This is a genomic window from Clostridium sp. AM42-4, assembly GCF_003480105.1.
Classification (GTDB): domain Bacteria; phylum Bacillota; class Clostridia; order Lachnospirales; family Lachnospiraceae; genus Brotaphodocola.
Window position 1 is genome coordinate 1,601 of the sequence record NZ_QUIK01000018.1, and the last position, 57,671, is coordinate 59,271.

Annotated in this window: 53 protein-coding genes, 3 tRNA genes, 1 rRNA gene and 1 riboswitch (2 of these 58 running past the window's edge); of the genes, 50 read left to right on the forward strand and 7 right to left on the reverse strand. The window is 49.1% G+C overall.

What is annotated here, in order from left to right; translation table 11 throughout:
• The 7 genes from DW922_RS17730 to DW922_RS13355 form a co-directional block, all read left to right on the forward strand.
• Window positions 1–1,435, forward strand: a 23S ribosomal RNA gene (locus tag DW922_RS17730) (it extends 1,543 nt beyond the left edge of the window).
• Between the two features lie 391 nt (window positions 1,436–1,826).
• A complete protein-coding gene (locus tag DW922_RS13330; RefSeq protein WP_118707564.1) occupies window positions 1,827–2,264 on the forward strand; it encodes a MarR family transcriptional regulator in 438 nt (145 codons plus the stop codon).
• Entirely contained in the window at window positions 2,261–3,604 is a 1,344-nt protein-coding gene (locus DW922_RS13335) for an MATE family efflux transporter (RefSeq protein ID WP_118726842.1), read from the forward strand. The genes DW922_RS13330 and DW922_RS13335 overlap by 4 nt, the downstream gene beginning before the upstream one ends.
• Window positions 3,605–3,777: 173 nt before the next feature.
• A complete protein-coding gene (locus DW922_RS13340; RefSeq protein ID WP_243032237.1) occupies window positions 3,778–5,514 on the forward strand; it encodes a DUF5722 domain-containing protein in 1,737 nt (578 codons plus the stop codon).
• Window positions 5,515–5,841: 327 nt separating this feature from the next.
• Window positions 5,842–5,914 (forward strand) — tRNA-Asn (locus tag DW922_RS13345).
• A 39-nt stretch (window positions 5,915–5,953) separates the two neighbouring features.
• Window positions 5,954–6,025, forward strand: a tRNA-Glu gene (locus tag DW922_RS13350).
• A 34-nt stretch (window positions 6,026–6,059) separates the two neighbouring features.
• Window positions 6,060–6,130, forward strand: a tRNA-Cys gene (locus tag DW922_RS13355).
• A 76-nt stretch (window positions 6,131–6,206) separates the two neighbouring features.
• Here DW922_RS13355 and DW922_RS13360 read toward each other — a convergent pair.
• Complete coding sequence (locus tag DW922_RS13360) at window positions 6,207–7,109, reverse strand: LysR family transcriptional regulator (protein WP_118726844.1); 903 nt, start codon at window positions 7,107–7,109, stop codon at window positions 6,207–6,209.
• Between the two features lie 139 nt (window positions 7,110–7,248).
• On the opposite strand from DW922_RS13360, the gene DW922_RS13365 reads away from it, so the two are divergent.
• From DW922_RS13365 to DW922_RS13420, 12 genes are all read left to right on the forward strand, one after another.
• Window positions 7,249–8,640: a sodium-dependent transporter gene (locus DW922_RS13365; RefSeq protein ID WP_118726845.1), complete on the forward strand. Its 1,392-nt coding sequence runs from the start codon at window positions 7,249–7,251 to the stop codon at window positions 8,638–8,640.
• A gap of 190 nt (window positions 8,641–8,830) precedes the next feature.
• Window positions 8,831–9,832 carry an isocitrate/isopropylmalate family dehydrogenase gene (locus DW922_RS13370; protein WP_118726846.1) on the forward strand — a complete coding sequence of 334 codons (1,002 nt, stop codon included), beginning with the start codon at window positions 8,831–8,833 and terminating at the stop codon, window positions 9,830–9,832.
• A 182-nt stretch (window positions 9,833–10,014) separates the two neighbouring features.
• Window positions 10,015–10,725 (forward strand): zinc ribbon domain-containing protein, encoded by a 711-nt coding sequence (locus DW922_RS13375; protein ID WP_118726847.1) that lies wholly within the window; start codon window positions 10,015–10,017, stop codon window positions 10,723–10,725.
• 180 nt (window positions 10,726–10,905) lie between these two features.
• Window positions 10,906–11,829 (forward strand): GNAT family N-acetyltransferase, encoded by a 924-nt coding sequence (locus tag DW922_RS13380; protein ID WP_118726848.1) that lies wholly within the window; start codon window positions 10,906–10,908, stop codon window positions 11,827–11,829.
• A gap of 26 nt (window positions 11,830–11,855) precedes the next feature.
• On the forward strand, window positions 11,856–12,911 hold the full coding sequence (locus DW922_RS13385) for a GNAT family N-acetyltransferase (protein ID WP_118726849.1): 1,056 nt from the start codon (window positions 11,856–11,858) through the stop codon (window positions 12,909–12,911).
• A gap of 85 nt (window positions 12,912–12,996) precedes the next feature.
• Entirely contained in the window at window positions 12,997–13,740 is a 744-nt protein-coding gene (locus DW922_RS13390) for an NAD-dependent protein deacylase (RefSeq protein ID WP_347560318.1), read from the forward strand.
• Window positions 13,741–14,754, forward strand: coding sequence for an aldo/keto reductase (locus DW922_RS13395; protein WP_118726850.1), 1,014 nt, complete (start codon window positions 13,741–13,743; stop codon window positions 14,752–14,754).
• Window positions 14,755–14,907: 153 nt separating this feature from the next.
• Window positions 14,908–15,117, forward strand: a complete 210-nt coding sequence (locus DW922_RS13400; protein ID WP_118720869.1) for a DUF951 domain-containing protein — start codon at window positions 14,908–14,910, stop codon at window positions 15,115–15,117.
• A 152-nt stretch (window positions 15,118–15,269) separates the two neighbouring features.
• On the forward strand, window positions 15,270–15,563 hold the full coding sequence (rpsF, locus tag DW922_RS13405; protein ID WP_118534144.1) for a 30S ribosomal protein S6: 294 nt from the start codon (window positions 15,270–15,272) through the stop codon (window positions 15,561–15,563).
• Window positions 15,564–15,604: 41 nt separating this feature from the next.
• The gene (locus tag DW922_RS13410; protein WP_118543899.1) at window positions 15,605–16,069 is read left to right on the forward strand and encodes a single-stranded DNA-binding protein; all 465 of its coding nucleotides are present in this window, start codon (window positions 15,605–15,607) and stop codon (window positions 16,067–16,069) included.
• A 52-nt stretch (window positions 16,070–16,121) separates the two neighbouring features.
• Complete coding sequence (rpsR, locus tag DW922_RS13415; RefSeq protein WP_118534146.1) at window positions 16,122–16,388, forward strand: 30S ribosomal protein S18; 267 nt, start codon at window positions 16,122–16,124, stop codon at window positions 16,386–16,388.
• 188 nt (window positions 16,389–16,576) lie between these two features.
• Window positions 16,577–16,786 (forward strand): hypothetical protein, encoded by a 210-nt coding sequence (locus DW922_RS13420; RefSeq protein WP_118726851.1) that lies wholly within the window; start codon window positions 16,577–16,579, stop codon window positions 16,784–16,786.
• Window positions 16,787–16,881: 95 nt separating this feature from the next.
• Here the strand turns inward: DW922_RS13420 and DW922_RS13425 are convergent, their stop codons facing one another.
• On the reverse strand, window positions 16,882–18,024 hold the full coding sequence (locus DW922_RS13425) for a DUF4317 domain-containing protein (protein WP_118726852.1): 1,143 nt from the start codon (window positions 18,022–18,024) through the stop codon (window positions 16,882–16,884).
• Between the two features lie 452 nt (window positions 18,025–18,476).
• On the opposite strand from DW922_RS13425, the gene DW922_RS13430 reads away from it, so the two are divergent.
• From DW922_RS13430 to DW922_RS13445, 4 genes are all read left to right on the forward strand, one after another.
• Entirely contained in the window at window positions 18,477–20,519 is a 2,043-nt protein-coding gene (locus DW922_RS13430; RefSeq protein ID WP_118543896.1) for a DHH family phosphoesterase, read from the forward strand.
• Window positions 20,519–20,965 (forward strand): 50S ribosomal protein L9, encoded by a 447-nt coding sequence (gene rplI, locus DW922_RS13435; protein WP_118543895.1) that lies wholly within the window; start codon window positions 20,519–20,521, stop codon window positions 20,963–20,965. The genes DW922_RS13430 and rplI overlap by 1 nt, the downstream gene beginning before the upstream one ends.
• A 6-nt stretch (window positions 20,966–20,971) precedes the next feature.
• Window positions 20,972–22,306, forward strand: a complete 1,335-nt coding sequence (gene dnaB / locus DW922_RS13440; RefSeq protein WP_118726853.1) for a replicative DNA helicase — start codon at window positions 20,972–20,974, stop codon at window positions 22,304–22,306.
• A 221-nt stretch (window positions 22,307–22,527) separates the two neighbouring features.
• Window positions 22,528–23,373 (forward strand): helix-turn-helix domain-containing protein, encoded by an 846-nt coding sequence (locus DW922_RS13445; protein WP_118726854.1) that lies wholly within the window; start codon window positions 22,528–22,530, stop codon window positions 23,371–23,373.
• A gap of 18 nt (window positions 23,374–23,391) precedes the next feature.
• Here DW922_RS13445 and DW922_RS13450 read toward each other — a convergent pair whose 3' ends face one another.
• Together DW922_RS13450 and DW922_RS13455 are read right to left on the reverse strand one after the other, a co-directional pair.
• The gene (locus tag DW922_RS13450) at window positions 23,392–24,108 is read right to left on the reverse strand and encodes a gamma-glutamyl-gamma-aminobutyrate hydrolase family protein (RefSeq protein WP_118720866.1); all 717 of its coding nucleotides are present in this window, start codon (window positions 24,106–24,108) and stop codon (window positions 23,392–23,394) included.
• A gap of 76 nt (window positions 24,109–24,184) precedes the next feature.
• Window positions 24,185–24,355 carry a 4Fe-4S binding protein gene (locus DW922_RS13455; protein ID WP_118720865.1) on the reverse strand — a complete coding sequence of 57 codons (171 nt, stop codon included), beginning with the start codon at window positions 24,353–24,355 and terminating at the stop codon, window positions 24,185–24,187.
• Between the two features lie 485 nt (window positions 24,356–24,840).
• Between DW922_RS13455 and DW922_RS13460 the strand changes: the two genes are divergently transcribed.
• Complete coding sequence (locus DW922_RS13460; protein WP_118543892.1) at window positions 24,841–25,041, forward strand: DUF1858 domain-containing protein; 201 nt, start codon at window positions 24,841–24,843, stop codon at window positions 25,039–25,041.
• A gap of 112 nt (window positions 25,042–25,153) precedes the next feature.
• Here DW922_RS13460 and DW922_RS13465 read toward each other — a convergent pair whose 3' ends face one another.
• Entirely contained in the window at window positions 25,154–25,930 is a 777-nt protein-coding gene (locus DW922_RS13465; protein ID WP_118720864.1) for an adaptor protein MecA, read from the reverse strand.
• A 324-nt stretch (window positions 25,931–26,254) separates the two neighbouring features.
• Between DW922_RS13465 and DW922_RS13470 the strand changes: the two genes are divergently transcribed.
• From DW922_RS13470 to DW922_RS13590, 26 genes are all read left to right on the forward strand, one after another.
• On the forward strand, window positions 26,255–27,637 hold the full coding sequence (locus DW922_RS13470; RefSeq protein ID WP_195715073.1) for a serine/threonine-protein kinase: 1,383 nt from the start codon (window positions 26,255–26,257) through the stop codon (window positions 27,635–27,637).
• A gap of 2 nt (window positions 27,638–27,639) precedes the next feature.
• On the forward strand, window positions 27,640–28,260 hold the full coding sequence (locus DW922_RS13475; protein ID WP_118726856.1) for a hypothetical protein: 621 nt from the start codon (window positions 27,640–27,642) through the stop codon (window positions 28,258–28,260).
• A gap of 149 nt (window positions 28,261–28,409) precedes the next feature.
• Window positions 28,410–28,712, forward strand: coding sequence for a hypothetical protein (locus tag DW922_RS13480; protein ID WP_118720861.1), 303 nt, complete (start codon window positions 28,410–28,412; stop codon window positions 28,710–28,712).
• A gap of 172 nt (window positions 28,713–28,884) precedes the next feature.
• On the forward strand, window positions 28,885–30,546 hold the full coding sequence (locus DW922_RS13485; RefSeq protein WP_118726857.1) for a glycosyl hydrolase family 18 protein: 1,662 nt from the start codon (window positions 28,885–28,887) through the stop codon (window positions 30,544–30,546).
• A 46-nt stretch (window positions 30,547–30,592) separates the two neighbouring features.
• Window positions 30,593–32,146 (forward strand): metallophosphoesterase, encoded by a 1,554-nt coding sequence (locus DW922_RS13490; protein WP_118726858.1) that lies wholly within the window; start codon window positions 30,593–30,595, stop codon window positions 32,144–32,146.
• 110 nt (window positions 32,147–32,256) lie between these two features.
• Window positions 32,257–32,958, forward strand: a complete 702-nt coding sequence (locus DW922_RS13495; protein WP_243032238.1) for an N-acetylmuramoyl-L-alanine amidase — start codon at window positions 32,257–32,259, stop codon at window positions 32,956–32,958.
• Between the two features lie 64 nt (window positions 32,959–33,022).
• Window positions 33,023–33,142: riboswitch (FMN riboswitch) on the forward strand.
• Window positions 33,143–33,352: 210 nt separating this feature from the next.
• A complete protein-coding gene (locus DW922_RS13500) occupies window positions 33,353–33,991 on the forward strand; it encodes an ECF transporter S component (protein ID WP_118726859.1) in 639 nt (212 codons plus the stop codon).
• A gap of 187 nt (window positions 33,992–34,178) precedes the next feature.
• Window positions 34,179–35,234, forward strand: coding sequence for an L-threonylcarbamoyladenylate synthase (locus DW922_RS13505; RefSeq protein ID WP_118726860.1), 1,056 nt, complete (start codon window positions 34,179–34,181; stop codon window positions 35,232–35,234).
• A 101-nt stretch (window positions 35,235–35,335) separates the two neighbouring features.
• Complete coding sequence (locus DW922_RS13510) at window positions 35,336–35,836, forward strand: dCMP deaminase family protein (protein ID WP_118720857.1); 501 nt, start codon at window positions 35,336–35,338, stop codon at window positions 35,834–35,836.
• 3 nt (window positions 35,837–35,839) lie between these two features.
• Window positions 35,840–37,729: a B12-binding domain-containing radical SAM protein gene (locus tag DW922_RS13515; RefSeq protein ID WP_118726861.1), complete on the forward strand. Its 1,890-nt coding sequence runs from the start codon at window positions 35,840–35,842 to the stop codon at window positions 37,727–37,729.
• Window positions 37,730–37,731: 2 nt separating this feature from the next.
• Window positions 37,732–38,580, forward strand: a complete 849-nt coding sequence (locus DW922_RS13520) for a 3'-5' exonuclease (protein ID WP_347560320.1) — start codon at window positions 37,732–37,734, stop codon at window positions 38,578–38,580.
• Between the two features lie 250 nt (window positions 38,581–38,830).
• Window positions 38,831–40,399 carry a VanW family protein gene (locus tag DW922_RS13525; RefSeq protein ID WP_118726862.1) on the forward strand — a complete coding sequence of 523 codons (1,569 nt, stop codon included), beginning with the start codon at window positions 38,831–38,833 and terminating at the stop codon, window positions 40,397–40,399.
• A gap of 153 nt (window positions 40,400–40,552) precedes the next feature.
• The gene (locus tag DW922_RS13530; RefSeq protein ID WP_347560321.1) at window positions 40,553–41,239 is read left to right on the forward strand and encodes an AIR synthase-related protein; all 687 of its coding nucleotides are present in this window, start codon (window positions 40,553–40,555) and stop codon (window positions 41,237–41,239) included.
• A gap of 107 nt (window positions 41,240–41,346) precedes the next feature.
• Entirely contained in the window at window positions 41,347–41,829 is a 483-nt protein-coding gene (locus DW922_RS13535) for an Lrp/AsnC family transcriptional regulator (RefSeq protein ID WP_118543877.1), read from the forward strand.
• The gene (locus tag DW922_RS13540) at window positions 41,826–43,001 is read left to right on the forward strand and encodes an aminotransferase class I/II-fold pyridoxal phosphate-dependent enzyme (protein WP_118720855.1); all 1,176 of its coding nucleotides are present in this window, start codon (window positions 41,826–41,828) and stop codon (window positions 42,999–43,001) included. Before DW922_RS13535 ends, DW922_RS13540 begins: the two co-directional genes overlap by 4 nt.
• Before the next feature lie 6 nt (window positions 43,002–43,007).
• Entirely contained in the window at window positions 43,008–43,508 is a 501-nt protein-coding gene (locus tag DW922_RS13545) for a tRNA (cytidine(34)-2'-O)-methyltransferase (protein WP_118543875.1), read from the forward strand.
• Between the two features lie 138 nt (window positions 43,509–43,646).
• Window positions 43,647–43,793, forward strand: a complete 147-nt coding sequence (locus tag DW922_RS17500) for a hypothetical protein (protein ID WP_154106751.1) — start codon at window positions 43,647–43,649, stop codon at window positions 43,791–43,793.
• A gap of 140 nt (window positions 43,794–43,933) precedes the next feature.
• Window positions 43,934–45,058 carry an ABC transporter substrate-binding protein gene (locus DW922_RS13550; protein WP_118543874.1) on the forward strand — a complete coding sequence of 375 codons (1,125 nt, stop codon included), beginning with the start codon at window positions 43,934–43,936 and terminating at the stop codon, window positions 45,056–45,058.
• 404 nt (window positions 45,059–45,462) lie between these two features.
• Window positions 45,463–46,542 carry an ABC transporter ATP-binding protein gene (locus DW922_RS13555; RefSeq protein ID WP_118720853.1) on the forward strand — a complete coding sequence of 360 codons (1,080 nt, stop codon included), beginning with the start codon at window positions 45,463–45,465 and terminating at the stop codon, window positions 46,540–46,542.
• Window positions 46,536–48,188, forward strand: coding sequence for an iron ABC transporter permease (locus DW922_RS13560; protein WP_118543872.1), 1,653 nt, complete (start codon window positions 46,536–46,538; stop codon window positions 48,186–48,188). Before DW922_RS13555 ends, DW922_RS13560 begins: the two co-directional genes overlap by 7 nt.
• A 45-nt stretch (window positions 48,189–48,233) precedes the next feature.
• Entirely contained in the window at window positions 48,234–49,673 is a 1,440-nt protein-coding gene (locus DW922_RS13565; protein WP_118543871.1) for a phosphoglucomutase/phosphomannomutase family protein, read from the forward strand.
• Window positions 49,674–49,863: 190 nt separating this feature from the next.
• The gene (locus DW922_RS13570) at window positions 49,864–50,892 is read left to right on the forward strand and encodes an extracellular solute-binding protein (RefSeq protein ID WP_243032239.1); all 1,029 of its coding nucleotides are present in this window, start codon (window positions 49,864–49,866) and stop codon (window positions 50,890–50,892) included.
• Window positions 50,889–52,592 carry a histidine kinase gene (locus DW922_RS13575; RefSeq protein WP_118726864.1) on the forward strand — a complete coding sequence of 568 codons (1,704 nt, stop codon included), beginning with the start codon at window positions 50,889–50,891 and terminating at the stop codon, window positions 52,590–52,592. The genes DW922_RS13570 and DW922_RS13575 overlap by 4 nt, the downstream gene beginning before the upstream one ends.
• Window positions 52,585–53,346 carry a response regulator gene (locus tag DW922_RS13580; protein WP_118543868.1) on the forward strand — a complete coding sequence of 254 codons (762 nt, stop codon included), beginning with the start codon at window positions 52,585–52,587 and terminating at the stop codon, window positions 53,344–53,346. Before DW922_RS13575 ends, DW922_RS13580 begins: the two co-directional genes overlap by 8 nt.
• A 313-nt stretch (window positions 53,347–53,659) precedes the next feature.
• Window positions 53,660–55,066, forward strand: a complete 1,407-nt coding sequence (locus tag DW922_RS13585) for a HAMP domain-containing sensor histidine kinase (RefSeq protein WP_118720849.1) — start codon at window positions 53,660–53,662, stop codon at window positions 55,064–55,066.
• A 125-nt stretch (window positions 55,067–55,191) separates the two neighbouring features.
• Window positions 55,192–56,352, forward strand: coding sequence for a hypothetical protein (locus tag DW922_RS13590; RefSeq protein WP_118726865.1), 1,161 nt, complete (start codon window positions 55,192–55,194; stop codon window positions 56,350–56,352).
• 108 nt (window positions 56,353–56,460) lie between these two features.
• Here the strand turns inward: DW922_RS13590 and DW922_RS13595 are convergent, their stop codons facing one another.
• Both DW922_RS13595 and DW922_RS13600 read right to left on the reverse strand, forming a co-directional pair.
• On the reverse strand, window positions 56,461–57,171 hold the full coding sequence (locus DW922_RS13595; RefSeq protein WP_118707633.1) for a response regulator transcription factor: 711 nt from the start codon (window positions 57,169–57,171) through the stop codon (window positions 56,461–56,463).
• 83 nt (window positions 57,172–57,254) lie between these two features.
• Window positions 57,255–57,671, reverse strand: partial view of an endonuclease MutS2 gene (locus DW922_RS13600; RefSeq protein ID WP_118543864.1) — the 3' end only. Its footprint extends 1,977 nt past the window's final position; the window shows 417 of its 2,394 coding nt (coding positions 1,978–2,394); its start codon lies beyond the right edge, outside the window — the gene reads right to left on this strand; the stop codon is at window positions 57,255–57,257.

Below are 57,671 nucleotides of genomic sequence, written 5' to 3' on the forward strand. Positions count from 1 at the left end.
ACACAGGACGATAACCAGACCCGGGAATGAAAAGACCGGGGCAAGCGAGGTAGGAGTTAAGCTGGCAAATCCGCTTAACAATCCGAAGACGTGATGCGGACCGAACAAAAGTAGGGAAGCTGGTGATTCGAACTGTCAAGAAAAGCCGCTATTGTGTGATATGTGCCCGTACCGTAAACCGACACAGGTGGATGAGGAGAGAATCCTAAGGCCGGCGGGAGAAGCATTGTTAAGGAACTCGGCAAAATGACCCTGTAACTTCGGGATAAAGGGTGCCTGCGCAAGCAGGCCGCAGAGAATAGGCTCAAGCAACTGTTTAGCAAAAACACAGGTCTATGCAAAACCGAAAGGTGAGGTATATGGGCTGACGCCTGCCCGGTGCTGGAAGGTTAAGAGGAGAGGTTAGAGCAATCGAAGCTTTGAATTTAAGCCCCAGTAAACGGCGGCCGTAACTATAACGGTCCTAAGGTAGCGAAATTCCTTGTCGGGTAAGTTCCGACCCGCACGAAAGGCGTAATGATTTGAGCGCTGTCTCGACAATGCACCCGGTGAAATTGAAATACCAGTGAAGATGCTGGTTACCTGCGCCAGGACGGAAAGACCCCATGGAGCTTTACTCCAGCTTGATACTGGGATTCGGTTATACATGTACAGGATAGGTGGGAGGCTAAGAAATGAGGACGCCAGTCTTCATGGAGCCGCTGTTGGGATACCACCCTTGTGTGACTGGGTTTCTAACCTGCAGCCGTGACCCGGCTGGGGGACAATGTCAGGTGGGGAGTTTGACTGGGGCGGTCGCCTCCGATACCCTTTCGGAGGCGCTCAAAGGTTCCCTCAGAATGGTTGGAAACCATTTGTAGAGTGCAAAGGCATAAGGGAGCTTGACTGCGAGACCGACGGGTCGAGCAGGTAGGAAACTAGGACTTAGTGATCCGGTGGTATAAAGTGGGATTGCCATCGCTCAACGGATAAAAGCTACCCTGGGGATAACAGGCTTATCACTCCCAAGAGTTCACATCGACGGAGTGGTTTGGCACCTCGATGTCGGCTCATCGCATCCTGGGGCTGAAGTAGGTCCCAAGGGTTGGGCTGTTCGCCCATTAAAGCGGTACGCGAGCTGGGTTCAGAACGTCGTGAGACAGTTCGGTCCCTATCCGGCGTGGGCGTAGGATATTTGAGAGGAGCTGTCCTTAGTACGAGAGGACCGGGATGGACTGACCTCTGGTGCATCGGTTGGGTATCAAACCCATGGCCGAGTAGCCAAGTCGGGACGGGATAAACGCTGAAGGCATCTAAGCGTGAAGCCCCCCTCAAGATGAGATATCCCATACGCAAGTAGTAAGACCCCTTGAAGACGACGAGGTAGATAGGGCAGAGGTGGAAGTGTGGTAACACATGCAGCTGACTGTCACTAATAGGTCGAGGGCTTAACCAAGACGGTTTAGGTAAAAGAAAACGGATGAAATTCAATATGTGGTTTTGAGGGTACATAGATGAGAGGCTGGAAGAGATTCCAGTCTTTTTTTGTTATGAAGAACAATCGGCGAAAATTCCTCAGTTTTGTTTCTTAGGCAGTCGGCGAAAAAGAAAGCAGTTTATGCGAAAAAACGAAGGAAAGTTTCAATATTTGAAGTATCGTTGACTTTTATTATTTCTTCTCTTAATATACTTAGGAACCGAACTATTACGAAGGCTATTACAACTATCAGAAGCGGAAACGCAACAATTGGTGAAGCAATAAGGTATCGACGAAAAGAAACTACGGACAAACAAAAGTCTGCAAAGGCGGAGTCAGAAACAAAGGCAGAAAGGTGTGACATGGATTTATGGAAACAGGAAAAATGATCAACTGTATTTCGAATCGGCTTCGGAACCGCTCGCAGGAAGTACATACGCAGCTGGGCATCGGAAGTGCGCAGGGGAAAATCCTGAACTATGTTCTGGTTGAGTCAGAGGCACATTCCGTATATCAAAAAGATCTGGAGCGGGAATTTGGTCTGCGACCATCTACGGTAACGGAAATGCTGAATGCATTGGAGCAGAAAAAATTGATCCAGCGGGTATCGGATGAATGGGACGGACGATATAAAAAAATCGTATTTACCGAAAAAGCGAGAAGCATGAAAGACCGGATTCGGCAGGAGGTCGAGGAGACGGAGCATTTGTTATTACAGGGAATCACGGAACAGGAAAAGCAGGAATTTCTGCGTATTGCAGGAAAAATGCTTCAAAATCTGGAGGCAGAAAGGACGAATGAAAAATGAATGCAAATGAGAATGCGGAAAATGAATTAATGGCCCGGATGAAGGTTTCTAAGGCAGTTGCGACGATGGCGATCCCAAGTGTGATCAGCAGCCTGGTTACGGTTGTTTATAATATGGCGGATACCTTTTTTGTTGGTCAGACGGGAGATCCGCTTCAGGTTGCTGCAGTCAGTCTTACGAATCCCATCTTTATTTTATTTATGGCGGTTGCGAATATGTTTGGCATGGGCGGCAGCGCTGTGGCATCTATGGCACTTGGAGAGCAGAATCAGAAGCGTATGAAACAGGTTTCTACATTTATCACGTATGCGTCATTGGCCGTTGGGATTCTCTTTGCACTTGTGTTAGTGGGATTTATGCAGCCAATCCTGAGTATTTTTGGCGCAAATGAAGAAATTTATGCGCTGGCATGCGGATATGTTTTTCATATTTCTTATGGAGCACCGTTTATCATCTGGTCTGCAGCAGCCAGCTTTGTAGTGCGTTCTGAGGGCGCCAGCAAAGAGGCGATGATCGGCAGCATGATCGGTACCATTGCCAATATTGTTCTGGATCCGGTTCTGATCAGTGGATTTCATCTCGGTGCAGCTGGTGCAGCAGTTGCTACTACTTTGGGAAATATACTGGCGAGCCTGTATTATCTCTGGTATTTCGTGAAAAAAAGTAATAATTTTTCTATTGGGATCCGTAATTTCACATGTCGGTACGGTATTTTCAGCGGCATTTGTTCCTGCGGTCTCCCAACCGCTATTTTTTCAACTTTAATGAGCGTTTCCACAATTGTATTAAATCAGATTTTAGTCGCATATGGAAATGCACCGGTAGCGGCAATCGGAATCGTATTCAAGGCAAATATGTTTATCACATTTCTGCAGATGGGACTTGCAAACGGAGTGCAGCCCCTGCTTGGTTATAATTTTGGATCCGGCGATAAAAAACGTTTTCAGGACATTGCGGCATACACAAAAAAATGCTGTATCGTGATTGGAATTTTGGCGACACTTCTGTTCTTTGTATTCCGCAGACAGATTATCGGCTTGTTTATCCAGGATGAGGAAGTCATCATGTATGGTGTCAGAATGCTGATTGCATACATGCTTTCTGGGCCTGTCATCGGAATCCTTTTTATGAATATGAACTGTATGCAGTCTGTAGGAAAAGCGTTTTGGGCGACTATTTTATCGGTGCTTCGTCAGGGGGTACTTCTGATTCCGCTTTTATTTCTGCTAAATGCGCTTGGTGGTTTAACCGGCGTTATTTACGGGCAGGCACTGACGGACTATATTGCAGTCATTTTATCGGTTTTGATGTGGAGAAAATGCATTGCGCAGTTGCCGTAGAATCATAAATCATTACTTTCTTCCATAGAATTCTGCAAGAAAATCTTAAATCAATGTAAGGGAAAACCTACTTGAACCAAATGGATTCCGTGCTATGATAATGGGGTGAAAATGGCAAGTCGAAATATTTTGCTGTTTATGACATGGATTGACAGAGATTGGAGGCAGAAAATTTGAAAAAAATATGGAAGTATTGTATCTCGTTATGCTGTATGGCTGCGGTATTTGCCGGGGCCGGCAGCGTAACAGCAATGGCAGAGACTGCGGATACAGCTGCGGCGGAAACTCAGGCAGAAAGTCAGGCGGCAAAGCCTGCACCGGCAGAATTTGCCCATATAACAAGCTGCGAAGTGACAGGTGGCAATCAGGTAAGCATCAAAGGTCAGATGGAAGGAAGCTGGTCGGATCCGGCATACTATGATAATTATCTGTATCTTTTTGAAATGAAACCGTATCAGAGGGATTTAAAAGGCCGGACGGATTACGCTGCATGGATCACAAAGGGAGACGAATTATCGTTTCAGCTTCCGCTGAATCATGGAACGCAGGAAGACAGACTGTATTCCAGTTTTGTTGTAGCTGTCTATGATGGAAGTGAATATACCATTGTCAGTAATGAGGCTTATGTGGCAAATCCGGAAAGTGTTGCAAAATACACAGATCCGTATAAGACTGCGCAGACAAAAAAAGGACTTCTGATCCAGACGACACCGGCTATGCTTTCGGATGCGTTTTCCCTTGGCGTAAACCATGTGATCGTCAATATTCCGTTCAACCACATTTTGGGCAGCGGAATTGATTATGAGTATGATGGGAAAACTTACCATTTTAATAAAGATGTGCTTGCCGTATACGATGACACCATTAAGAGAATGTCGGAAAAAGATATGACTGTTACTGCGGTTATCTTAAATGGCTGGAACGACAGCACGCCGCAGTTGTATTATCCGGGGGTTACAAAGCAGCCGGCTTCCGTTGCAAACTATTATGGTTTTCATGTTGCGACGGAGGAAGGATATGAGTCCTTGCGTGCGATTGCTGCATTTTTGGCAGACCGTTACGGAAGAAAATCTTCTCCATATGGGAGAGTGTCCAACTGGGTCATCGGCAATGAGATTAATAATCAGCTTTGGAACTATATGGGACCTATGAGTCTGGAAAGCTATATCAATGAATATCAGCGGGCATTCCGCGTGTTCTACACAGCAATCCGCAGTACCAGCCAGAGCAGCCGTGTCTTCTTCTCAACGGATTATAACTGGATGCACGAAGCGGATGGCTCGTTGACATATAATGCCAAAGATCTGCTGGATGCATTTAATAACCAGATGATCCCGGGCGGTTCCATGGACTGGGGATTAGCATATCATCCGTACTCGATTCCGTTAACGGAACCGGAATTCTGGAATGACCGCGAAACCGGACTGATCAAGGATGATGCGTCTTCACCGGTTGTAAATATGCTGAATTTAAGCGTTCTGACAGATTATCTGCAGCAGGCCCAGTTCCGTACCCGTTCTGGTGAAGTACGCCATGTGATCCTTTCTGAACAGGGCTTTACATCCACCAGTGCAACGCGTGGCACGACAGAAGATCTGCAGGCAGCAGCAATTGCTTATGCATATTATATTGCCGACAGCAATCCGTATATCGATGCATTTATCATGAGCCGTCAGGTTGATGCGCCTTCTGAGATGGCAGCATCCCAGGCGTTTGGTCTGTGGCATTGTGATACCAGCAAGACCAATGATATCGTAGCAACCATGCAGAAGCCCTCCTGGCTGGTATATAAAAATATCGACAACAAGGCATCCACCCTGGAGACCACAGAGAAATACAAAGCACTGATTGGAATCAGCAAATGGAGTGATGTGGTTCCGAACTTCCGTTGGAAGAGTCTTGAAAAGTAGATTTTCATACGAGCGAGGATTTTGCTGTAAGCAAAAACACAATGAATAAACGAACAGAATCGTGGCAAACTAAGAAAGCACCGGAGTTCCTCCTGAAAGGATAGGAACCTAGTGCTTTCTTATTTCGCAGGAAACCGCGCCTCAGTGAAGAAGTATGCCAAGGTATATTCTTTTTATATCAGGTAAATTAAAAAATGTGTCTTTTGAAGTGAAAATGAACACGTTAATGAAGCAAATAAAATTTTTCAAAAATTTCGAAATAAATTGCTTGACAAAAAGGTACCCATATCATATAATACCTGTGTTGCCTGTCAACGAGCAGCGTATTCCTCGATAGCTCAGTCGGTAGAGCACGCGGCTGTTAACCGCGCTGTCGTAGGTTCAAGTCCTACTCGGGGAGCTCACATATTTTTTATATGTGTAAATAGAATATATGAGAGGCCCCATGGTCAAGCGGTTAAGACATCGCCCTTTCACGGCGGTAACACGAGTTCGAATCTCGTTGGGGTCATTTATCAGAGTTCATCTGGTAAACAATTTTATATGGCGACATAGCCAAGTGGTAAGGCGTGGGTCTGCAACACCCTGATCACCAGTTCAAATCTGGTTGTCGCCTCTAAGGAATCATCGAAAGATGGTTCCTTTTTTTGTCTGGAAAAGCCAGTAAAAATCAAGGCTTCCGGGGTTTTTGCTTACTCAAAAAAGTGTTTGCGTAACTTTTCATGCATTTCACCATAGTCATAATCTTGGATAAACTCAAGCACTTTCCTGACGGCCGGCGCTAGATCATGCGCGTTCCGGACACATGCACCGATCACGCGCTCTTCTGCCGGGACGATGGGCAGCATTTTCACTTCATCCTCAAAGCCGTACATGGTCAAAAGAGGCATGATCGCAAAGCCAAAACCAGCTTTGACCATCTCAATCGTTGTTTTATCATCGACTACGTGGCATACGGTGCGGATGTCGAGATTCAGCTTGTCTATGATGCGTCTGGCATCTGCATCGCAGGATTCACGCTGCATGACAAAGCGCTCGTTTGCAAGGCTTTCAAGGGAAATTCCGGTGTCTGACGCGGTTATCGTTCCTTTGCGCAAAATACAGATCAGCGGATCGGCGAAAATACGGTAAAAAGGAAAATGTGGATTTACTGTCTGGGACAGGAAACCGATGTCAACCACTCCGGTTTTTAGCCAGTCAATGATATTCTCATAGGAGCCTTGGTAGATCTCGAAGGTGATATTGGGATACTGCGCTTTGAAACCATAGATCAGATCGGACAGATATTTGCACATCGAATTGAAAATGCCAAGGCGGACATGTCCTTTCTTCAGACCGTTCAGATCGGACAGATACTGAAGGAGCATATCTTCTTTTTGGACCAGGGAGGAAATCAGGGGCAGGACCTGTTCGCCGGAGGTGGTCAGGACAACGCCGCGCCGGTTCCGGATAAACAGGGAGACTCCGAATTCCTGTTCCATCTGCTTTACAATGTGACTGACGGCAGGTGGTGTAACGTTGTGAAGTTCCGCTGCTTTTTGAAAGCTGCTGTATTGTACGATCGTGAGAAATATACGGTAATTAAATGTGTCCATGCTTTCGTCCTTTTGTCCTTGTTACAATATAAGATGAAAATAATTAAAGTATAAGATAAATAACTTTATATTTATTTATTATAATTTTAGTAATATGATGTGGCTATGTCAAGTGAAGGGATGAAATGAGGGGGATACAATGAAGAAAAAAAGTAGTTTTACAGGGCAGCTGGGGTTTGTTTTCGCGGCAGCAGGAAGCGCAGTTGGTGTTGGTAATCTCTGGCGCTTTCCTTTTTTGGCGGCGAAGGATGGTGGTGGTGTTTTTCTGCTGATCTATCTGGTCCTGATCTTTACGGTTGGTTTTGTGTTGTTGACCACGGATATTGCTATCGGCCGCAGAACTGGTAAAAGTGCGATCTATGCCTATACAAGCATGAATCAGAAATGGAAATTTCTCGGTGTGATCACTTTTTTTGTACCTGTTCTGATCATGACGTACTATGCGGTGATCGGCGGTTGGATTCTTAAATATATCCTGCTGTTTCTTAGCGGGAATGTGGAGACTGCCGCGCAGGACAACTGTTTCACATCGTTTATTACTGCGCCGGGATCCGTGTGGTATGGGCTGATTTTCATGCTGGTGACAGCGTTTATCGTGTATCACGGTGTCGAAAAAGGAATTGAGCGTGTCTCCAAAACCATGATGCCGATGCTTTTGTTGATCGTGGTTGGAATTGCGGTGTACTCTTTAACGTTGAAAAATACGGCAGATGATGGAAGTATCCGGACGGGTATGCAGGGATTAAAGGTTTATCTGACTCCGGACTGGTCCGGGATGACGGTATCAAGATTTCTGCAGATCACACTGGATGCCATGAGTCAGCTGTTCTTCTCTTTGAGTGTATCGATGGGGATTATGATTACCTACGGTTCTTATGTAAAACCGGAGGTTGATCTGGGAAAATCCGTATCCATGATCGAACTTATGGACACTGGTGTTGCGCTACTTGCGGGAGTTATGATCATTCCGGTTGTTTATGTATTCTTTGGCGTGGATGGAATGTCTGCGGGCCCTGGCCTGATGTTCATTTCTCTGCCGAAAGTATTCTATCGTATGGGCATTACGGGAAGAATCATTGGACTTTTCTTCTTTATCCTTGCAGCATTCGCAGCGTTGACCTCCTGTATTTCCGTTCTGGAATCCATCACTGCAAACTGCATGGAGATTTTCCATACAGAGCGTAAAAAAACAACAGGAGTTCTGTCGGTTATTTATCTGGCTGCAACTGCCGTGATTGCGCTTGGATACAGCATTTTTTACGTTGAGGTCATGCTGCCAAACGGAAGCACTGGACAGCTGCTGGATATCATGGATTATATCAGCAACAGCTTTATGATGCCGTTTATTGCCTTCTTGTCAGCCATCTTTATTGGCTGGATCATGAAACCGGCCTGGATTGTGGAAGAGATGGAACGCGGTGGAAAGAAGTTTGGGCGGAAGTGGCTTTACGTAGTGATGATCAAGTACCTGATGCCGATCATCATGCTGGTGCTGTTTTTGCAATCTACCGGTATCCTGAACCATGTTTGATCTATGGACTGAAAAAGCTGCCTTAAGCAGAACGTGCTGTTGCCGCTGGTGATATAGGAGTTGTCGGATAAGTGCTTGTTCTTAATCAAAAGCAACACGTTGTAGGTACTACAATCTATTGACTTTGCCCCGAGCCTGTGATACGATTTGAAACAATAAAAATGCAGGATGAGAACAGGAGGTCATATAGATGAAGAAAACAATCACGGTGTTTAAGGGAGACGGCATTGGACCAGAGATCACAGACTGTGTTCTGGAAATTTTAGAAGCAGCCGGTGCAGAACTGGAGTATGAGGTTTACAATGTCGGTGAGGCTGAATGGAAGAGAAATGGTGCATTGATTCCGCCGGAAGCATATGCTTCGTTTGACCGGAACCATGTTTTATTGAAGTCTCCGATCACAACTCCGATCGGTCACGGATTCCGTTCCCTGAATGTAACCCTGAGAAGTAAATATGACCTGTATGCAAATATCCGTCCTGCAAAATCGAATATCGCAGTGAAAACACCATTTCATGATGTGGATATGGTAATTTTCCGGGAAAACACGGAAGACCTGTATGTGGGTGTGGAAGAGCAGATCGATGAAAATACGGTTCATGCAACGAAAATTATCACCAGAAAAGCCAGCACCCGAATTATCCGTGACGCATTTGAGTATGCACGGGCACATGGCAGAAAAAAAGTGACTTGTGTACATAAGGCAAATATCCTGAAAATGTCAGATGGCCTGTTTTTGAGCATTTTCCATGAGATTGCAAAGGAATATCCGGAGATTCAGCACGATGACAAGATCATTGACAATACCTGCATGCAGATGGTTATGAATCCGAATCAGTTTGATATCATTGTAACACCGAATCTGTATGGCGATCTGTTATCAGATCTGGCAAGTGGACTGATCGGAGGACTTGGACTTTTGCCATCCAGCAATCTCGGAACAGATTATGCCATGTTTGAGGCGGTTCATGGCAGTGCGCCGGATATTGCCGGACAGCACATTGCGAATCCAACCGCATTTTTATGGTCAGCCTGCATGATGCTGGAATACTTAGGGCAGCGTGATTGCGCAGCAAAGATCCGAGGGGCAGTGGATGAGGTACTGGAAGCGGGAATCTGTCTGACTCCGGATCTTCATGGAACTGCGACAACCGAGGAATACCGGGATGCGATCATCCGGAGAATGAAATAGAAGAAAGCTGTGGAAGAGTTCATCGAAAGGTGGACTCTTTTTCTTGTTCATAGGAAGTGCGTCCTGTGAAACAAAATAAAAAATTCCATAAGTTTTCCTGATAAGTATGATATAATAGTTGATACTGCAGGCGTAGTTTTCGCATAAAAATATGCAAAAGACAGGAAAAAGGAAAGATACATATGAGTGAAAAGCAGATCGCGCTGATGATAGGTGGAATTTTATTTCTTCTGGCAGTGATCTTGTTCTTTCGGATCCGGCGGAGTTTCCGCAGATTTCTAAATTCCGCGGAGATTCGTTTCCTCCGGGAATTTTTGCGGAGTGCGCAGAGCGCAGGAGAAGAGCAGGAAGAACAGCCAAAATCGCTTGGTGGGATGACAAGCATCTACTTGCCGCAGATCCTGCGGGATTTCCCGGAATGGAACTGGGAGGAACTGCGAACGGAAGTGGAACGGGCAGTGAAGGAATTTCTGGAAAAAGAAAATATCCAGACAGCCGGGGCAGTCAGAATCCATAAAACCGTGATCAACCGGTATCAGCGTTATGGCGGCAGTGCGAGTATTTTCTGTGAAACTGCGGCAGAATATTGGAGAGAGGCAGAGCCTGCCGGGAAAAATGGGATGAAGGCGCAGAAACTTTCCAGAAGCCGGACCAAAGAGAGCCATCAGACAGATAGACCGGCACCTCACAAAAGGCAGACGGTCTGCGAGACCGAGCTGGTGTACATTTATGACTCCGGAAAGGCGGGGGCAGCAGCATCGGTGGTATGCCCGAATTGTGGAGCGCCGGTGGAACAGCTTGGGGTAAAACAGTGCCGTTATTGTGGTTCTGCACTGGAAATATCCGGAATGCGGGCATGGAAGGTTCATCAGGTTACAGAAAAGGTCCGGTAGCTGTTGGCTACTGGACCTTTTCTGAGCAGTAACGAGAATAAATGGTTGGAAATGGGAATTTCGCTATATTGATTCTGGAACGGACTCACGCTATAATAATAAAACGCGAAAGACGTGAAAGAAAGCTTAAGATAAGAAACATACTGTCTTATCTTATATGGAAGGAATAAAGGAATAGAAATGACAGATTTGAATTTTAAACCAGTAGAAGCAGCAGATATGAAGATTCTGGCACCGTATTTTGGGCTGCGTCCCAATAAGACTTGTGACAGTGTGCCGTTAGACAGTTTCATCTGGCGGAAATATTATCATGTGCAGTATGCCATTCATGAGAACAAGGCACTCTTGTGGCTGATGAAGGAAGAAGGGGTGATGCATAGTGCCATGCCTCTTTGCAAAGAAGAGAACTTAAAAAAGTATTTTGATATGACAGTGGAATATTTTAATAATGTCTTGCATATTCCGCTTAAAATTTATCTGGCCGATGAGGAGGCGGTAGAGTTTCTTCATTTAAAGGAGTCGGATGATTTTGTGGTGACGGAACAGGAGGATTTAAAGGATTATCTGTACGACGGCGAAGCCATGCGCAAACTGTCCGGCAAGAAGCTGCATAAGAAGAAAAATCATCTGAATGCATTTTTGAAGGAGTATGAGGGCCGCTATGAGTTCCGGCGCCTTTGCTGTTCTGACCGGGATGATGTCTGGCGTTTCCTGGACCACTGGAGAGAACGCAAGGGCGATGAGGTAGAAGAGCATCTGGATTATGAAGTAGAGGGAATCCACGAGATTTTAAAGCAGTGTCTGGATCTGGATATCCGGATGTCTGGTGTATACATTGATGGAACACTGGAAGCATTTACCATTGGAAGCTATAATCCGGCGGAAAATATGGCAGTCATTCACATTGAAAAGGCAAATCCAGAAATCCGGGGTTTATATCAGTTTATTAACCAGCAGTTTCTGGTGCAGGAATTCCCGGATGTGGCGCTGGTAAACCGGGAGGACGACCTGGGACAGGAAGGCTTGCGGCACGCAAAAATGTCGTATAATCCGTGTGGCTTTGCAAGAAAATATCTGGTGCAGCAGAAGAACTTCAGCAGATAGGGGTGTGGCAGAAAAGAGAGGCAGCTATGATAAGATATCTGGATAATCAGGAAAAAGTCCTGACAAAGAATTTATGGAGAGAAGCTTTCCCGGAGGATTCTGAGGAGTTTCTTACTTATTATGATCAGGAAAAAATGACAACAAACCAGGTTTTGGTCCGTGAGGAGGATGGAATTCAGGCGATGCTCCACCTCAATCCATACCGGCTTTTGGTGCGGGATGCCTGTTGGAATGTGGACTATATCGTGGCCGTAGCGACGAAGAGTACGATGCGTCACCGGGGATATATGCGCAGTCTGCTTCTTCGGATGATGCAGGATATGCGGGAACGCCAAATGCCATTCTGTTTTTTGATGCCGGCGGCAGAGGCAATCTATACGCCGTTTCAGTTTACGTTTATTTATGACCAGCCAGTCTGGAAACTGAGTGGAAATAAAGATTTGAAACGTGTCTGTGTGGAAGAAGACACCGTAGAGCTGGCAGCGGACTGGATGCAGCATTGGCTAGAATCGCGCTATGAGGTATTTGCCAAGCGGGATGCAGCGTATGTAAAAAGTCTGGTGCGTGAGGTTCAGAGTGAGCTTGGCAAGCTGGAACTGTTGTATGACGGGGAGCAGCTGGTTGGAATCCAGGGCATCTGGGGACGCGAAAAGAAAGAACAGCGCCTTTTGTATACAGAAACTGGTTACTCGGAACTGGAGACCAAGAAACCGGCGATCATGACCCGGATCGTAACACCGGAAGCGTTTGTACCAGTGATCCGCTTAAAACAGGATGCCCAGACGGAACAGCTTCGGATCTGCCTGGAACTGGAAGATCCGCTGATCCCGCAAAATGCGGGACGCTGGGTGTGGACACTAAATCATACGGAATCCGAACTGGAAAAACTGGACGGTCCGATCGATACGATGGAGGAAGCATTGGCACGGCCCCAGTGGGATGAGCGTCGGGTGCTGCATCTGCGGATTGAAGCGTTTACGGCATGGCTGTTTGGTTACCGGATTCCGGAGGCAGTCCGGGCCTATCCGGGAGCGGAGCAGATTGATGTGCTGAGCCGTGTTTTTCTGGATGAGGTTGTATAAAGAAAAGTGCCAGGCTGCCAGTTGATAAATAGAAGAAAATATAGAAAAGAACTACATGGAATGAAACTGGAAAGGAGCATGCAGGATGGATCAGAAAATGTCAGAGCGAGTGGATCTTTTGGAACAGTGGATCAAAGAAAGCGACAATGTGGTGTTCTTTGGCGGTGCGGGTGTTTCAACCGAGAGCGGAATCCCGGATTTTCGAAGTGTGGACGGACTTTATAACCAGCAGTACGATTATCCGCCGGAAACCATCATCAGCCACAGTTTTTACCGGAAGAACCCGGAAGAGTTTTACCGGTTTTACAAAAACAAAATGCTGTTCCCGGATGCGCAGCCGAATGCAGCACACAAGGCACTGGCTAAACTGGAGCAGCAGGGCAAGGTGCGTGCAGTGATCACCCAGAACATCGACGGCCTGCATCAGGCAGCCGGAAGTAAAGAGGTTTTGGAACTGCATGGATCTGTCCACAGAAATTACTGCACCCGCTGTGGGAAATTCTTCGGACTTTCCGATATTTTGGGGATGAACGGTGTGCCGCGGTGCGAGTGCGGCGGCATTATCAAGCCGGACGTGGTTTTATATGAAGAAGGACTGGACCAGGAAACGCTGCAGAAGGCGGTGCGCTACATACAAAATGCAGAGATCCTGATCATTGGCGGTACTTCCCTGACCGTTTATCCGGCAGCGGGCCTGATCGATTATTACCGGGGAAAGAAACTGGTGCTGATCAATAAAACAGCAACGCCGATGGATGAACGGGCAGATCTGGTGATCAGTGCGCCGATCGGTGAGGTGTTTGAGCGCTTTTTGACGGAGGGGAAATAAATGTATAGAGCAGACGAGGCGAGATACGACAAAATGAGCTACAAACGCTGCGGGAACAGCGGCATTCTGCTTCCGAGGGTATCTCTGGGCATGTGGCAGAATTTCGGTGCGGAAAAGCCGTTATCCGAGCAGAAGGAGATCATTTTTAAGGCATTTGATCTGGGAATCACGCATTTCGATCTGGCAAACAATTACGGTGCGCCGAATATCGGAATGGCAGAGGAAAATTTTGGAAAGATCTTTCTGGAGGATCTGAAGCCTTACCGGGAACAGATCCTGGTATCTACCAAGGCGGGCTATGACTTCTGGCCAGGTCCTTACGGAAACTGGGGCTCCAGAAAATATCTGATGTCCAGTCTGGATGCAAGCCTGAAGCGCATGAATCTGGATTATGTCGATATCTTCTATCATCACCGCCCGGATCCGGAGACACCTCTGGAGGAGACGATGGGTGCCCTTTCCGATATGGTTCGCCAGGGTAAGGCATTGTATGTCGGCATTTCCAATTATCAGGCAGATGAAGCTGCGCGTGCCATTACCATTCTGAAAGAGAATAAAACGCCGTGTCTGCTTCATCAGGCGAGATACAATATGTTTGAGCGCTGGCCGGAGCAGGGCCTGTTTGATGTGCTGACAGAGACCGGGACCGGCTGCATCGCATACAGTCCGCTGGCGCAGGGCGCATTGACGGACCGGTATTTAAAGGGCATTCCGGCAGACTCCCGTGCCTCCCGCAAAGGAACTACGATCGGCAAGCGCTATATGAATGAGGAACAGCTTGCGAAGGTAGCAAGGCTGCATGAGATTGCCGTGGAGCGCGGACAGAGCCTGGCGCAGATGGCGCTGGCGTGGGTGCTGAGACGGCCGGAGGTAAGTAGTGTGCTGATCGGGGCAAGCCGTGTCAGCCAGCTCGAAGATAACGTGGAGGCACTTGAGCATCTGGACTTCTCAGAAGAGGAGCTTGCAAAGATCGATGCGATCCTGGGAAAAGACCCGGGACATATGATTCGCTAAATCTGGAAATGCAGAAACAGAGCCGGAAAAATGAAATAAAAGAATGAAATAGGAAACAGAAGCATTTATCTGCGGGTTTCCTGGGAAGGAAACAAATATAAGCCAGGAAGTTTGAAAACAACAGAGAAGCTGAAAACGAAAGGAGAGCGATGCATGGACCAGCGATGGAATTTTGAAGTTGGAGATATCGTAAAATTAAAGAAACCGCATCCCTGCGGAAGCCATGAGTGGGAAATCTTGCGTGTCGGGGCAGATTTCCGCCTGAAATGTATGGGCTGCGGCCATCAGGTGATGACAGAGCGGAAAATGGTAGAAAAAAATGCCCGTGGACTGACGAAGGCAGGAAACGTGGAAAAGGCGTGAAGACGCAAAAAACCTGCAAAAAAACTTGCAAAATCTGCAAAAAAGTGCTTGCATTTATGCGTCGCTTCTGCTAAAATATTTATCCGTGACACATTAAAATCCTTGCTCTTGAGACTGAAGTCAAGGGCCAGAGACCACAAGGAGGTAAAGCAATGAACAAATACGAATTAGCAGTTGTTCTGAGCGCAAAACTCGAAGACGAAGAGAGAGCTGCAGCACTGGAGAAGGTACAGGGTTATATCACCCGCTTCGGTGGCACTGTAACAGGCGTTGATGATTGGGGCAAGAAGAGACTTGCTTACGAGATTCAGAAAGCAAAAGAGGCTTTCTACTACTTCATCAAGTTCGAGTCTGAGAACTCTGACTGCTCTAACGAAGTGGAAGCACACATCCGCATCATGGAGCCGGTTGTCAGATATCTTTGCGTAAAGCAGGACGAGCAGTAAGTAATAGATAACGACCAGCTTAAAAAAGGAAGAGTGATGGTATGAATAGAGTAATCCTTATGGGAAGATTGACCAGAGACCCGGAAGTTCGTTACACCCAGGGAGAGCGTTCCATGGCTGTTGCGAGATATACCCTTGCAGTGGACCGCAGAGGACGCCGTAACCAGGACGGAAACGAGCAGACTGCCGATTTTATTAACATCGTGGCATTTGACAGAGCAGGCGAGTTTGCAGAGAAGTATTTCCGTCAGGGGATGCGCGTACTGGTGTCCGGACGTATCCAGACTGGCAGTTACACCAACAAAGAAGGTCAGCGTGTTTATACCACAGACATCATCGTGGATGATCAGGAGTTCGCAGACAGCAAGAACTCTGGAAGCGGCAATAACGACAATGGCGGTTACGGCTATCAGCCAACCTCCAGACCGGCGCCGACCAGCGCGATTGGCGATGGCTTCATGAACATTCCGGATGGTGTGGAAGACGAAGGACTGCCGTTTAACTAAATCGGATTTAGCTTAAGACGGCACGAATCATTTGAAGAAGGAGGCAGTACCAATGGCATTCAATAAGACTGATAAAGCAGATGGCGCTAAGGTAAGAAGAGGCGGCATGCGTAGAAGAAAAAAAGTTTGTGTATTCTGCGGCGATAAGAACGGCGTAATCGATTACAAGGATACCAACAAGCTGAAAAGATACGTATCTGAGAGAGGTAAAATTCTTCCGAGAAGAATTACCGGTAACTGTGCAAAGCACCAGAGAGCTCTGACCGTTGCTATCAAGAGAGCACGTCACATCGCTCTGATGCCGTACACCATGGAGTAATCCTAAGATACGGACTTAAGAATTCAGGAGAGGTTTTATGCGAGAAATCGTGTAAGGCCTCTTTTTGCATAAGAACAGTTTGGATTACTGTCCACGGGCAGGATTTTCTGAACTATAGAGAAAAGATAGGGACTTATTTCTGGAATCGTCAGACTGTATATACTGTATATAGAGGAGATCGCGTGATCATGGAAGTATTAATGGGAATATTTTTGAAGGCCTGCGTAGCCGTGCTGGTTGGTGTGATATGTCTGGCCGGACTGCTTCTTTACTCTAAGAAAAAGGATAAGGAAGAAGCACAGAACGGAAACCGTGCAGATTGCCCGGAAAAAGAAAACGCTGGTGCAGGGCATCTGACCTGTAATGGGGACTGCAGTCATTGTGGCAGTCATCACTAAGTATAACAATATCGCATACTAGTCCGAAAGCCCCCGCCGCGGCGGGGGCTTTCTACTGTGTTTCCGTATTTACAGAGACTTACTACGCAATATTGTTATTCTTCTGGAGCAGCCGCAGCCGGACTCACCGCAATTCCATTGACTTCGACGACGCCGTCGATCGCGATGACGAGGCACTGGCGGCCATCGATCTCGCGGGTTTCAATGAGGTCTGTGCGGTCCGGGTTGACCTTGATGATGACGTCCGGGGTTTTGACCTCGAAGGCGCGGGTGTTGGCGATATTGCTTGCGTAAATGGAAGCCCTTTCTCCTGCAGTCTCATCGAAGTTCTGGTCAAAGGTTTCCAGATGTTCTTCTTCGACGCCGCTTTTCTCTAACAGGCTGCGTACCTGGTATTTGTCAAGTACCAGCGGCTCAGGCTCGTCTTTGTGCTCTTCGATCAGTTCGCTTAAATTCTCATGGATTGTTTTTACTGTTTCATAGTTGCAGGCATCTCCCAGGGTGTCTTCGATGATGGTCTGGAAGGATTCTTTCTGGTATCCGGCTGGCAGCGGGAGCGGGCAGCCCAGGAGCTGCTCGATAAAGGCATCGTGCAGGTCATTGCTGTCTTTGGAGTAGTAAAGGGTGCTGTGCAGGTCGGTGGAGCGGTCGTTGAAGGCTGGGAATAAAAAGCCGAGCTCCGGCATCTGGACTACCCAGTCGCGGATGCGGTTCTGGAAGCTGCCTTCCAGTTCGTTGTAGCTGAGTCCCGGTTTGGACAGATCGACCGGGCAGATGGAACACAGGATGTAGCTGTAAACTTCATCGGAGGCATCTTCCATTTCGATGCCGTCGGAGGTCTTGCCCGGAATGTCGTAGGCGTCGTGGATCAGCAGAATGAGGTAGTTGCCGACGTAGTCGTAGTTTTCAATGATCCGGTCGTAGAAAGCGTCTAAAAGAGCATCGTCCTGGAGACGGCTGTTGCGCAGCTTTAACAGGAATTCATGCGGTCCGCCTTCTTCCTCGGCAGCCAGCGGGAACTCCAGGTTAATGAGATTTTTTCCCAGTGTGCCGGACAAATTTTTACGGAGCAGTTCAAAATACTTGAACATATCCTCTTCCGGAAGAGATAAAAAGGCTTCCTTGAATTCGGCTTTTTTGTTTTTTTCACCATCCACGTAGCAGCCGCAAATGCGGGAAATGGAGCAGTTTGCAGGGGTGAACTGGCGCTTGATTTCAGCGATTTCTTTTTTTATCATAAAGTGAGTCTCCTTTACAGCGGTATCGGTCTTACTGCACACGCACGTATGTACAGTGATATATTAATGGAAAACGTGTTATTTCGCGCGTAACTGCTTTAGAAATTTGCAGTTGCTTCGGATTATTATTCTATCACGGAACGACTGTTCTGGAAAGATAAAGTCAAAAAATCTGCAACGACAACGGTGTCGCGCGGAACTATATCATTGCAAAGTGTCGAAGGCTGTGAACGATAAGGCTTACGGGTATGCGCTGTGCCCGGAAGCGGAACGATAGTAGACGAAATAAGTCGGCTATGGTATAATCGAAAGATAAGCGGCGGCAAAATGCTGACTGCAAGCGGCAGGTCCCCTGGGGTCTGGGTAACTGTGATGTTGCAGGTTTCTGTCTGCGCAATGCATGGACAGGAACGATTGCAGGAACAGTTGCGAATCGAATAAGGAGAAAACGTATGAAAGAGAACATAAAGGTTCATGGGCAGCTGAAGGGTTATTTGAGCTGGCCCCTGCTTCTTTCCCTGTTTTTAGTCTGCGCCAACATTGCGGCCGGGTGTGTCAGCCATATTGGCGGACTGGTCATGCTTCCGTTCACGATCGGCTATCTGGCGGTTGCCATGTGGATCTTTCTTTACAGCAGAAAGCGTATCCTTGGCGGGCTGGTAGACTTTTCAGCGGAATATGCATGGATTCAGAAGCAGCTGCTCACGGGGCTGGCTCTGCCTTACGCGTTAGCCGATGAAGACGGCAGGATCGTCTGGGCAAACGAGGAGTTTCGGGCAGTAACCGCCCTGGAAAAAGGAAACTGGAAAAATCTGCTTTCCATGTTTCCGGAGGTAACAAAAGAGGATCTGGCGACGGATGAGGATCCGGTCAAGGTGCACACTGTTTTTGGTGAGCATCGCTTCCGCATGGAGATCCAGCCGATCTATGTGAGCAGTTCGGAGGAAGAGGAGATTCAGGCAGTTGTCAGCCAGCAGAAGCTGTTGGCGGTATATCTGTTTGATGAGACGGAGATTTTGCGTTACCGTCAGCAGATCACCGATGAGAAGATGGTGGCAGGTATTATTTATCTGGACAACTACGATGAGGCACTGGAGAGCGTGGAAGAGGTGCGCCGTTCCCTGCTGACTGCGCTGATCGACCGTAAGATCAATAAGTACATCGGCGCGGTGGATGGAATTCTGAAAAAGATTGAGAAAGACAAGTATTTCTTTGCAGTAAAGCAGAAATACATGGAGCAGATGCAGGAGGAGCGTTTCTCTATCCTGGAGGATGTTAAGACCGTCAATATCGGTAACGAGATGGCAGTGACCTTAAGTATCGGTATCGGTATGAATGGAGATGGCTACGCCCAGAATTACGAGTCTGCGCGTGTTGCCATCGATATGGCCCTGGGCCGCGGCGGTGACCAGGCGGTTGTAAAGGATGGCAGCCGCATCCAGTATTACGGCGGCAAGTCCCAGCAGCAGGAGAAATCCACCCGCGTTAAGGCCCGCGTTAAGGCACATGCGATGCGTGAGCTTATGGAGACGAAGGACCGCATCCTGATCATGGGTCATAAGTTGAGCGACAGCGATGCCTTTGGCTCTGCGATCGGAATTTACAGGATCGCAACGGCATTAAACAAAAAGGCGCATGTCATCATCAACGAGGTGACAACATCCGTCCAGCCGATGATGAATCGGTTTTTGGACAATCCGGATTATCCGGAGGATCTGTTTCTGACCGGTGCCCAGGCGGCAGAACTGGTAGATGCCAGCACTATGCTGGTCGTGGTCGATGTAAACCGGCCAAGCATCACCGATGCGCCGGAACTGTTGAAGCTGGTGAAGACGATCGTGGTGATGGATCACCACCGCCAGAGCAGTGAGGTCATCAGCAACGCAGTGCTTTCCTATGTGGAGCCGTATGCTTCCTCAGCCTGTGAGATGGTTGCTGAGGTGCTGCAGTACATCGCGGACGGAATCCGCATGAAATCTGCCGAGGCAGATGCCATGTATGCCGGTATCGTGATCGATACCAACAACTTTACCAACCAGACCGGTGTGCGTACCTTTGAGGCAGCAGCGTTCCTGCGCCGGAACGGAGCCGATGTGACTCGTGTGCGCAAGCTGTTCCGGGATGATATGCAGGATTACAAGGCGAAGGCGGCAGCCATTGCCTCTGCAGAGATTTACCGGGATGCCTTTTCCATCGGCGTCTGTCCGTCGGAAGGGCTTCCGAGTCCGACCATTGTCTGTGCCCAGGCGGCAAATGAACTGCTGGAGATCAAGGGCATTAAGGCGTCTGTGGTTATGACGGAATATCATGGTCTGATCTATTTAAGTGCCCGTTCCATTGACGAGGTCAATGTGCAGGTGATGATGGAAAAACTGGGCGGCGGCGGTCACCGGACCATTGCCGGGGCGCAGCTTTCCGGCATCAGCATGGATGAGGCAAAGGACCGCGTGAAAGCGGTGATTGATGAGATGTTACAGAAGGGAGATATATCATAATGGAAATCGTATTATTAGAGGATGTTAAGGCATTAGGAAAGAAAGGCCAGATCGTAAAGGTTAATGATGGATATGCAAGAAACTTTATCCTGCCGAAAAAGCTGGGGGTTGAGGCAACTTCCAAGAACTTAAACGACTTAAAGCTTCAGAAGGCAAACGCAGCAAAGGTGGCAGCAGAGCAGCTGGCAGCAGCAAAAGAGCTGGCAGAGAAGATCGAGGCTGTTTCCGTAACCCTGAAAATGAAAGCCGGAGAGGGCGGAAAGGCATTTGGTTCCGTATCCAGCAAGGAGATTGCAGCTGCAGCAGCAGAGCAGCTGAATCTGGATATCGACAAAAAGAAACTGGTTCTTCCGGAGCCGATCAAGACCTTCGGAAACCATGAGGTGCCGGTAAAGCTTCACAAGGATGTAACCGCGAAGCTGACTGTCAAAGTAACGGAGGCGTAAGTTTTTATGGATGAGGCATTGATGAAGCGTGTGCTTCCCCACAGTGTGGAAGCAGAGCAGTCGGTAATCGGCTCAATGTTGATGGACAAGGATGCCATCATTGCCGCATCGGAGATCATCACGGCAGCGGACTTTTACCAGCAGTCGTATGGCATCATGTTTGAAGCCATGGTGGAATTGTTCAATGAAGGCGCTCCGGTCGATCTGATCACGCTTCAGAACCGTCTGAAGGAGAAGGATGTGCCGCCGGAGGTCAGCAGCCTGGAATTTGTGCGCGACATCATCACCACGGTTCCGACTTCGGCCAATGTCCGTTCCTACGCGAATATCGTGTACGAAAAGTCGGTTTTAAGAAAGCTCATCAAGGTGAATGAAGAGATTGCCAACACCTGTTATGCAGGAAAGGAACCGCTGGAGCAGATTCTGGCAGGTACGGAGAAAACCATCTTCGACCTCCTTCAGAACCGGAATTCCGGCGACTTTGTGCCGATCCGGCAGGTGGCATTAAATGTCCTGGAAAAGATCGAAACGGCGTCCAAGAGCCAGGGGACGGTAACCGGTATCCCGACCGGATTCATCGATCTGGATTATAAGACTTCTGGTATGCAGCCTTCTGACCTGGTGCTGATCGCGGCGCGTCCTTCCATGGGTAAGACGGCATTCGTCTTAAACCTGGTGGACCATGTGGCGGTCCGCAAAGGACTTCCCTGCATGATCTTCAGCCTGGAGATGTCGAAAGAGCAGCTGGTCAACCGTATGCTGGCCATGGAGTCCAACGTTGACGCCCAGAAGCTTCGTAATGGTAACCTGACCGATTCAGACTGGGATGCGATCGTTGAGGGAATCGGTGTCATTGGAAATTCCAGGATGATCATTGATGATACGCCGGGTATTTCTATCACGGAGCTGCGCTCTAAGTGCAGAAAGATGAAGCTGGAGTATGGGCTGAGCATGGTCATCATTGACTACCTGCAGCTCATGACCGGCAGCGGCGGGAAAAGCAGCGAGAGCCGTCAGCAGGAGATTTCTGAGATTTCCCGTTCCTTAAAGGCACTGGCGCGTGAAATTAACGCACCGGTCATTGCCCTGTCGCAGCTGAGCCGTGCGTGCGAGACCCGTACTGACCACCGTCCGATGCTTTCGGACCTGCGTGAGTCCGGTGCGATCGAGCAGGATGCCGATGTGGTGATGTTCCTTTACCGTGACGATTACTACAACAAAGATACAGACACTCCGAACATTGCGGAGGTAATCATAGCCAAACAGCGTAATGGCCCGATCGGTACGGTGAATCTGTTATGGCAGCCAGAGTTCACAAAGTTTGTGAACCTGGCAAAATAGATTTCATAAATACATGTGATGATAAAAGAAAGATAGAAGAAGACCATGGAAGTTTTGTGGGGCTCTTCTATCTTTTTTTGATCACATTTGTGAAGGTGTTGAAGTGTTACGAATATTTCTGAAGGTGCACTCATATGATTTAAGTAAGCTGTAGTGCAGTTGTGGGGCCAGAGCACGGCTGTGCTGTATGAAATAGGAAAGAACCATAAGGAGAGAAAAGGATGGCTGAAAGACGTTACTCCATATCCCAGGCAAGCAGGCTTGTGGGAGTGGAGAATCATGTGCTCCGTTACTGGGAGGACGAGCTGCACCTGGAGATACCGCGGGACAGGAAAAATCAACGGTATTACACGAAGCTTCATATCGAAATGTTCCAGAAGATCAATGAATTAAAGGAAAAGGGATACCAGTTAAAGGCTATAGAGCCGGTTTTAAAGCGGATGCTGGCTGGAGAAAAAGACCTGAATCTAAGCCGGATCCTGATGGAAAATGCAACGGAAATCCTGCGCCAGGCACATGCTGGGAGGGCTGGGGTACAGATGCAGGCAGAAACGGTGTACCGGTATGCGGGAGAAGAAAGTTTTGGGAAAGCAGATTCAGGAAAAAATAACGTAGAAGAAAAAAATTCTGGGGACGCAGAATTCATTGCGGGGAATGGCGGGATCAATGAAGAAAGTGTGGAGAAGGATATGGGAATGGATGGGGATGTAAAGACAGGAGCAATAGCAAGCCGGGAAGAAGATGTGGCCATGATGTCGCAGCAGGAAAAACTGGAGCAGTTCCAGCTTTTGATGAACCATATTATTGGCAATGCGATTGGACAGGCCATGCGCCAGAATAATGAAGTGCTCAGCGAGGAGATCAGCCGTCAGGTGAATGACCGCATGGTCCAGGAGCTGGAGTACATGATGCGGATCAGCGATGAAAAGGAAGAAGAACGCTTCAAGGCGCTGGATGAAGCACTGCGTGCGTACCAGAAGGAGAATAAGGGAAAGGCAGAGGCTGCAGCAGCCAAAATGCCGTTTTTCCGGAAAAAGAAATTCGGGAGAAGCGGGAAAAAGTTGTAGGGAAAAGGCGGTCCGCGCTCAGCGGGCCGCCTTTACAAATGCTTCAAAAATTGCTCTCATACAGGAATCCTGCTCCCACAGATATTCCGGGTGCCACTGGACTCCGAGGAAGAACGGGTAATCTGGTTTTTCAACTGCCTCGATCAGACCTCCAGAAGCATAGCCACAGGCAGTCAGTCCCGGCGCAAGCCGGCGGCAGGCCTGATGGTGCATACTATTGACCTGTAAGGTCTCACAGCCGGTCAGACGGGCCAGCAGAGTGCCAGGGACCACGTCAACCTTGTGGGATGGGATGACATAATCAAACGGCTGTGTATGTGCGACCGGGAACTCCTGCGGAAACTGGCTGGGGATATCCTGATAGATATCGCCGCCAAGTGCAACATTTAAAAGCTGGATCCCGCGGCAGATGCCGAGAATCGGTTTTCTGGCCTTCATAACCAGCTTTAGCAGGGTCAGTTCCATACGGTCCCGGCGCAGGCAGACATTGCCGCAGTGGGCCTGAGTTTCTTCCCCGAAATAGAAGGGATGGATATCCGGGCCACCGGTAAATAAAAATCCGTCAAACGTGTTCACAATCTGCAACAGATCATCTTCTTCCAGATCCAGGGGAAGAATCAGCGGTGTACCGCCGGCAGCGCGTATAGCCTTTAAGTAGGCAGGGCGCATGTAAGGCTCGTCGCGCTCGATATTAAAATAAGGGGTGAGAGCGATTAATGGTTTTTGATTTGCCATGGGAAAACTCCTTTACAAAAAAAGCCTCTTCTGTACCGCAAATACAGAAGAGGCTTTTCGATTAATTGTGTTTCAATTAACCCTCGCTGATAGCGCCGGTCGGGCAAACACCTGCACAGGTACCGCAAGAGATGCAAGCATCAGCATCGATTACGTACTGGCTGTCTCCCTGGGAAATAGCGCTTACCGGGCACTCGCTCTCGCAGGTACCGCAACTAACACAAGAATCAGAAATTACATATGCCATGATAATTATCCTCCTTAAATATTCTATAATCATTTCGATAGCATCATTGTATACTATCTTGAAAAAATATTCAAGAGGAAAATATTGCACTTTTGAATAAAATGAGGTACAATATGCGGTTAGCTTTGGGTAACTATTGCAACTTAAATCCTAGAAAAGCACTATGAATTGGGCGTATTGAATAAAATTATTATATTCAATTTGTGCGAAATGCATAAATGACTAAATGAGGATCACAAAGATCCTTCGATGCTGCAAAGATCTTGTTACTGTTCACAGGTAGGGATTTTCTGAACTGAAAATCCCGTATGATACAGTTCTGTCAGCAGATTTTGCCGATTTGGAATGCGAAGCATCGGCAAAGTCCCGTTGCTGGGCACGCATGCGTGAACAGTAACGGATTTTCAGTTTTGTGAATACTACTTGCGCATTTTGGTGAAAAGTATTATAGTGTAATGTAGTATATCCAAAAGGAGGAATTCAACATGCAGATCAGTAAAGATATGTTAATCGGCGAGCTGCTTCAGAAGAGCGATCTGATTGCCCCGATTTTAATGCGTGCAGGTATGCATTGCCTGGGCTGCCCGTCTTCTCAGGGAGAGTCTCTGGAAGAGGCATGCATGGTTCACGGTATCGACTGTGATTCACTGGTATCTGGTATCAACGAGATCCTGGCTGATAAATAAGGCACGTTTGCAATATGGGAACAACAGCTGCTGGGCACATATGTGTGAACAGCAGCAAACAAAAAAGCGAAGACCATCGAAAGACGGTACTTCGCTTTTTTGTTTCCCTTTTTTAGATCAGGGCAAGTTTCTGTAATGCATCTGCTCCAATGATAATTTCATAGTGTTCCTGATAGTAGGCTTCGCCTGCAACGTCGGATTTTACTTTTTCACCGTATTCTGCAAGCAGATTACAGATACGGCTGAATGTGATCTGGTCTGCACCAGCGCTGGAAAGAACCAGATAATACTGGCTGCTTCCCGGTTTTTTGTAAAGCTTATTCGGGATGGAGCCGAGTGCTGCTGCAGCCCTTGCCGCATCGGAAATCTGATCCAGACTGCTGAAACGGTAGGTGCGGGTCTGAATGACGGGTGCACCATCGGCCGAACCGTCATTTGCTGATTCATTCGGGGTCTGCAGGGAAGCAGTGTCTGCATCTCCTGAAACTGCCGGATTATTCATGGCAAGCATATTTTGCTTAAACAGCTCCATGAGTCCGTCTGAACCTTCCAACAGCTCGTTTGCCAGACCGCTTAGGAAATTTTCTGCCCCGTCTTCGGAGAGAGGGGAGAATTTGGAAAAGCGGGTATCCAGCTCCTCAGGATCCTCTATCTTGGTGATGACAAGCATCACGCTTTCACCGGACAGCGGAATCGCTTCCACCATCAGGGGGATATCTTCAGCGTCAAAGCCAACTTCATTGGAGGCCTTTTGAATCATTTCACGAAACAGACTGCGGGCTTTTTCACTTCCATAAGCAAGCTCACCCAGATTTAAATTGCGGGAGCTGAGGTCAAGACTGGTCAGCGTGCAGCGAATCTGGTTTTCATTGATCCGTTCAATCTTCATAAGATCACTCCTTTCAATCTGAAATGGGAAAGGCGGAAAAAAGAATCTGCTTTCCTACTTTAATTATAGTACATGATAAGGGAAAATATCAATTCCTATGTAAAAATTTTAGGAAATGTTAAGAAAACGTGTTATTGTTCACACGTTGCTGTTTGCACAATGTGTGAACAGCAATAAGAAAACAACGAATGTCGAATTCTGTCGAACCTTGAAGATGGATTAAGTTGCAAGACATCGTTATTCAGACTACAATAAAATCACAGAGACAAGTACAAAGAAGGAGGTGCAAAAACGGCGGACACCATTTTATTCGGAAAGTACCGGTTGTGCCGTGTACTGGGCTGCGGCAGAAGCGGTACAGTATTTCTGGCAAGGCACATGGAGCTGGACGAATACCGCGCCATCAAAAGGGTTCCGAAGACCTTTGTCAATTACGAACTGTTTAGAAGAGAAGCGCTGATACTGAAGGGGATTCGTGACCAGGCTATACCCATCGTGTATGATCTGGCGGAAGATGATCAGTACAGCTACCTGATTGAGGAGTATCTCGAAGGAGATTCTTTATATGCCCTGGTTACAGAATCAGGACATTGTTCATCGGCAATGACGATCTGTTACGGGATCCAGATTTGCCATCTGGTACATATCATGCATTCCACAATGCCTACCCCTATTTTATATCTTGATTTACAACCCAGAAATTTATTACTATGCGAAAACACAATCAAGTTGATCGATTTTGATCATGCAGTTTATGCAGATGAAGCGGAACATATGGAAGAACGTTATGGAACAATCGGCTGCGCGGCACCGGAACAGTATTCGGGAGATGTTTTAGATGGAAGAACAGATATTTATGCCATTGGTGCTGTCCTCCATTACATGCTGACAGGACATTTCCCGGGAGAACGTATCCGGACGGGGCAGGCAGAGTTATCAGGAATTACGGAGCGTCATCTGATGTGTGTTATCCGCAAATGTCTGCAGAAGGAAAAGGATAAACGGTTCCAGACGGTAGCAGAGCTGGAACAGTCACTGAAAGAACTTTGGAGCCAGTCGGAATATGGTGTGTTCCGATATGGGACAAAGCGTATGGAAAAGTCTCTGGTGATCGCCGTGGCGGGAAGCCGTCACGGAGTGGGAACGACCCACATTGCTATGGGCTTTACGGCATATCTGCAGCGATGCGGAATGCCAGCGGTTTATGAGGAACACAATGAATCCGGAGCGGTGCGCCAGCTTGCGCAGTGCCGGGGAGTCAGGGCAGATTCCTGTGGAATCTTCCGCATCTGGAAAACACCGATGCTGCCCCGTTATGGGGAAGTGGTGGAGTGGAAGCCGTCCGGATACCGGATCCGCATTCTGGACTGCGGTGCAGACCCGGCTATCCTGACACAGGAAAATGCGGACGGATATTTGCTGATATGCGGTGGAAAACCCTGGGAATGGGAGAATTCCGGAGACGCTGCAGCATACTGCGACTCTGTTCATGGCCTGAAGGTGCTTTACAATATGTTTTGTGACCGGTTGCCTTTCCGGCAGAAGTATTGTGTTGCAGGTGGACTCAGGATGCCATATTTTGCAGATCCATTTTATGGGAGCAATCCGTCAGACCGTGTATACCGGACAATCTGGAACCAATGGTTTGGACAGGGAGGAGATACGGTACGAAGGGTATTTTCGGGAATAAAAAAGAGACTCCGGTAAGCTTGCCAGACCTCCGGTTCCGGACGATTGGCCTGGTGGGCTGCGGACGGGGAGTGGGAACCAGTCATCTGGCGATTTCTCTGGCCAATTATCTGACGGGAGTGAAACGGAAAAAAACAGCAATACTGGAATGGAACGGTCATGGGGATTTTTCCAGGATAGAACGGTTTGCCGGGAAACATAGCGGCAGACAGAAAGCGATGCAGCAGGAGACGGATCCAGGCAGGAATGTGTTTTGTCTGATGGATGTGGATTATTACAAAATGGCGGATCCGTCGGTGCTGGCTTTTTGTCTGGGGCAGGATTACCGTTATGTTATTCTGGATCATGGGGAAGCATCCCAAAGCAGCTTGTGCGAGTGTGTGCGCTGCGATCTAAAAATCCTGGTGGGCTCCTTAAATGAGTGGAAAGCAGAAGCATTTCTGGAAATTCTGGAGCAGGCAGGAAACATGGATAAAAGCTGGAAGCTGGCCGTAATGTCGGGCGGGGAGGAAACCAGAAGAGAAGTTGAGAGGCTGTTTCGGTGCAGGCTTCAGAAAATTCCAGCTTCAGTAGATGCATTTTGCATTACACCGGAAAAAATCAGGTATTTTGAAAAGCTGTTGCTGGGCACGCACATGTGAACAGTAGCAGGAGAAGGGTTACGATTCACGTAGTGCGTGAACAGTAGAAGTAATACAAAAGCATGCAGACGGTACAAAAACAGTGTGGATGGAATGTGTCACAGCAAAGCCTTCAAAGAGCAGGTGCCGTCTGGCAGAAAAGAGGGGCAATGACAGCAGCAGAGAAAAAGCGAAGAGAAGAAAACCAGCTTTATGTAGAGGGGTTAAAGCGGTATCAGGAAAGAGGAATCCGTGTTTTAATCGACGGAGAGGATGCCAGTGACGCAACGTGGGGAAAATTATTTGAGATTCATGAGGACGGAAGCTTCTACATGGGTGACTACATCTTGGAAGACCTCCCGCAGGAAGAATCTGAAGAAGAGGAAGAAGAGGGGGTGCAGGAGGAAGCGGAAGATTATATGAAATCCAGACGGTTAAAAGAAATCCATTTTGACATCGTGTATCACCGGTAAAAAAAGAAACACATTCTGATCAAAAAAGAGAATCCCCGATTCAGCCCGGGAAAAAGATCAGGAAAATTTAAGAGAAGCCGTGTCTGATTTATGGTATACTGATAAAAAAGTTATTGTTCATAGATAGGAATTTTTTGAACAGAAAAAGAATACCACGAAGGAGATACGGCAGATGAAACGGTTTCTTACAACAGTACTGACTGTGATACTGACGATCGTGCTGCTTGCGGGAGCGGCAGCAGGGTTTATTTTATACCGGAAGTACAAACCATCAAAAGAACAGGTAGACCAGAATGAATGGTATCAGGCCAGCGGCGATGAGATGGCGCTGTTTTTAGACAGTGTGCTGGTGGAAGGAGTAAAGGGACGTTATATCGATGGACAGACCTATTTGCAGTTAGACTGGATCGATGAAGCGGTGAATGAGAAGTTTTACTGGGATGAAGAGAACAGACAGCTGATCTATACCTTGCCAGATCAGATTGTGTATGCAAATGAGGAAACCATGGGAAGCAGCGGAAAGCCGCTGGTGGTGCAGCAGGATGGCCAGGTATGGCTGCTGTCAAGCCTGGTGACTGCTTACACTAATGTGCGTATCGATACATACGATACGGACAATGTGCGCCGGGTATTTGTAGATACGTCGTGGGAACCGCAGCAGCTTGCGGCCGTGAAGAAGAAAAGTGCGCTGCGGATCCGCGGTGGTGTAAAGAGTGCCATGATCACAGAGGTTCCATCTGATTCTGAAGTGATCGTGCTGGAACAGCTGGATAACTGGAGCCGGGTACGTACGGAGGATGGACAGGTGGGCTATCTTGCGAACCGACGCTTAAAGGAAACAGAAAGCAGGACGCTGGTCAGCACCTTTACAGAGCCGGAATATACCAGCATTTCCATGGATGGGCCGGTGGTGCTAGTCTGGCACCAGGTGACAAACCGCCAGGCCAATCAGGCAATGGAGAATCTGGTATCGAATACGAAGGGCGTAAATGTCATTGCACCGACCTGGTTTATGCTGACAGATAATCAGGGGAATTATGAATCCCTTGCAGATAAAAATTATGTGGACCGCGCCCATAGCATGGGACTGCAGGTATGGGCGGTTCTGGATAATTTTAACAAAGGGGAAAATGTCCAGTCAGAAATTTTGTTTGCCAGCATGGCAGCCAGAAAAAAACTGATCGCATCCCTGATGCAGGACGCAAAAACCTATGGCTTCGATGGAATCAATCTGGATGTGGAAGGAATCAAGGCTTCTGCCGGACCGCATTATGTCCAGTTTATCCGGGAGCTTTCTATTGACTGCAGAAAAGAAGGTCTTGTCTTATCGATCGATTCTTATGTGCCGGCATCCTATTCTGCCTTTTATAACTGGGCGGAGCAGGGCCGTGTAGCCGATTATGTAGTCATGATGGGATATGATGAGCACTACGCAGGCGGGGAAGCCGGTTCGGTTGCATCGATCGGATATGAGAGACAGGGCATTGAGGATCTGTTAAAGCAGGTACCGAAGGAAAAGCTCATCAGTGCGATCCCGTTTTATACTAGAATATGGAAAGAGGATGCATCTGGAACAACATCCCAGTCACTGGGAATCGCAGATGCAAAAGCGTGGGTCGAGGATAATCAGGTTGAACTTTACTGGCAGGATGACCTGGGACAGTATTATGGAGAGACGCAGAAGGATGGCGTAAATTACGAGATCTGGATGGAAGAAGAACGCTCTCTGGCATTGAAAATGCAGCTGATCCGGGACAATGGTCTGGCGGGTGTAGCCTGCTGGCGGCTTGGCCTGGAACCTGCGGATATCTGGGACACGGTAAAGCTGCCATAGGGTTCTGTGGGTGAACGGCAGATGGTTTGGAAAGGGTGATGGGAATATGAGAAAGAAAACAGATGGCAGAAGGCAGGTGCTTTCTGCCTTTCTGCCTGTTCTTGCGGCAGTGGCTATTGTGAGTGGATGTGCAAACAACCGTCCGGCAGATGCCACGGCAGTGTCAGGAGAGCAGCAGACAGAACAGGCAGGAGCTGAGCAAGAAAAGGATACGGAAAAAACAGCAGGGAGCGAAACATCGCAAGCAGCAGACGAAACAGCTTCGGGGAAAACAGAAGCGGACAGGGAATCCGGCGCAGATAAAACCGGAACTGAAAAAACGAAAAAAGAAATCCGGTCAGATGAGGTGAAAGAAGACTCTGGGCCGCTTCCGAAAGCCGAAGATGGCGGCTGGGTAGAAAATATCATGCTGGGAACCGATATCCATTATTTTTCCGATTCCCTCACCGATGGAGGACCCCGTTTTCAGGAAATGGTGGAATATGGAGACGGTAAGGTGGTCACTTATATTGACCAGATCACGGATGCGTTTCTGGATGAAGTGGTAAAGCTGCGTCCAAACGTGCTGGTTTTAAGTGGCGATCTCACCTTAAACGGCGAAAAAGCAAGCCATAAGGATCTTGCGGAAAAGCTGCACCGGGTAGAAAATAATGGAATTCCGGTTCTTGTGATTCCGGGAAACCATGACATCAATAACCGGCAGGCAGCGCGGTATGAAGGCGAAGAGCGCCTTCCGGCTGAATATATAACACCGGAGGAGTTCCGCCAGATATATCGCGCGTTTGGCTACGACGAGGCGGCCAGTGAAGATCCGAACAGTCTGAGTTATCTGTATGAGCTGGATGAGAATACCTGGCTGCTCATGATCGATAGCTGCCAGTACAGCCCGGTCAACAAGGTTGGCGGTGCGATTTCAGAAGATACGTATGAATGGATCGGGCAGCAGCTGGAGGCAGCCTGGGATGCTGGTGTAGAGATCATCCCCATTGCCCATCATAACCTGCTGGATGAAAGTGAGATTTATGTAGACGAATGCACGATTGAACACAGTGAACAATTTGTGGACCTTTTGGAAAACTGGGATGTACCGCTGTTTCTGAGTGGGCACCTTCATGTACAGCATTGCAAACGTTCCGATGAAAACAGGGGAATCTGGGAGATGGTAACAGCATCGCTGGCAACACCATCATGTAAATATGCGATCCTTACATACCGGGATGACCGGAGCTTTCTGTACCGGACCCGGTCACTGGATGTAGAAGGCTGGGCGAAGAAGAATGGGCAGACAGAAGAGGATCTTCTGAATTTCAGCAAGTTCCAGACACCATTTTTGCGCCGGGTATTCTATAATCAGGCAGTGGCGGCGTTAAAAGAGGTACCGGAGATTACAGACAGCGAACGAGAGCAGATGGCCCAGTTATATTCCCTGCTAAAATACCATTATTACCAGGGAACGGCATACCAGGTGCAGGATATGGTACGCAGTGATCCGGCCTATGCATTGTGGCAGGAGAACGGTATGGCAACGCAGCAGGGAGAATATTTCCAGTATATCCTGAAAGATGGTGTGCGGGACTATAACCGGCTTGAGGTAGAGTAGCGCTGTGAAGCGGTACGGGTTTCTGCCCAAATGAGAGTGAAAGACCCAAGTCTTTTCGCAGTCCGGGAGTCATATATTCTATAAGAAAAGGTCGGACCCGGAGAGATCGTATGTGGAAAGGTTTGGAAAGATTAGAGCAGCTTATGACAGTCATGCTTCTGACATCTGTTTTTTTGCTGTCCCGCCATGCAGGACTTATGGTATCCAGCCAGAGCGTGACAGCAAAGACTCACCGGCCGGTTGTAGTCCTGGATAGTGGACACGGCGGCATGGACCCTGGTAAGATCGGTATAGACGGAAGTCTGGAAAAAGACATTAACCTGCAGATCGCGGAACGGTTGAAAATGTATCTGGAGGCATCCGATGTAGATGTGCTCATGACCAGGGAGGATGACCGGGGACTGTACGAAGAGTCAGACGACAGCAAAAAGATGGCGGACATGAAAAACCGTTGTAAAAAAATTGAAGAAGCGAATCCGGATCTGGTGGTGAGCATCCATCAGAACAGCTATCACCAGGAACCGGTATGCGGCGGCCAGGTATTTTATTATAAAACATCCGAAAGAGGAAAGCGCCTTGCAGAGATTCTGCAGAGGCGCTTTGACTTTGTATTGGGAGAAAAGAATACCAGGCAGGCAAAGCCGAATGGAAATTATTATCTTCTCCTGCATGTAAAGCAGCCGATCGTGATCGTGGAATGCGGTTTTTTGTCAAACTGGAAGGAGGCGGCAGCGCTGAATTCTGCAGAATACCAGGATCGGCTGGCATGGACGATCCATATGGGGGTGATGGAGTACTTGAATGGCCAGTAACGAAAAACGAGAGAGAAAATCCTCTTGATTTTTAAACAGAGATGTACTATAGTTAAGGCAACGATAAGTTCTTCGGGGCGGGGTGTAATTCCCCACCGGCGGTTACAGTCCGCGACCTGTGTAAAGCAGTTGATTTGGTGAAATTCCAAAACCGACAGTATAGTCTGGATGAGAGAAGAAATTGTGTGAAGGCTTTTACAGCGAGACTTGTAATGGCAGCATGAATGACTTGAATCCCCCGGGTAGCGATATCCGGGGGTTTTTTCGGTCTCATAGGAAATTGCACCATATGAAATAAAATGCTCCGTGAGAATGTACTAAGACACATTCTTTCTTGCTTCACACGATTCCTCTGAATGATGAACTTACACAATCTATTTCAGGAGGAAAAAACATGAAAGAAAAATTACTTACGACCAAAAATGTTGTATTAATGGGAATGTTTGGTGCCCTTGCAGGTGTGCTGATGCTGTTTGAGTTCCCGCTTCCGTTTCTTGCACCGAGTTTTTACGGACTGGATGTCAGCGAGGTGCCGGTACTGATCGGAACCTTTGCCATGGGACCGGCGGCAGGCGCAGTTATGGAAGTTGTAAAAATTCTGGTAAAGCTGGTATTAAAGCCGACCAGCACCGGCTTTGTAGGAGAGTTTGCAAACCTTGTGATCTCCTGTGCCCTGGTCATTCCGGCAGGTCTGATCTATAAAATTTCCCATACCAGAAAAGGTGCCATGACAGGACTTGTGGTGGGAACCATCTGCATGGCAGCGGTTGGCGTGGTAGCCAACGCCCTGGTTATGCTCCCGTTCTACTCCAACTTTATGCCGCTTGAGACGATCCTGGCAGCAGGTGCAGCCATCAACCCGGCAGTCGGAAGTGTATGGACCTTTGCGTTGTTCTGTGTTGGACCGTTCAATGTGGTCAAAGGCATTGTAGTATCGGTTGTGACTGCTCTGGTTTATAAACGTGTCAGTGTGCTGATCCACAGTATCGGAACGCACAAGACCGTGAAAAACGGGAAACGTGTGAATGCATAAATAATATAGAAAACTTATATTCTGACACCCTGCGGTCTGTCTTGCACCGCAGGGTGTCTTGTGTTATGATAAGGCAGAAACAGACCGGTAAAAAGATAAGGTTTTGTGCCGGGAATAATGATGTGGACACAGCGTTGGCAGCACGCTGGCCTCATGTTGCGTGCAGGATTGCAAAGAAGGTAAAGCTATGAATACAAAACTGGTAAAAATAGAAGATACAAAACAGATCAAAGATGAGGAACTGGCTGAGGCGGCGCAGATTTTGCGTGACGGCGGGCTGGTGGCATTTCCGACCGAGACGGTTTATGGTCTTGGCGCGAATGCACTGGATGAGACTGCGGCAAAGAAGATTTACGCAGCCAAGGGTCGCCCGTCCGACAACCCGCTGATTGCGCATATTTCCTGTCTGGAAGAGCTGGAGCCGCTTGTGGCATACATTCCGGAGGCGGGAAGAAAGCTGGCGGAGGCATTCTGGCCGGGACCGCTGACCATGGTATTTCCGAAAAGTGACATTGTGCCTTACGGAACGACCGGCGGGCTGGATACGGTGGCAGTCCGTATGCCGAGTGACCCGGTGGCAAACCGCCTGATCAAGCTGGCTGGTGTTCCGGTGGCAGCACCGAGTGCGAATACATCCGGCAGGCCAAGCCCGACTACGGCACAGCATGTATGGCAGGACATGGAAGGCAAGATTGAGATGATCTTAGACGGCGGCCCGGTGGGAATCGGTGTGGAGTCTACCATTGTGGATGTATCCGGGGATGTGCCGACATTGCTTCGTCCGGGTGCAATTACCATGGAGATGCTGCGCGAGACCGTAGGACAGGTAGAGATTGATCCGGCGATCCAGGCACCGCCAAGTGCGGATCTGCGGCCGAAGGCACCGGGAATGAAATACCGGCATTATGCACCGCATGCAGATTTGCAGCTGGTAGAGGGTGAGACTGGTAAGGTGGTGGAAACCATCAACGAACTGGTGAAAGAGAAGCTTGTGGAGGGCAAAAAAGTCGGTGTGATCTGTACCGATGAGACAAAGGCGCGTTATCCGCAGGGAGAGGTTCGAAGTGTAGGACTTCGTGCGAAGGAAGAGACGATCGCCCACAACCTGTTTGCGGTATTGCGTGAATTTGATGATCTGGATGTGGATTGCATTTATTCGGAGAGCTTTTCGAAGGATCATCTGGGGCAGGCAATCATGAACCGGCTTACAAAGGCCGCAGGGTATCATGTGCTGAAGGTGTGAAAAAACAGAAGCCAGAACAAAAACAGAGTAGGATCTGCTGATGTCAGGATGACGCAGACGCATTGTGATGCAGCAGGATAGAAGACAGGAGGCGGCATAAGATGAGCAATTCAAAGAAACGTGCAGATTACATTTCCTGGGATGAATATTTTATGGGTGTGGCGGATCTATCCGGCCGCCGTTCGAAGGACCCGAACACGCAGGTTGGTGCCTGCATTGTCAGCGAAGATAATAAGATCATGTCCATGGGCTACAATGGTTTCCCGAAGGGCTGCTCAGACGATGAGTTCCCGTGGGGACGTGAGCAGGAGGGCGATGATCCGTACAGTACCAAATATCTGTATGTGACACACAGTGAACTGAATGCGATTTTGAATTATCGCGGAGGCAGCCTGGAAGGCAGCAAGATTTATGTAACCCTTTTCCCTTGCAATGAGTGCGCAAAAGCAATCATCCAGGCAGGAATCAAAACCATTATCTATAAGGAAGACAAATATCCGGATTCTCCGTCGGTACGGGCATCCAAACGCATGCTGAATGCGGCAGGCGTGCGGTATTACCAGTACGACCAGACCGGAAGAAAGATTGAGATTGACGTATAAAGTATGAAGTTTTTATTGACGGCGATCAATGCCAAATATATCCACTCCAATCCCGGAGTGTACAGCTTAAAAATATTTGCCGAGTCCCAGGGCGCGGCAGCAGCACAGGGAGACCAGAATCTGTTTGATGATGGTCTCCCTTGTGTGCCTGAGAAGGCAGCGCTGACTGCTCCTGCTGTAGCAGGTCTGACGGAGGTTGCAAAAGAAAAACAGGGAGCCGGATGCAGTATGCAGGTGGAAATTGCGGAGTACACCATCAACAACCAGATGGAACTGATCCTGGAGGATATTTACCGGAGAAAACCGGATCTGATCGGGATTTCCTGCTATATCTGGAATATTTCCTATGCGCTGGATCTGGTGCGGGATATTCATAAGGTGCTTCCCGATGCCGATATCTGGCTTGGCGGTCCGGAGGTTTCCTATGACGCGCCGGAGCTTCTTACCAGGGAGCCGGAGGTGTTTGGTGTCATGAAGGGCGAAGGCGAAGAGATGTTTGCCGGGCTCTTAAACTGTTACCGGACACTGGGGTGCACGGTGCGGAGTCTGTGGCAGAATAAAGACTCTGATATACAGGCTTATGGGATACCGGCTATGGAACGGGAAAACAAAGCGGGTGATTTCTGGCAACAGATGCAAAAGGTTGCAGGCCTTACCTATCGACGCGAAGACGGAACCGTCTGCGACCAGCCGATCCGTCCAGTCATGGATATGAGCCGGATCCCATTTTTATATCCGAGTCTGGATGGCTTTGAAAACCGGATCGTTTATTACGAGAGCAGCCGTGGCTGCCCGTTTTCCTGCAGTTATTGCCTGTCCTCCATCGACAAGTCCGTCCGCTTCCGCAATGTGAAGCTGGTGCTTCAGGAGCTGGATTTCTTTTTGGAGCGGAAGGTACCGCAGGTAAAGTTTGTGGACCGGACCTTTAATGCAAAAAAGAGTCATGCCATGGCAATCTGGAAGCATATTCTGGAGCATGATAATGGTGTGACAAACTTCCACTTTGAGATTACGGCAGACCTTCTGGATGAAGAAGAACTGGAACTTATCAGCCGGATGCGCCCGGGGCTGATCCAGTTGGAGATCGGCGTGCAGAGCACCAACCCGGATACGATCCGGGCAATCCGCCGCAAGATGGATCTGGACCGCCTGCGCTATGTGGTGGAACGGATCAATGCAGGGAAAAATGTACACCAGCATCTGGATCTGATCGCCGGACTTCCTTTTGAGGATTACGATTCCTTCGGGCGTTCGTTCAACGATGTGTACGCCATGGAACCGGAGCAGTTCCAGCTTGGTTTTTTGAAGGTGTTAAAAGGCTCTTATATGCACGAAAAGGTAGAGGAGTACGATCTGAAATACCGGGGAAAGGCACCGTATGAGGTGCTTTCTACCAAATGGCTGCCTTACAGCGATGTGCTGCGCTTAAAAGGTGTAGAGGATATGGTGGAGGTTTACTATAACAGCCGCCAGTTCCTGAAGACATTAAAGCTGTTCGAGCAGGAGTTTGGAAACGCATTTTCCATGTACGAATACATGGCGCAGTATTATGATGAAAATCATCTGACCGGGTTAAACCACAGCCGTCTGGCCCGCTATGAAATCTTCCATGATCTGATCCGTCAGAGGGTGGGGGAGGAAAAGCCTGGTGCATTCGAGGATGCGCTCATGTGTGATCTGTATCTTCGAGAAAATGCCAAGAGCCGTCCGGCGTTTGCACTGGCGCAGGCACCTTATAAGGAAGAAATCCGACGGTTAGTTCCGGAACTCAGGACGCTTGGAACACAGATTCATGTGGAGGTGCTGCGTTCGGGCGAAATTTTGCTGTTTGATTACCGGGAGAAGGACCGGTTAAACCATAATGCGAAGCTGACGGTGTTGGGGAGGATCTGAGTATGAGCGGAGAAAATGTGACGCTGGATGCAGAAAATAAGAAGGATGCCGCAGTAGATCAGATGAAGCACGATCTGGGAGCAGGAATACGGCTGCAGTCGGGGCAGGCGGTTGGGAGACAGATTCAGATTCCGAACAGTTACATCGCGCTGGATCTGGAAACTACCGGCCTGAATCCCAAACAGGATAAGATCATTGAGATCGGGGCTGTGCGGGTTGAGGCTGGTCAGGAGACCGGGCGCTTTCACACGATGCTCGATCCGCACCGGGAATTGGAGACGCGGATCACGGAACTGACAGGTATCACCGGGGATATGTTGGAAAACGCCCCGGATCTTGTGGACATCCTGCCGGGATTTCTGGATTTCTGTGGAGAACTTCCGCTTCTTGGCCATCGGATCATCTTCGATTACAGCTTTTTAAAGCGGGCGGCGGTCAACCAGGGCCTTACCTTTGAAAAGGACGGGATCGACACGCTGACGATGTGCCGCCGTTTTATGCCGGCAGAGGAGAGCAAACGGCTGGGAGCAGCCTGTGCCTTTTATGGTCTTACACAGGAGAGCGCCCACCGCGCACTGGGCGATGCATTGGATGCCCACAGGCTGTATCAGAAGCTGGTGGAGAAGCATGCAGGGCAGGCGCCGGAAGCATTTGCGGCTGAGCCTCTGATTTACAAGGTAAAGCGGGAACAGCCCGCATCCAAAAAGCAAAAAGAGGACTTGCGGTATTTACTAAAATATCATAAAATAGATTTACCTGTGCAGATTGACTATCTGAGCAGGAATGAGATTTCCCGTATCACCGATAAGATCATATCGAAATATGGGCGGATCTCCATGAAGCAAACTTAAAAAACCGGCCCCTTAGACAGGGCTGGTCCTATTTTTTAGAAGAGGTGATTCATTATGATGAATATGCATAACAATAAGAAAGCCCGCATTATCATGGGTATTGTGATCGTAATCCTGATCGTGGCTATGGTTGCGCCGATGGCACTGTCTGTCATGATGTAATGGATTCCTGCGTCAGCAGGTAGTAGAGCACGAAGTGCGGGATCCGTGAGTTTAAGCTATAGTATGTGAGCAGCAAAGGGAGAAGTTTATGAAAATATGGAATCTGCTTGGGGGACTGACGTTGGTGGCAGCCCTGGGGAGTGCAGTGGCATTCCCTGCTTACGCAAAAGAAGCAGCATATCCGGATGGTATTTATGTAGGGGATTTTTCCCTTGGTGGATTGACAAAAGAACAGGCGGAGAAAGGATTTTCCCAGTATCTGTCTGAGCTGGAGGCGCGCACCGTGACACTGCGTGTCGATGGAACCGAGGTTAAGACAACGGCAAAAGAGCTGAGGTATGCCTGCGGAAACGAAGATGCACTGGAAGAAGCAGAAGATTATGCGGCCGGTGGCTGTCTGATCCGGCAGTATATGGAGCGCAAGGATCTGGAAAAGGAGCCGGTTCATATTCCGCTGGATGCACAGGTCGACGAAGCGTCAGTCCAGATGCTGATCGATGCGAAGTGTGCAGGGCTGGTCGATGAACCGAAGGATGCAGTCATTACGCGGAAAAACGGAAAATTTGAGATTACAGAAGAACAGACAGGAAAGACTGTCGACACCAAAGCAACCATCGAGAAGCTGAATGAGGCGCTGGCAGAAGATTTGGCAGAAGTGACAGCCGATGCGGTGATCATTGTAGGAGAACCGAAAATCAAAAAAGAAGACCTTGCTTCCATTTCCGATGTGCTTGGTACCTGCACGACGGCTTATGCAAGCAGCGGTGCATCACGCTCCGGAAACATTGCAAATGGTGTTTCCAAGATCAACGGCCATGTGCTGATGCCGGGGGAAACCTTATCGGGTTACGAGTGCATGCATCCGTTTACCATCGAAAACGGTTATTTTACGGCAGCGGCGTATGAGAATGGCCAGGTTGTGGACAGCGTTGGCGGCGGTGTCTGCCAGATCGCAACCACGCTTTATGACGCATCACTGGAAGCAGAACTGGAAATCACCCAGCGGCAGAACCATTCCATGATCGTCACCTATGTGAAACCATCCATGGATGCGGCGATTGCCGGAACCTATAAGGATATTAAGATCACGAATAACTACAGTACCCCGATCTATATCGAGGGAACGACAGCGGGGAAAACGCTGACCTTTACGATCTACGGAAAGGAAACACGTCCGACAAATCGGAAGGTAGAGTACATTTCCGAGACGATAAGCAAGACCGATCCTGGTGAGCCGCAGCGAAAGGTAGACAATTCGCTTCGCCCGGGACAGACGAAGCAGGTTCAGTCAGCACATATCGGTTACAAATCCAGACTGTGGAAGGTGGTAACGGTAGATGGTGTGGAGAAAGAGCGCACCATCCTGCATACCGACACCTACAATCCGTCTAAGGCCATTGTTCTGGTAGGACCGGCAGCGCCGGCAGAGACACCGGCTCAGCCTGTGGAAACTCCTGCAGAAAACACGTCGGCGGAAACTTCGGCAGAACATACACCTGAGACCGCCGCATCGGCGGAAACTGCAGCACCGGCAACCCAGCCTGAGCAAAGCCAGGTGGTGGGACCGGGAACAGCAAATGCGTCTGCGGGCGAAGCTTCAGCCGGAGGACCCGGTGAGGCGGCAGCACCAGTTGAAAATGCATCGCAGCCGGAATAATCCGGAGTCTTGTAAGGCTTTTGTTGCTGGGCACGCACGCGTGAACCGGAATGAGGATTGGAATGCGAAGCATCGGCAAAATCCCGTTGCCAGGCACGCGTGCGTGCACAGCAACAATGGCATGCTTCCGAACAGAAAAAGGATTGAAATATTATGATGCGAAGAATTGAGCGCGAGAACACGGGACTTTTGCACCCCGGACAGGATCTGGTGGTTGCAGGTTATGCGGGTCTCGCGGGAACTTTGAAGCTGGTGGAAACAAAGAAAGAAGAGCTTTCCCATTGGTTTTCCGGTGAATATATGGATGAGATCGCGGAATGCAGTCAGTACCTTGTGCCAGTGACAGCAGAAAGTGCGCAGGAAACAGCAGGTCTGGCTGAAGTGGCAGCACAGTTGGCTGGCACGTCTGCGGTGCAGAAACAGGATCTGGAACCAGAAACCGCATATGATGGAACTTTCTGGAAAAGTCTTGGTGCCACAGAGTGGGAACCGGCCGGGGAAGGCGGCATCTTAACTGCCATCTGGAATCTGACCGGCGCCTATGAGACCGGCGTGGAGTTTTATCTGCGCCAGATCCCCATCCGCCAGGAGACGGTGGAGGTCTGTGAGCGCCTGGAGTTAAATCCGTACCGGCTTTACAGCCAGGGCTGCATCCTTTTGACTGCCGAAAACGGCGGTCAGCTGGTGCGTGCACTGGCAGAAAAAAACATTCCGGCACAGGTTATTGGCCGGGTGAACAAAGGCATTGCACGGGAAATGGTCGTGCAGGAAGGACGGGGATTTTTAGAGCGTCCCCAGCCTGATGAAATAACGAAAGTGATTCCCGGTTTTTTCGCCTGAAAAGATCGGGATTCCCTATATATCGCAGCTGCACAGGATTTTCCATGTGAACAGGAATCATGTTGCAACTGCAGGATTTACACAATTATACAAGGAGGCAATCAAAAATGAGAGAGAAAATTTTGGCGGTAATCGAAAAAAACAGCAGAATCGATATCCATGACCTGGCGATTCTTTTAGGGGAGAGCGAAGTCGCGGTCGCCAATGAGATTGCCGAGATGGAGAAAGAACATATTATCTGTGGTTACCACACCCTGATCAACTGGGACAACACCAGTGAGGAGAAGGTCGTTGCGCTGATCGAGGTAAAAGTAACTCCCCAGCGCGGCATGGGATTCGACAAGATTGCAGAGCGCATCTACCAGTACAGCGAGGTCAATGCCGTATACTTAATGTCTGGAGCATTTGATTTTACCGTGTTTATTGAGGGCAAGACCATGCGCCAGGTTGCACAGTTTGTATCCGACAAGCTGGCACCGCTTGATTCGGTCTTAAGCACTGCAACCCATTTTGTACTGAAAAAATATAAGGACCACGGAACCATTCTCTGCGACGAGGTCCAGGATGAAAGGATGCTGATTACACCGTGAGAAACCCATTAAATGAAAAAATCGTTTCCATCCCGCCGTCCGGGATCCGTAAATTTTTTGATATCGTCAGTGAGATGAAGGATGCTATCTCCCTTGGTGTGGGCGAGCCGGACTTCGACACGCCGTGGCACATCCGCGAGGAAGGCATTTATTCCCTGGAAAAGGGCCGTACCTTTTATACCTCCAATGCAGGTTTAAAGGATTTAAAGATTGAGATCCACAATTATCTGGAGCGCCGCTGCAATGTCTGCTATGATCCGGACCATGAGATCATGGTAACTGTGGGTGGCAGTGAAGCGATCGATGCGGCTATGCGTGCCATGATCGATCCGGGCGATGAAGTACTGATCCCGCAGCCAAGCTATGTTTCCTATACTCCGTGCTGTGTTCTGGCAGACGGTGTTCCGGTCATCATTGAACTGGAAGAAAAGGACAACTTCCGTCTGACTCCGGAAAAACTGTTAGAGAAGATTACGCCGAAGACCAAGATCCTGGTACTGCCGTTCCCGAATAACCCGACCGGTGCGATCATGGAGCGGGAGGATCTGGAGAAGATCGCAGAGATTGTCATTGAGAAAGATCTTTACGTCATTTCCGATGAGATCTATTCGGAGCTGACCTACGCAAAGGAAGACCATGTGACGATCGCTTCCCTGCCTGGCATGAAAGAGCGCACCGTTCTGATCAACGGCTTTTCCAAGGCATTTGCCATGACCGGATGGCGTCTGGGCTATGCCTGCGCATCGGAGCTGATCTTAAAACAGATGTTAAAGATCCACCAGTATGCGATCATGTGTGCACCGACGACGAGTCAGTACGCGGCAGTGGAAGCGCTGCGCAATGGCGATGAAGACGTACAGCACATGCGGGAATCCTACGACCAGAGACGCCGTTATCTGATGAACGCCTTTGCGGAGATGGGGCTGGATTGCTTTGAGCCGCAGGGTGCATTCTATATGTTCCCGAGCATCAAACGCTTCGGCATGACTTCCGAAGAGTTTGCGACCCGGCTTTTGCGCGAAGAAAAAGTAGCAGTGGTCCCGGGAACTGCATTTGGAGACTGCGGAGAAGGCTTCCTCCGTGTGTCCTATGCGTATTCCTTAAAGAGTTTAAAGGAGGCCCTTAGCCGCATCAAACGGTTTGTGGACCGCCTGGACGGAAAAACGGAGTAAAACGAAATGAACATTGTATTATTTGAGCCGGAAATGCCGATGAACACCGGAAATATCGGGCGTACCTGTGTCGCAACGAATACCCGCTTACATTTGATCGAGCCGCTGGGTTTTAAGCTGAATGAAAAGGCAGTAAAGCGTGCCGGACTGGACTACTGGGATAAGCTGGATGTTACCGTGTATTCCGATTTCCAGGATTTTCTGGACCGCAATCCGGGCGCGAAAATCTACATGGCAACGACCAAGGCACCGAAAACCTACACGGATGTGGAGTACGAACCGGACTGCTATATCATGTTTGGCAAGGAAAGCGCCGGGATACCGGAAGAGATTCTGGTAGAGCACAAGGAAAACTGTGTGCGGATCCCGATGTGGGGAGACATCCGCTCCTTAAATCTTTCCAATTCCGTGGCGATCGTGCTGTATGAGGCACTGCGTCAGAATGGATTTGAGAAGATGAACATGGAAGGACATCTGCACCGCCTGCACTGGAAAGATGAAGTGTAAGAACGTTGCCGGATACGCATGCGTGGACGGAAGCGGAAAATGATAAGAAAACTGCATATCGAAAGAGAAAAAGGAGATCTGCCTGGTGGCGGGTCTTTTTTTTCATAGGAAGTTGTGCCTGGAAGTGTTTTATTTTGTATGGCAGAGATACAGAAAATGAATGGAAAAGCATGTGTAAAAATGCACAAAAGAGAAAAAGAAACAACAAAAATAATATACAAAGTTCAGAATAACAAAAGAAAAGTCAGAAATACAAATGGAAAAACGCACAAAGACAGCATATAATAAAGACATCTGGAACAGGAAAATGCACACTGCTGACCGGTGCGGACGATTATGACCGGACGCACAGCGTAAGCAGGAGCGGACCTTTCCCATGGAACGTGATAACCCAGGAACAAAAACAAAGAAAAGGAGAGGGTATTATGAAAAAACGTTGGTTAGCAGCATCATTGGCAGCACTGATGGCACTGAGCGTAACCGCCTGTGGCGGAGGAAAGGCAGCAGAGACAACGGCAGCACCGGCAGAGACCAAAGCGGAGGAGACAAAGGCAGAGGAAAGCAAAGCAGAGGAAAAGGATGCTTCCAAGGAAGAAAAGGCAGAGAAAGCGCCGGAAGATTATACCGGAAGCGTTGTTGTTTACTCCCCGCACGATGCAGATCCGCTGAATGCAGGCGTAAACCTGTTCATGGAGAAATATCCGAATGTCAAGGTTGAGGTAGTAGCAGCCGGAACCGGCGAGCTGTGCAACCGAATCGCAGCAGAGTCTGCAAACCCGATCGCAGATGTACTCTGGGGCGGTGGTGCTGACTCTCTGGCAGCATTCAAGGAATATTTCGAGCCGTATGTATGTGCAAACGACGAATTCATCGGCGACGCTTACAAGGATCCGGATGGTTACTGGATCGGTGAGAGCCCGCTTCCGATGGTTATCTTCTATAATAAGGACCTGATCGAGAAAGACGGACTGACCATTCCGGAGTCCTGGGAAGACTTAACCAAGCCAGAATGGAAAGGCAAAATTGCATACTGCCTGCCGTCCAAATCCGGTTCCGCATACACCCAGTTATGTACCATGATCCTGGGTCACGGCGGTAAGGAAAAAGGCTGGGATTTCATCAAACAGCTGTACGATAACCTGGATGGCAAGATCGTTGACTCTTCCGGTAAGTGCCACAAGATGGTTGCAGACGGTGAGTTCTATGTAGGTATTACCATTGAGAAATCTGCGATCAAATACGCAGACGATCCTTCTGTAGGATTTGTATATCCGAAAGATGGTACCAGCGCAGTTCCGGATGGTGTAGCACTGGTTAAGGGATGCCCGAACGAAGAAAATGCAAAACTCTTCATCGATTTCGTTACTTCCAAAGAATGCCAGACCGAGCAGAGCCAGAACTGGGGACGCCGTCCGGTACGAAGCGATATGGAAGTTGGCGAAGGTATGGCAAAACTGGATGATCTGGTATTAGTAGATTACGACTTTGACTGGGCAGCAAATGAGAAGGAAGCCAATATCGAAAAGTTCAACGATATCATGGTAGATTAATTGTTACTGTACACGGGTAGGAATTTTCTGAACTGAAAATTCCGTACGATACCGTTGTGGTAGCAGATTTTGCCGATTTGGAATGCGAAGCATCGGCAAAATCCGTTGCTGTTTGCGCAACGCGAGAACAGTAACGATTAATTTTGCCGGCGTGCGTTAGCCATATGTCAGCTGCAGCAGAAAAACGCAGCTTTGTGCACGATTAAAAGGCAATATGGAAATCAATAGAACGTGAACATCAAAAAGACTGCCTTGCCCCAAGCGGGCGGGCAGTCTTTTCCTACCCGCTTCACAGGAACATTCTATCGTATGAAAATGCCCTGCAAGGGCGGAGCGCCGGAGAGGCTTGTAAAACACCGGTCGGATTCAAACGGCCACAGGTGGACAGGAATGGAGGAATGAATATGAGTCATGCAGTGATCATAAAAAAGGCCGTAAAGAAATACGGAAATTTTACCGCATTAAATGGAGTGGATCTGGAAATTAAACCGGGGGAATTTTTTACGCTGCTGGGACCGTCCGGCTGCGGCAAGACAACACTGCTTCGTATGATCGCAGGATTCAACAGCGTGGACGGCGGTGAGATCTGTTTTGATGACAAGGTGATCAACAACCTGGAAGCGCACAAGCGTGATATTGGTATGGTGTTCCAGAACTATGCGATCTTCCCGCACCTGACGGTAGCGGAAAACGTGGCATACGGTCTGAAAGCCAAGAAGTGTCCGAAGGAGCAGATCCCGGGCAAGGTGGAAGAGGCACTGGAGCTGGTTCAGATCGGAAAATTAAAAGACAGAAAACCAAATGAACTTTCCGGTGGTCAGCAGCAACGTGTGGCGCTGGCGCGTGCGTTTGTCATTGAGCCTGGCGTGCTTTTGATGGATGAGCCGCTTTCCAACCTGGATGCAAAGCTTCGCGTACAGATGAGAACTGCGATCAAGAAGCTGCAGCGGAGACTGGGCATTACCACCATTTACGTTACCCACGATCAGGAGGAGGCCCTGGCAATCTCAGACCGGATCGCGGTCATGAAAGAGGGCAACATCATGCAGGTGGGAACGCCGGAAGCAATCTATAAGAAACCGGAGAATACGTTCGTTGCAGGCTTTATCGGCGTTTCCAATTTTGTGGAATGCGAAGTGGACGGCAAAAATCCGGAGGCAGCCGTTTTGAATATTAAGGACGAATGCAGCATTACCTGCAAATTAAAGAAACCGTACGCGGGCAAGGGCATCATCTCTGCAAGACCGGAGCAGCTGTTTTTCGATGAGACAAATGGACTTCCGGGCAAGATCGTGATGTCGACTTTCCTGGGCGATTTCATTGAGTACGAGATCGAGTTAAATAACGGTCAGACCCTGCAGCTCAACGAATACACCAAGGATGTGCAGACCGTCCGCCCGGATGGAGAAAACGTGAAAGTAAACTTTGACATCAATGCGGTAGGCGTTTACGATGCGGCAACCCAGGAGGTGATTTCATGGTAACATCCCGCAAAAAACTGGACTTCTGGTTCTGGGTTAAGGTGGTAGTGATCGGTTTTATGCTGATCTTTCTGATCTACCCGTTCTGTACCCTGATCACCCGAAGCTTTTTCTCAAATAAGACAGCCGGGTTTACTTTTGAGAACTACATCCGGTTCTTTACGAAAAAGTATTACTATTCGGCACTGGGACGAAGCCTGTTTGTGTCGATCGTGACGACCTGTACCACACTTCTTGTGGGCGTACCGATCGCTTACATCATGTCCCGCTACAATGTATTCGGTAAGAACTTTATTCATATCTTCATTATCATGAGTCTGATGAGCCCGCCGTTCATCGGTGCTTACAGCTGGATCATGCTGTTTGGCCGCGCGGGATTTATCACCAGTATGTTTGCGAAGATCGGGATCCATCTTCCGAGTATATACGGGAAACTGGGGATCATCCTGGTATTTACGTTTAAACTGTTCCCTTATGTGTACCTGTATACGTCGGGTGCCATGGGAAGCATCGATTCCAGTATTGAGGAGGCAGCGGAAAATCTGGGAAGCAATAAGCTGCGCCGCCTTCTGACAGTCACTCTGCCGGTTGTGGCTCCGTCCATTGCGGCAGGCGCCATTATGGTATTTATGACCAGCCTGGCAGATTTCGGTACCCCGATGCTGATCGGCGAGGGCTACATGGTCCTTCCGGTTCTTGTATACAATGAGTACATGAGTGAGATCGGCGGAAATGCACATCTGGCGAGCGCTTTGTCCGTGGTTGTTGTACTTTGCTCCACCACAGTGCTTCTGGTTCAGAAATACTTTGTGAGCCGGAAAAACTATGTTATGACTGCCATGCGTCCGCCGAAGGAAGAGGTTCTTCACGGAGGCAAACGTGCACTGGTGACCCTGCCGGTTATGCTGGTGACCCTCATCGGCATTATGCCGCAGATCGTAGTCATTGTCAGCAGCTTTATCAAGTGCGATTTCACCGGCTTCCAGAAAGGCTTCAGTCTGGAGAGTTATGTGACGATCTTCAACCGCCTGTGGACCAACATCCGCAATACCTTCGTATTCTCTTCGATTGCGATCGTGTTCATTATCATTCTGGGCATGCTGATCTCTTACATCGTCGTGCGTCAGAAAGGTCTGGCAGGACAGCTGATGGATCTGCTGATCATGTTCCCGTTCGTGATCCCGGGTGCTGTTCTTGGTATCAGCTTGATCGTTGCATTTAACAAGCAGCCGATGATCTTAACCGGTACGGCCATGATCATGATCATTGCTTTTATCGTCCGGAAACTGCCTTACACAGTCCGTTCCGGCAGTGCATTCCTGCAGCAGATGGATGTAAGTGTGGAGGAGGCTTCCATCAGCCTGGGTGTTTCCCCGATGAAAACCTTTGTAAATGTGACTGCAAGACTGATGGCACCGGGTGTTCTTTCCGGCGCGATCTTAAGCTGGATCACCTGTATCAACGAGCTGTCTTCCAGCGTGATGCTGTACGGCGGCAAGACCAGCACCATCTCCGTGGCTATTTATACGGAGGTTGTAAGAAACAGTTTCGGTACCGCGGCAGCGCTGGCATCGATCCTGACCGTCAGCACAGTCATCTCCTTGCTTATCTTTTTGAAAGTCAGCAAGGGCAGGGTATCCGTCGTCTGAGTGGTGAACGCATACTGGAACAAGTGCAAAAAATGAGGTGTGGCTATGATAAAATTTGGCACTGGTGGCTGGAGAGCCATCATTGGGGAAGAATTTACAAAAGAAAATATCCAGAAGCTCGCGCTTGCGATGGCTTTAAAAATGAAAGCAGAACATGTGGAGGACAAGCCGGTGGTGATCGGCTATGACCGCCGGTTCCTTTCCAAGGAAGCGGTCATCTGGTCCTGCGAGATCTTTGGGCAGCAGGGAATCAAAGTGCTGTTTGTGGACCGGAGTTCTCCGACACCGCTTGTAATGTTCTATGTGATGAAACATGACCTGGATTATGGCATGATGGTGACAGCGAGCCACAATCCGGCCATCTACAATGGGATCAAGGTCTTTACGAAGGGCGGAAGAGATGCGGATGAGCATCAGACCGCAGATATTGAACGCTATTTAAAACAGGCAGATGAGCTTTATGTCCCGGATCCGGAGGAATACGGGCAGATGCCGCCGCACGCTTACCAGGAACTGGTGAAGAGCGGCCAGGTGGTGGAGATGAACCCCATGAACGAATATCTGGACAACATCATCTCCCTGATCAATCTGGATGCGATCCGGGAACGCGATCTGCGCATTGCGATCGATCCGATGTACGGGGTCAGCCTGACGGCACTCTGCACCATCCTTTCCATTGCGCGCTGTACGGTAGAGACCATCAATGCCCAGCATGATACCCTGTTTGGCGGAAAGATGCCGGCTCCGACCGAGAATACCCTGCGCAATCTGCAGAACTACGTGCTGGACCGTTACTGCGACATCGGCATTGCGACGGACGGAGATGCAGACCGGCTTGGCGTCATCGACGATAAAGGACATTATCTCCATGCAAATACCATTCTGGTCATGCTGTATTACTATCTGCTGAAATACCGCGGCTGGCGCGGCCCGGTGGTGAGAAATCTTTCTACCACGCATGTGCTGGACAAGGTGGCAGAAAGCTTCGGACAGAAGTGTTATGAGGTGCCGGTCGGCTTTAAGTACATTTCCGCAAAGATGCAGGAGACCGATGCGATCATCGGCGGCGAGTCTTCCGGAGGTTTGACCGTGAAGGGACACATTCACGGAAAGGATGGCATCTACGCGGCGTCCTTGCTGGTCGAAATGATGGCAGTCAGCGGCAAAAAACTGTCGGAGATCGCGGAAGATATCCGCAAAGAATACGGCGAGATCCATATGGAGGAGCGGGCATACCGCTTTACCGCAGAGGAGAAAGAGCGGATCCATAAGACGCTGATGATCGACCAGGCATTGCCGGAGATCCCGTTTGAGGTGGATCATATTTCCTACATGGACGGCTGCAAGGTTTACTTAAAAAATGGTGGCTGGGTCAGCACGCGTTTCTCGGGAACAGAGCCGCTTCTTCGGATCTTCTGTGAGATGGAGACCGAGCATGAAGCCGTGATGATCTGCGAGATCTTTGAAAAATTCCTGGGACTGTAACGGAAACCGGAATTGTCCTGCCGCTTTCTGGACTGTCCAGATGCGAAAATGGCAGCGGAACGAGACGGTTTCGCTAAGGAAGATGTAAAATAGAAAATCCCCGTTTTCCAGTGTTTTCTGCTATAATGAAAAGCAGAAACATGGGAAAACGGGGATTTTTTCAGAAGTAACGGAAATGGGGAGAACACGAGTGAAGATCAGGAGAAGAATATGGATTCTGGCGGCAATACCGATGCTGCTTTCTGCCTGTGGGAAGAAAACGGCAGGACCGATGTTTGCGCAGACACAGGTACCAGCTGATCTGGTGATCTGTACGGACCAGGAGCCATTGGTTTACGAGCCGGTGGTAAAAGAGTTTGAGGAGCGCACCGGTCTGAGCGTGGAAGTGAAGGCAGGAACATCGGAAAACGTGCGGCAGATGTTTGAACAGGCGAAAGACTGGGATCTTGCATTTGGGGTGAGTACCGAACTTCTGGATGAGTATGCGGCGCTTTGGATGCCTTACGAAAGCGCCCAGGAGGCAGCGGTTGCAGAGACATTCCGTTCGGTGGACCACAGCTGGAGCGCATTCTCAGTCCTTCCGCTGGTCATTATGTACAACACGAATGTCGTGACTTACCGGGAACTCCCGGTTGGGTGGGCAAGTCTGCTGGAGCCGAGGTGGAAAGGCAGGGTAGCATTTGCGGACCCGGAAAAATCGGATATTTCTCTGACTGCCCTGGCAGCCGCAGCCCTGGTCAGCCCGGAAAAAGAACAGTACGTGCAGGAACTTGCCGGCAATCTGGATCATAGTCTGCTGGAAAACATCGCCCAGGTAAAGGAAGAAATTCTGGATGGCCGCTGCAGTGTAGGCGTGACGACGGAGGAAACTGCGCAGGCACTTCGCAGCAGCGGAGCCGATGTAGATTATATTTACCCGGAAGAAGGCACACTTCTGGTCCTGGAAGGAACAGCCATCCGCCGGGGAACTGTGCATGAAGAAACTGCAAAACAGTTTCTGGAGTTTACGCTCAGTAAAGATGTACAGAAAATCCTTATGGACAGTCAGAGCCGGAGGTCGGTACGGCAGGATCTGGAGACACCAAAGGGGATGGATGCGCTCGAAAGGCTGCCGCTTCCGGATGCTGATTTTGAAACCATTTCTATGGAAAAAAGAAAAATCCTGGAATCGTGGAAATCCATATCGGATGCGGAAGCAGGAATGGGAGGTGCATCATGAAAAAAATCCACCTTTCATTCCGGGGACGGGTGTTCCTGGCGTGCCTGGCGGTCGCCCTGGTGCCGCTCTTTCTTTCTAGTATTGTGATGGTCCGGCTGTTTACCGCATCCTTAAACCGGCAGAGCGAACAGGAAGCACAGCGGCAGATCTCAGAGATCAGCAGCCGGTTTACGGCACTTTTGGAGGACTGCGAGAATGTCTGCCGGGAACAGACAAAGGATGGTTCCGTGGCCCGCTATATGATCGATACGACTACGGTGGAAATGCAGCGCGGCATGTATGTGTCGCTGTATCAGGCATCCAAGGAAATATACGGGCATGCGCAGATCAGCGTTTACGATGTCGGGGGAAGGCTGCGTTTTACGACGGATACGATGACGCGCGGGGACCGTCTTCCGGTTTACTGGGGACTTTTGAAAAAAGCTTCCGGGAAAAAACAGATGACCTGGTACCGGACAGACCCGTATCTGAACCTGACGGACAGCCGTGTGCTGATGCAGGGCGCTTATCCAATCGAAAATTCAGGAGGAGCCAGAACCGGATACCTGGTACTGGACTTCACAAGGGAGAATTTCGACAGCATTTTCAGCGGTTTTTATTCCCTGACCGATACCATTTTACTTCTGGACGCGCACCAGCGTCCCATTTACTGCTCCAGACCAGATTACGATGCTGAAAAAATGGAAGAGATCGCAGCCGGAATGGAGAAGCAGACGAACACGGAGGATGATACACAGTATCTGCGGGCGAACGAGCCGGAACGCGGCTTTTCCGTGATCCTATGCAGGCAGGCGCCGATCAGCGCACCGGCCATGCAGACCATGGGCACGGTGATCCTTGCCATGTCCCTGTTAAGTCTGTGCCTGTGCTTAAGCATTTCCGGCATCCTGACGCGGAGCATTGCAAAACCAGTCAGCCAGCTGGATAAAGCTATGGAAAAGGTGAAAGCAGGAGATCTGAGTATCCGGGTCCGCAGCACGCGAAACGATGAACTCGGGCGGCTGACCGAAAGCTTCAACAGAATGGTAATCGATTTAAACAGTTACCTGGAAGAAAGAGTGCAGAAACAGAAGGATTTAAATGAGACAACGCTGCGTCTCTACCAGACACAGCTGAACCCGCATTTTCTGTACAATACGCTGGATACCATCAAATGGAATGCCAGGATCAGGCAGATTCCGGAAATTGCGGTGCTGGCGGAAAACCTGGCAGTCATTTTGCGAAAGAGCATATCCAGCAAGCCCTTTATTCCATTAAAGGAAGAACTGGACACCATAGACAGTTACATCCGAATCCAGAAGATCCGGTTCAGCGGACGATTCCTTTATGAGACAGAAATTCCGGACCAGCTGGAAGAATGTATGATTCCGAAGATGATCCTGCAGCCGCTGGTGGAAAATGCCATCATTCACGGGCTGGATGGCTGTGACAATGGTTATATCTGTATCTATGCAGCGCAGAAGGACGGAGTATTAAGTATCTCCGTGACCGATGACGGATGTGGAATGAGTGCGGATATGGTGGACTGGATCAACAGCCCGGCACCGGCAAAGCGGGACGGACATCTGGGACTTTACAATGTCATTCAGATCTTGAAAATCTATTATGGGGAAACATACGGGATGCATGCGCAGGTAGAGGAGGACGGGACTACCGTGACGCTGCGTCTGCCGTTTCGAAAGGATGAAAACAATGGATAGAGTCGTAGTCGTGGAAGACGAAACCATGGCAAGAAAGGGAATTATCCTGACGATCGACTGGTCTGCGTTAGACTGTGTGATCGTGGGGGAAGCTGCCAATGGGGAAGAAGGAGCAGAGCTTGTGAAGCGGCTGTCACCGGATCTTGTGGTAACCGATGTCAAGATGCCCAGGATGGACGGTGTGGAGATGATCACAAAGCTGCGCGCGGAAGGCTGCCAGGCGCGCTTCATTATCCTGACGGCATACAGTGATTTTAAATATGCCCAGAGTGCACTGCGTCTTGGTGTCAGTGATTACCTTTTAAAGCCGCTAAAAGATGGAGAGCTTGAGGCAGCGGTCCGCCATATCCAGGGACTTCGGGATGCGCGGGAAAACCAGACAGATGCCAGTGCCGATGCACCGGTCCTTCGCTTAAGTCCGGTCAAAAATACAAAAAATAAATATGTAGAGCAGGCTGTGCAGCTGATCCGGGAGCATTACCGGGAAGATATCAATATCAGCACGGTAGCAGGAAAGCTGGAAATCAGCGAAGGATATTTAAGCCGCGTATTCAAAAAAGAGACGGACTACACGTTCACCAACTATCTTACCTGGTACCGGATGAAGAAAGCCATGACCCTGTTAAAAGACTGCCGGGTGAAGGTTTACGAGGTGGCGGAGCAGGTGGGATATTCCGATACGGCATATTTCAGCGCCCAGTTCAAAAAGGTGACGGGGATCTCCCCGTCGGAGTATCAGGACCGGAGCCGGTAAAAAAATTTAAAAAAAAATTGAAAAAGGGGTTGCAAAATAAGTTAGCCTATGCTAATATAATGACAGTTAGCCGCAACTAACTACATGTGAATATTCTATACATTTCGTCTGGTTTCATCTGACCCGTGAAATCAGAAACTCAACTCCTAAACAGAAAGCACGCGCGAGCGTGCTTTTTGTCGTCTGTGGATTTATTTCGGGCTGGGATTATGATAGAATAAATATAATGCAAAAGGAGTCAGACATCGCATCGGCTTTTGCATCCGCACAGCTACAAGAGGCCGATGACAACATAAGGGGTTTAGGTGCAGATATGAAACATTCACTCTATTACAAATTTATATTGGGTTATCTGGTCTTTGGACTGCTGGGGTTTGCGTCGATCGCGACATTTTCCGCACAGCTGATGAACAAAAACCAGATAAAGAATCAGGCAGAAGCCATGTACGATGAAGCAAACCTGATCGCATCTGCCTACAGCAGTGTATACCAGGGGAAAAAGCAGGATCTGGATTCCGTTTATCCGCAGCTTCAGGCGGTGGCAAAGTTTGTGCGGGCGGAGATCTGGGTGGTCAACCGGCAGGGAATCATTGTGGTGGACAGTGAGCAGAACAAGCGGGCGGGGACGACCATAGACGGGTTTGATCCGACTGCAACGGGAAACAAATCGTACTCGACCGGATCTTATTATGATTTGTTTCCGTATGATGTGCTGAGTGTTTCGGCACCGATTACCGGAAATTATAATACATACGGCTATGTGCTGGTGCATCTGCCCATGAGTGTGATCTGGGAAATGAGCAATTCGAACCTGAATGTGGTTTACATCACGGCTGGAATCCTGTTTATCTTGTCGCTGATCATTCTTCTTGTGTTTACCAAGACCGTATATTTTCCGTTAAAGAAGATTACGGAAGGGGCCAACGAATACGCCCAGGGAAATCTGGACTACCAGATCGAGTTGAATACCCGTGACGAGATGGGGTATCTCGCTGGTACATTAAACTATATGTCTGGGGAACTCAATAAGCTGGAGGAATACCAGCGAAACTTTATCGCCAATGTTTCCCACGATTTCCGTTCGCCGCTGACCTCCATCAAAGGGTATCTGGAGGCCATTATCGACGGAACCATCCCGCCGGAAATGTATGAAAAATATTTAACGCGCGTTATTTCTGAAACGGAACGTTTAACAACACTGACCCAGGGAATGCTGACCTTAAACTCTTTAGACAGCAAGGGCTATCTTTCCCGTTCCAGCTTTGATATCAACCGCGTGATCAAGGACACGGCGGCATCCTTTGAGGGAACCTGCGGCAAGAAAAATATCAACTTTGAGCTGACCTTTTCCGATAACATCCAGATGGTCTATGCGGACCTTGGAAAGATCCAGCAGGTGCTTTACAACCTAATCGATAATGCCATTAAGTTTAGCCATCAGGATTCCACGATTTACATCCAGACCCGCATAAAAAACGAAAAGATCTTTGTTTCGGTAAAGGATACGGGCATCGGAATTCCGAAGGACAGTGTGAAGAAGGTATTCGACCGTTTCTATAAATCGGACCTGTCCCGCGGAAAAGATAAAAAAGGAACCGGTCTCGGACTTGCCATTGTAAAAGAAATCATTCAGGCACATGGGGAAAATATCGATGTCGTCAGTACGGAAGGCGTGGGATCGGAATTTATCTTTTCATTGCCGCTGGCTACGAATCTGTAATAATATAAAATAGATTGGGACTGCAGGATACGCATACAGGAACAGTAATATAGCTTGAGGTCATAAGTGAACCATTGGCAGAATGTGAAGATTGCAGAGCATGGTTGTAAGAAGGGAGCAAAAACATGGGAAAAAACAGCATGAAGAACTATAGTGCAGAAAATCATGGGGAAGCAAAAAGAGCTTACCAGAACAGGAAAACGGGTATGTGTCGAATTGCAGCAGTTATACTAACAGCAGTTCTTGTCTGGGCGAATGCCGGAGCTGCTTTTGCCGCCGAATCCCGCACAAAGATTAACAGTGTCAGCCTGACCGTGCATTCTACCATTCAGGCAGGAAGCAGCAGCGGGAATGTTTCAGTGACTGCGGATGGTGGAAATTACCGGGTTGGCGGAACAGAGATAACGAACGAGGACGATGACTGGAAAGGCGGTATGACCCCAAGAGTAGAAGTGACCTTGTATGCGGACAGTGGTTATTATTTCAACTGTACCAGCAAGAGTGATTTTTCTTTCCATGGGGATGATGCTTCTTATGTGACCTGCAGACGGGAAGATGACAAAGAGACACTGGTGCTGGTCATGAAGCTGGATAAGCTGGACAACGGTGATCTGAGTGTCAGTGGTGCCAGCTGGGATGGCTCCTCCGGAACCGGGTCCTGGAATGAAAATACGGCGGCACGGTATTATCAGGTGAAGCTGTATCGGGATGATTCCACCGTCATGAGTACCACATCGGTATACGATACCTCCTACGATTTTGCAAGCCGCATGACCCGGAAAGGGGATTATTATTTTGTAGTCCGTGCAGTGGGAAGCGGCTCAGAAAAGGGTGACTGGGAAAGCTCTGATACGATCTATCTGACATCCTCGGAGGCAGATGATATCAGCTCTGGTTACCATAGCTCTCCGTCATCCAGTGGTGGGCCGGGAAATGGAAAATACATTTCCGGCGGTCCTGGGGACAATGGCAGAAGCAGTGCCAGCACCGGCGGCCCGGGGGCAGCAGGTGCAAACGGGCAGAATGTTTCCACCGCACAGGGCAACCACTGGTGCATTGACCAAGGCGGTAAATGGTTCCAGTTTAAGGATGGAAGCTACCCGGCAGGCCGCTGGGTGCTGATTGACGGAATCTGGTATTGCTTCGGGCAGAACGGATATCTGCGCTGCGGCTGGATCAATGAAAATGGAAAGTGGTACTACACGGACAGCACCGGCGTCATGCTGGTCAACACCCGGACACCGGACGGCTGCTACGTCGGAGGAGACGGAGCGTGGATTCAGTAAACAATATCTCACAGTAAACACAAATGGGCCGGAAGGTTCCGTCCCCGCCGAATGGCGGGGACGAAACCTTTCGGCCCTCGTTCGTTACTGTGTGATATTGTTATAGCGTTACTTCCGCACCTCAAATTTATATCCGATGCCCCACACCGTGGTCAGCGCCCAGTTGGCGTGATCCTTGATCTTTTCGCGCAGACGTTTGATATGTACGTCAACGGTCCGGGTGTCTCCGATGTATTCGTAGCCCCAGATATGGTCGAGGAGCTGCTCTCGGGTGAATACCTGGTTTGGTGAAGAAGCCAGGAAGTACAAAAGCTCCAGTTCCTTCGGCGGCATCTCCACGGAGTGACCGCAGTAGGTGACCGCGTAGTTTGTGAGGTTTACGGTCAGGTCCGGGTATTCGACATACTCGCCCTGCTGGGCTGGTTCCGGTATCGTTGGAGCGGGGGCAGCCTGGTAGCGGCGCAGCACAGCTTTGACCCGGGCTACCAGTTCCTTGGAATCGAACGGCTTGATCATATAGTCATCGGCGCCAAGTTCCAGTCCCAGGACCTTATCGAAGATTTCGCCTTTGGCGGACAGCATGATGATCGGCACCTGGGAGGTGGCACGCAGCTCGCGGCACACCTGGTAGCCGTCGATACCCGGAAGCATCAGATCCAGAAGGATCAGGTTTGGCTTGAACTCCGGGAAAATTTTTAAGGCTTCCTCGCCGTCATTTACAATATAAGTTTCGTAGCATTCTTTCATCAGATAGAGCGAAATCAGCTCTGCAATGTTCTCGTCATCGTCTACGATTAAAATCCGCTGTTTCTCAGCCATGTCGTTTCCTCCTGATATTTCCTGTGCTGTGTTTGTCTGCAGCAGCTGCGTCTTGTGCAAAAATCCGGCTGCCCGGATTTTTCTTATTTGAATACTACAATGGTTACGCCTGCGTCGCCTTCGCCGAAGCCGCCCAAGTGGAATTCTTTGATGTATTTTAAGCGCTTTAAGTGCTTGTGGATACCGGCGCGCAGGGCTCCGGTGCCTTTGCCGTGCACGATGCGTACCTGCGGCAGATGGGCAATGTAGGCATCGTCGAGGTATTTGTCAAGCTGTGCAACGGCCTCGTCCACGGTCATGCCCAGAACGTTGATCTCCGGGGAGATGCCGAAGGACTTGGACATCTTGATGTTGCTGCTTCCGCTTCCTTTGCGGCGGGATTCCATGCCCGGTCCGCTGACGGAATTTTCCTGCAGAAGTTCCAGGTCGTTTAGGTTGACCTTGGAGCGCAGGATGCCCATCTGGACAAATAAGTTGCCCTGTGCATCTGGAAGGCTGCT

What these genes read in the sequence shown, in the direction of transcription:
- DW922_RS13330 (WP_118707564.1), top strand. Translation starts at nt 1,827, where the DNA reads ATGGAAACAGGAAAAATGATCAACTGTATTTCGAATCGGCTTCGGAAC.
- DW922_RS13335 (WP_118726842.1), top strand. Translation starts at nt 2,261, where the DNA reads ATGAATGCAAATGAGAATGCGGAAAATGAATTAATGGCCCGGATGAAG.
- DW922_RS13360 (WP_118726844.1), bottom strand. Translation starts at nt 7,109, where the DNA reads ATGGACACATTTAATTACCGTATATTTCTCACGATCGTACAATACAGC.
- DW922_RS13365 (WP_118726845.1), top strand. Translation starts at nt 7,249, where the DNA reads ATGAAGAAAAAAAGTAGTTTTACAGGGCAGCTGGGGTTTGTTTTCGCG.
- DW922_RS13370 (WP_118726846.1), top strand. Translation starts at nt 8,831, where the DNA reads ATGAAGAAAACAATCACGGTGTTTAAGGGAGACGGCATTGGACCAGAG.
- DW922_RS13375 (WP_118726847.1), top strand. Translation starts at nt 10,015, where the DNA reads ATGAGTGAAAAGCAGATCGCGCTGATGATAGGTGGAATTTTATTTCTT.
- DW922_RS13380 (WP_118726848.1), top strand. Translation starts at nt 10,906, where the DNA reads ATGACAGATTTGAATTTTAAACCAGTAGAAGCAGCAGATATGAAGATT.
- DW922_RS13385 (WP_118726849.1), top strand. Translation starts at nt 11,856, where the DNA reads ATGATAAGATATCTGGATAATCAGGAAAAAGTCCTGACAAAGAATTTA.
- DW922_RS13390 (WP_347560318.1), top strand. Translation starts at nt 12,997, where the DNA reads ATGGATCAGAAAATGTCAGAGCGAGTGGATCTTTTGGAACAGTGGATC.
- DW922_RS13395 (WP_118726850.1), top strand. Translation starts at nt 13,741, where the DNA reads ATGTATAGAGCAGACGAGGCGAGATACGACAAAATGAGCTACAAACGC.
- DW922_RS13400 (WP_118720869.1), top strand. Translation starts at nt 14,908, where the DNA reads ATGGACCAGCGATGGAATTTTGAAGTTGGAGATATCGTAAAATTAAAG.
- rpsF (WP_118534144.1), top strand. Translation starts at nt 15,270, where the DNA reads ATGAACAAATACGAATTAGCAGTTGTTCTGAGCGCAAAACTCGAAGAC.
- DW922_RS13410 (WP_118543899.1), top strand. Translation starts at nt 15,605, where the DNA reads ATGAATAGAGTAATCCTTATGGGAAGATTGACCAGAGACCCGGAAGTT.
- rpsR (WP_118534146.1), top strand. Translation starts at nt 16,122, where the DNA reads ATGGCATTCAATAAGACTGATAAAGCAGATGGCGCTAAGGTAAGAAGA.
- DW922_RS13420 (WP_118726851.1), top strand. Translation starts at nt 16,577, where the DNA reads ATGGAAGTATTAATGGGAATATTTTTGAAGGCCTGCGTAGCCGTGCTG.
- DW922_RS13425 (WP_118726852.1), bottom strand. Translation starts at nt 18,024, where the DNA reads ATGATAAAAAAAGAAATCGCTGAAATCAAGCGCCAGTTCACCCCTGCA.
- DW922_RS13430 (WP_118543896.1), top strand. Translation starts at nt 18,477, where the DNA reads ATGAAAGAGAACATAAAGGTTCATGGGCAGCTGAAGGGTTATTTGAGC.
- rplI (WP_118543895.1), top strand. Translation starts at nt 20,519, where the DNA reads ATGGAAATCGTATTATTAGAGGATGTTAAGGCATTAGGAAAGAAAGGC.
- dnaB (WP_118726853.1), top strand. Translation starts at nt 20,972, where the DNA reads ATGGATGAGGCATTGATGAAGCGTGTGCTTCCCCACAGTGTGGAAGCA.
- DW922_RS13445 (WP_118726854.1), top strand. Translation starts at nt 22,528, where the DNA reads ATGGCTGAAAGACGTTACTCCATATCCCAGGCAAGCAGGCTTGTGGGA.
- DW922_RS13450 (WP_118720866.1), bottom strand. Translation starts at nt 24,108, where the DNA reads ATGGCAAATCAAAAACCATTAATCGCTCTCACCCCTTATTTTAATATC.
- DW922_RS13455 (WP_118720865.1), bottom strand. Translation starts at nt 24,355, where the DNA reads ATGGCATATGTAATTTCTGATTCTTGTGTTAGTTGCGGTACCTGCGAG.
- DW922_RS13460 (WP_118543892.1), top strand. Translation starts at nt 24,841, where the DNA reads ATGCAGATCAGTAAAGATATGTTAATCGGCGAGCTGCTTCAGAAGAGC.
- DW922_RS13465 (WP_118720864.1), bottom strand. Translation starts at nt 25,930, where the DNA reads ATGAAGATTGAACGGATCAATGAAAACCAGATTCGCTGCACGCTGACC.
- DW922_RS13480 (WP_118720861.1), top strand. Translation starts at nt 28,410, where the DNA reads ATGACAGCAGCAGAGAAAAAGCGAAGAGAAGAAAACCAGCTTTATGTA.
- DW922_RS13485 (WP_118726857.1), top strand. Translation starts at nt 28,885, where the DNA reads ATGAAACGGTTTCTTACAACAGTACTGACTGTGATACTGACGATCGTG.
- DW922_RS13490 (WP_118726858.1), top strand. Translation starts at nt 30,593, where the DNA reads ATGAGAAAGAAAACAGATGGCAGAAGGCAGGTGCTTTCTGCCTTTCTG.
- DW922_RS13495 (WP_243032238.1), top strand. Translation starts at nt 32,257, where the DNA reads ATGTGGAAAGGTTTGGAAAGATTAGAGCAGCTTATGACAGTCATGCTT.
- DW922_RS13500 (WP_118726859.1), top strand. Translation starts at nt 33,353, where the DNA reads ATGAAAGAAAAATTACTTACGACCAAAAATGTTGTATTAATGGGAATG.
- DW922_RS13505 (WP_118726860.1), top strand. Translation starts at nt 34,179, where the DNA reads ATGAATACAAAACTGGTAAAAATAGAAGATACAAAACAGATCAAAGAT.
- DW922_RS13510 (WP_118720857.1), top strand. Translation starts at nt 35,336, where the DNA reads ATGAGCAATTCAAAGAAACGTGCAGATTACATTTCCTGGGATGAATAT.
- DW922_RS13515 (WP_118726861.1), top strand. Translation starts at nt 35,840, where the DNA reads ATGAAGTTTTTATTGACGGCGATCAATGCCAAATATATCCACTCCAAT.
- DW922_RS13520 (WP_347560320.1), top strand. Translation starts at nt 37,732, where the DNA reads ATGAGCGGAGAAAATGTGACGCTGGATGCAGAAAATAAGAAGGATGCC.
- DW922_RS13525 (WP_118726862.1), top strand. Translation starts at nt 38,831, where the DNA reads ATGAAAATATGGAATCTGCTTGGGGGACTGACGTTGGTGGCAGCCCTG.
- DW922_RS13530 (WP_347560321.1), top strand. Translation starts at nt 40,553, where the DNA reads ATGATGCGAAGAATTGAGCGCGAGAACACGGGACTTTTGCACCCCGGA.
- DW922_RS13535 (WP_118543877.1), top strand. Translation starts at nt 41,347, where the DNA reads ATGAGAGAGAAAATTTTGGCGGTAATCGAAAAAAACAGCAGAATCGAT.
- DW922_RS13545 (WP_118543875.1), top strand. Translation starts at nt 43,008, where the DNA reads ATGAACATTGTATTATTTGAGCCGGAAATGCCGATGAACACCGGAAAT.
- DW922_RS17500 (WP_154106751.1), top strand. Translation starts at nt 43,647, where the DNA reads ATGGCAGAGATACAGAAAATGAATGGAAAAGCATGTGTAAAAATGCAC.
- DW922_RS13550 (WP_118543874.1), top strand. Translation starts at nt 43,934, where the DNA reads ATGAAAAAACGTTGGTTAGCAGCATCATTGGCAGCACTGATGGCACTG.
- DW922_RS13555 (WP_118720853.1), top strand. Translation starts at nt 45,463, where the DNA reads ATGAGTCATGCAGTGATCATAAAAAAGGCCGTAAAGAAATACGGAAAT.
- DW922_RS13560 (WP_118543872.1), top strand. Translation starts at nt 46,536, where the DNA reads ATGGTAACATCCCGCAAAAAACTGGACTTCTGGTTCTGGGTTAAGGTG.
- DW922_RS13565 (WP_118543871.1), top strand. Translation starts at nt 48,234, where the DNA reads ATGATAAAATTTGGCACTGGTGGCTGGAGAGCCATCATTGGGGAAGAA.
- DW922_RS13575 (WP_118726864.1), top strand. Translation starts at nt 50,889, where the DNA reads ATGAAAAAAATCCACCTTTCATTCCGGGGACGGGTGTTCCTGGCGTGC.
- DW922_RS13580 (WP_118543868.1), top strand. Translation starts at nt 52,585, where the DNA reads ATGGATAGAGTCGTAGTCGTGGAAGACGAAACCATGGCAAGAAAGGGA.
- DW922_RS13585 (WP_118720849.1), top strand. Translation starts at nt 53,660, where the DNA reads ATGAAACATTCACTCTATTACAAATTTATATTGGGTTATCTGGTCTTT.
- DW922_RS13590 (WP_118726865.1), top strand. Translation starts at nt 55,192, where the DNA reads ATGGGAAAAAACAGCATGAAGAACTATAGTGCAGAAAATCATGGGGAA.
- DW922_RS13595 (WP_118707633.1), bottom strand. Translation starts at nt 57,171, where the DNA reads ATGGCTGAGAAACAGCGGATTTTAATCGTAGACGATGACGAGAACATT.